Below are 57,671 nucleotides of genomic sequence, written 5' to 3' on the forward strand. Positions count from 1 at the left end.
TAATCGTGAGTGCTACAAAGCTGGTATATTAATTGAATGCAATCGACTCCGTTTACCATGTTGAAAAGTTCAACCGCTAATTTTTAGATTGAGCCAATATTTATATTGGGAAATATATGATTCATGATTCGAGAGGATGTTAAAATGACAAAAATGATAATTGAAGAAACTTTACATTCTGCCTGTTACGACCAAAATAAAGATTTGGTTCAAAAACTTTTGATTAATGTTAAGCCAGGTATGCTCAATAAAAAACTTACGGACTATTCAAATCCAATCCAAGGGACTTCGCTACAAATTTGTTGCAAAAACGGGAATCTGGATATTGTGAAACTTTTAATTGAAGCAGGGGCAGACAAAGAAATTAAAGATGTTGGAAGAAAATCGCCTTTATCGATTGCTATCACTAACAACCACTACGAAATAACCAAATATTTAATAGAAGTTGGAGCAGACATCCATTCTAAAGGTCCTAACAATCTTCAACCAATTCATTTTGCATGTGCTCACGGAAGTAGGAAGATCATTGAATTGCTATTATCCCGGGGCGTAGATATAAATCTAGTCGACAGTCTAAAAAGCTCTCTGCTTGATTTTACAACGAATCCTAATGGAGGGAATTTAGAAGCGACTAAAACATTAGTAGAAAACGGAATCGATACAAAGTATTTTTCAACAGCGTTTAAGTGGGCTTGTTGGAGAAACAATCTCAAAATTGCTGAATATTTATTAGCGAATGGGGCGGATTATAAAATAGAGACAACCCCTAAATCAGAGTTGTTGTTTTGGATTTGCGGTTTAGGATATAAGGAGATCGTTCAACTGTTATTAGAACTAGGTGTTGACTTTAAAACAAAGGTAAAATTTAAAGGAAAAATGCTATCTTATAATGGAAGTCCTCTGGACAGAGCTATTGAAACAAATCAAATCGAAATCGTAAACCTGATTAATTCTAACCATACATAAGGTTATAAACCGCCTGCTCTATAGTAGTAATAAAACTTGTTGTCGCTGGAAAGAGAAAAAGTCCCTTAGGAGGGGCTTTTTAATTTGTGTCCTACTTTCTCCGGATTTTCTGAAGCAAGGCAATTCGGAAGAAAATATACAGCCTGGCAAAAGCGGCGGTGGAGACAGCGGTTGGCGACTGACGGGAGGATTCAATAAAGGAACGGATGCGGTTACGTTTAAGGCCAGTGTGAAGGAAGTTGAGTATTACGATGGTTCCAAGTGGGAGAATCCGTATTACCCGTATTGGGTAGAGGAGAAGCCTATACAGTAGGCATAGTTGCGGGAGTGTTGATGTTAGTGGCATCGGCACTTCTTTTTTATGGGATCAAGTTCTTGTCAATTATGACATCAAGTTCTTTGTAATGTGAATTAAAGTAGATTGCATAACACACGGTCACAATGTAAAATATCACCATAAATGGTTATTGGAGGTTTTTTTATGAAATACGAATTCTCGGTATGACCAGCCTCTAACCCTATTATCTCGTAAGCGCTTTTCATAAGGGGGCATGTAGAAATACAAACAAGAGGGGCTGGTGTAGCGATGACACCTGAAAAGAGAATGCAGAGTGATCACGCTTTTCAGAAGATCCGTTTAGAGGATAGACAAGTTCGGACAATGACGGAATTCGTCCGCAGGCACCGTCTTTGTATGTCTTCTTGTTTAACGGCAATATGGTCTGTTTTACTATCCCATTACACTGATCAATACGAGGTGCCCGTTTTATATTCCATCATGCGCGATGAAGCCGGAGACGACGGCAGTCAGTGCTATCCACTTCTCATAGACATACGAAAAGAAGACCGCTTTGTTGATTTGGTTCATAAGGTCGAGATGCAATTAGATAAAAGAAGCGGCGGTGTATGGAGCGAAACGTTGGCGAAGCAAGCCGAAGGAGGTTCCGCGGCGCTGGAACCCGGGAAATTTCTCAATTTCGGCATTGTAGAGACACAGGATATGAACCCGCTTGACAGCATAAAGGCGTCTGTTTCTTTGCACGAAATGGATCACCCGACGATCGCACTCTTACATCGATACAGACTCAACAAACTCGAATGTGCGGTTCAATACGATAGCAGTCATTTCAGCAAAACGCAGATCTCCAGACTTGCAGGACATTTCGGGGTACTCCTGACCAACGCATTGAATGATCCGGAGAAGCCCGTGCTTTTCCACCCGTTCCTGACCTTGAAGGAAGGGAATCAGTTCATCCGATGGAACGATACGGACAGGACGTATCCTGTGCATAAAACCGTTCATCAATTGGTAGAGGAACAGGCGGCCAAGACGCCGGAGGCGGTCGCCTTGGAGTTTCGTCAGCAGAAGCTGACCTACTCCGAATTAAACCGCCGGGCTAACCGAATCGCCCGCGTCATTGTGGATGCATATCCGAGGAACGAGCAGGGCGATCTACCGCGAGGGACGCTGATTCCTATCATGATGGAACGAAGCGCGGACGTGCTCCCGGCCATGCTGGGAGTGATGAAGACGGGAGGGGCTTACCTTCCGATCGATCCCCAATATCCGGAGGAACGCATTCGGTTTATTTTGCAAGACGCTCAAGCCAAAATCATCATGACAACGAGCCAATTGGCCGTTAAGCTGAAGTCGGTGATTTCTCAAGCCGGTATGAAGGAGCCGTCGGTGATTTGTATCGACGACTGGCTTGCGCAGCCCTGCGACTCCGTTGACAATTTGAACGTTGAGGTCAAGCCCGACGATCTGGCATACGTCATCTATACGTCCGGCTCCACCGGAAACCCGAAGGGCGCGCTCATCGAACACGCCGGACTTGTTGCTTTGATTCCTTATCTTATCGACAGGTTTGGGCTGACTTCGGAGACGCGAGTTCTGCAATTCGCCTCCATCAGCTTCGACGCGTCGGTTTACGAATGGATCGGAATATTGACGGTCGGCGGAACGCTCGTTGTCTTGTCGGACGAGGAACTGCCTCCATATGCCGATATTTCGGACGTACTCGAACAAAAAAATATTCATATCGCTATGCTGCCGCCATCCGTGTTAAAAACGATGAAAAAGCGTGACTTGCCCGATTTGCAGACGATCGTGTCAGGTGGTGAGGCCTGTACGCCGGATATTGTGGAGGATTGGGGAAAAGAGCGGGTATTCCTGAACGCCTACGGTCCGACGGAAGTGACCATTATTTGTTCCGTGGGGATCTGCCGACCGGGTAAAAAAGTGACGATCGGGTGGCCTGTTTATAACAAACGGCTGTTTGTCCTGAATCCGTTCGGCCAGCCGGTTCCGGTCGGCGTTCCCGGCGAGCTGTGGGTGGGCGGCGTCGGGCTGGCCAGAGGCTACCTGAACCGCGAAGAGCTAACCAAGGAACGGTTCGTTTACAAAGAGCTTGTGATGGGCGACGGGCATGCTCCGCAAATTGAACGGTTATATAAAACCGGAGATATCGTCAAATGGACGCCGGACGGGGAATTATTATTTATCGGCCGCAGTGACGATCAGGTCAAGATTAGAGGCTACCGCATCGAGCTGGGGGAAATCGAGCATCAGCTTCGTCAGTATCCGGGCATTCGTCAATGCATGGTCCGGGCATGGCACAACGGGCATTATCAGAAGCTGGCGGCTTACTATACCTCCTCCCAAGAGCTGAAAGAGGCCGAATTGGCGCAGCACCTGACCTCTGTGTTACCGGCCTACATGATTCCGTCTTACTTTTGCCAACTGGAAGCGTTTCCTTTGAATACAAACGGCAAAGTGGACCGGTCGGCGCTTCCTCATCCGAATGCGGTGTGGGAGCACACTTTCGAAAAGGCGCCGGAAGCGGGCGAAGACGAAATGGAAACGCGGCTGCTTCACATTTGGCGGCACCTGCTGAAACGGCAAAATATCGGGGTCAACGATCATTTTTATGCCGTTGGGGGAGATTCCATCCTCGCCATTCAGATGGTTTCCATGGCCAGGGATCACGGAATTGTCGTGACTCCCAGACAAGTGGCAGAGCATCCGACCGTGAAAGATTTGGCAGCCGTAGCCGCTTGGGCGGATGGCGGGAAGGAAAAGGAGCAGGCCGTCGATTTGGCGGGCGAATTCGGGCTGACGCCGATTCAACACTGGTTTTTCGAGCAGCAGTTCGAAGAGCCGAACTATTTCAATCAGTCGCATATGCTGCTGCTCAACCCTTGCGACCCTGCGAGGCTGGAGGATGCCGTCAACCGGCTGGTCCGGTTGCATCCGGAGCTGGCGGCGCAATTCGTAAAGCGGGGGCATACGTATGTGCAGCGCTACCGAACGGACGCCGTCGTGCGGCTCGCTTCCCACACCATTCGGGAGCCAGAGCGCCCCGATCCGGAAATTGCCGCCGTCTGCGTGAAGTGGCACGGTCAACTGAACTACGAGACGGGAACGATGCTTCGTGCCGGGTTGATCGAAGGCCACCCTGACGGTAAAATTCGTCTGTTCCTTACCGTTCATCATCTGGTCATCGACGGGGTTTCCTGGAGGATATTGCTTCAAGAGCTGTATCAGTTGTATCACGGCGCCGAGCTGCCTCCGGTTCCAAGCCCGTTCAAAAAATGGCAGGCTGCGATCACGGACTATGCTCAAAAAGAGGACCTACGTGACCATATCAGCGATTGGACCGACGTGTTGGCCGGTTCCGCCGCATTCCAGTTACCCGTAGACCGTTGCGCGGATAACCGAAGCAGCGCCGAGTCCGCGGAGCTAATTGCAACGCTGCCGCCAAGCGATACACAGCTGCTGCTGCACCGGTGCGCTCACGCTTACCATACGCAGATCAACGATCTGCTGCTTACCGCCTGGTCGCTGATGCTGTCCGCCTGGACCGGACAGGGGACGGTCGCCTTCCGGCTGGAGGGTCATGGACGGGAGCACTCCGTATCCGATATGAATTTGACCCGAACGATCGGCTGGTTCACGTCGATGTTTCCCGTGTGCATCCGTTTGTCGGCTGACGCTTCTTTGGGAGAAACGATCAAATCCGTCAAGGAGCAGCTGCGCCGCATCACTGACCGGGGCATCTCGTACGGGGCGCTGCGGTACTGCCATCCGGACGAGGCGGTTCGAACGACCTTGACCGCTTCCGAGCCGCAGGCGCTGTTCAATTATTTGGGCCAGTTCGATCAGGCCGAAGCCGGGGAAGCGAACGAATGGTTAAGCTTCACGCGCGATGCCGCACAGGATTATAGTTCGCCTCGGAACCACGGAACGAGTCTGTTGGAGCTTAATTGCTCCATCGTTCAGGGCCAGCTGCATATGTTCATGAAATACAGCAGACGTCATTACGAGGAAGCGACGATTACCGGGTTGACCGAATCCTTCATCTCTTATCTGCTTTCCATTATTGAACACTGCGAGGGAAAAGAGAGCGAAGAGTTTACGCCGAGCGATTTTCCGCTGCAGAAAGGACTTTTTTTTCATTATTTGGATCATCCGTCCTCCGACCAATATTTCGTGCAGACAAGCTGGAAATACGAAGGCAGGCTCGATGTTACCCGTTATCGGGAAGCGTGGCAGCGTGTCGTTGCCGAAAACGATTGTTTGCGGACAGGCTTCATCTGGGAAGTGCTGGACGAGCCGGTACAGTGTGTCGTCCAAACAGTGGAAGCGGATTGGACGGTAGAGGATATCGCCTCACAACCTGCGGATCGGCAGCAAGAGTACTTCGAACGGTGGATGACGCTGGACCGCGAGCGCCGCTTCGACCTGCGACGGCCCGCGTACCGCCTTGCGCTAATTTGCAGCGGTCCGGAGGAATGGACGGTAGTTTGGAGCTACCATCACATCTTGCTGGACGGATGGAGCCTGCCGCTGCTGCTCAATCGGGTTCATGATCTTTATGAATGCAGCCTACAGGGCATAGCGCCTCACCGCAATCCGTCGCTTCCTTTCGAATCTTACATGCGGTGGCTGATGCCGAAGGATCGGAGTGAGGCCGAAACCTTCTGGAAGGCTTATTTGGCTGACGTTACCGAACCGACCCCGCTGCCGATGGAGAAAAGCGGCATGCGCTTCGATGCACACCAACCGATCCGCAGTCAGCAGACCGAGACGCTGCAACTGGATGCAAGCTTTACCGGGCGCATGACAGCGTTTGTGCAGCAAACGCAAATATCGCTGAATACTTTGGTGCAGTTCGCTTGGGGAAAAGTACTGCAAGTGCTTCATGATGCGGATATAACCGTATTCGGCATGGTCGTGTCCGGCCGTGGGTCCGATCTTGCCAAAGCGGACCGTATCACCGGCTTGCTGATAAATACGCTTCCTTTGGTGATGCATTGGAATACGGAGCAGTCCGTCGCCAGCTATGTAAAGGAGCTTCATCACACGATTCAAAAGCTGAACGATTACTGCCACGTCAGCCTGAACGAATTGAAGGACTGGAGCTCCGTGCAAGGCCATACGTTGTTCCGCAGCATCGTTGCTTTCGAAAATTATTTGAACGACTATCGTCAGCCGGCAAACGGACTGAACATGTCGGCGATGGAGGAACGCGAGAAAACGAATTACTCGCTGACGATCACCATCGTGAGCGACGGAGACCGGATCGTCATCAAGCTGATTTACGATGCCGACCGATTGGAGCAGGAAACGGTCCGCCGGTTGACGGAGCATCTGCGTCATGCTTTGCATTATGCGGTGGAGCATCCAGATGGCGCTGTTGGAGACATTACTTTAATGACTACAGACGATTACGACCGGATCGTCTACGATTGGAACCGTACGTTCACGGAGTACCCAAGGGAGAGCTCGGTTCCCGAGCTGTTCGAGGAACAGGTCCGGCTCCGGCCTTCCCAACCGGCGGTGATCACATACGACCGGGTCGTGACTTACGAACGGCTTGACCAATTGTCACGGCATGTGGCGAGCTTGCTCGCGGAGGATGTGCCGGTTCGCGGGAAGCTGATCGGCGTCTGTCTGCCGCGCTCGCTCGAATTTATCGTTTCCATCTTGGGCATCTTGAGGTCCGGCTGCGCCTATGTGCCGATCGATCCCGATTTCCCGGCGGAACGCATACGTGACATGATCCGGGACGCCGGACTGGACACGATCATCACCTCGCGCAGCGGAGCGGATAGCCTTGCGGAAGCGTGCAGGGATGTGAGCTTAAAGCTGATCTGCGCCGATGATTTCGACACCATGACCTTTGTGGGGCAGGAAGAAAAAGGGACTCGTCCCGCGGCCGCTTGCGATCTTGCTTATCTGATGTATACGTCCGGTTCGACGGGCAAACCAAAGGGGGTTATGGTCGAACACCGCAGCATCGTCCGTCTGGTGAAGCATACGAACAATTTCCCGTTTTCCCCGGATATCAAGCTGCTTTATACCGGTTCGCCGGTATTTGACGCTTCCACGTTTGAAATTTGGGGCACGCTGTTGAACGGGGGCCGCCTGTTCGTCGTTTCCAAAGACGATCTGATGAACGTCCGCCTGCTGGAGCAGGGGATGAAAGTATGGGGTATTAATGCATTATGGCTCAGCGCCGCATTATGCAATCAATGGATTCAGGAGAACGAAACGATGTTCGCCGGACTCCGTTGGCTGCTTGTAGGCGGCGAAGCATTATCGCCGAAGCCGATCAATCGTCTGCGGCTGGGGTATCCGGCGCTTACAATCCTCAACGCCTACGGTCCGACGGAGAATACCACCTTTTCGACGAGTTATCCGATCAAGCGGCCCTTTGAACGCGACATCCCCATCGGCAAGCCGATCAGCAATACGACCTGCTACATTTTGGACAAAAGGGGACGTGTCCAGCCTGTCGGAGCCATCGGAGAAATCTACGTGGGAGGAGACGGCGTCGCGCGCGGCTATTGGAAGCAGGAGGAGCTGACGCGGAAGGCGTTTGTTCCGAATCCGTACGCTTCCGCCGAGGATCGCGAAAAAGCAAGAAATCTGGTGCTGTACCGGACAGAAGATCTCGGGAGATGGCTTCCGGACGGCAACATCGAATATATCGGGCGAAGCGACGGCCAGTTGAAGCTTCGCGGCTTCCGAATCGAACCGGGAGAGATCGAGCACCGTCTTGGGTGCTGTCCCGCCGTCAAGCAAAGTCTCGTCATCGCCCGCGAGCTCCATGAGGAGCTGCGGCTGATCGCTTATTATACATCGGAGATGGATGAACAGGATGTCCAGGAAGAACGGCTTCGAGCCTTTATGGCCGACGGTCTGCCTTCGTACATGCTTCCTTTCAGGTACGTTCGGCTGGAGTCGTTTCCGTTAACGGTTAATGGGAAAATTGACCAAGCACGATTGCCTCTGCCGGAAGCGTGGCGTACCGGCCAAACGTCCGAACCCGGTGCCGCAACCGAGATGGAGCAGCTGATAGAGCAGATCTGGTGCGCTGTGCTGAAGCTCGATCATATCCGCAAGGATGAAGATTTTCACGCGTTGGGAGGCCATTCGCTGCATGCGCTGCGCATCGTCAGCCTACTGCAAAAGAACGGCTACTCGGTGACGGTCAACCAAATCTTTCGGGAGCAAACGATCGAACGTTTGGCCCGCTCCTTGAGCGGAACGCTTTCGGCTTCGGCGGCCCGCCCGGATACGGAAAAGGCCTTGGGACAGCACACGTACCCGAAGGACGGATTTCCTCTGTCGGCGGTGAAGAGACGTTTTTTCAACCGCGACTTGAAGAACCGCAACATGTTTAATGTGCCTTACCTGGCTTTGCTCAAGCAGCGGATGACGAAGGAGGAGATGAACCATGCGCTGCAGCTTCTGGTCAATCGGCATGCGGCGTTGAAGCTGACCTTTGCCCGGCTCGATCACGGAGAATGGTACCAGTACGAACGAGACATCGATATGGACCGGGCTTGTGGATCTGCGGGAGGCCGCGGCGTCCCATGATGCCTTCATCTCGGAGTACTGCTCGAAGCTTCAGCATGAATTCGATATCGGGGACGGTCCTTTGTGGAAAACCGTATTGTTTGACCATTATGGCGGCGGAAGCGGGCAGGTGCTGCTGCTTTTGTTCCATCATCTGATTTTTGACGGGATGTCGATGAACATCTTTTTGGAAGATTTCCGACAGCTTCTTAACTCGGACCTGGGGACCGAGGAGGCGCTGGACAGGGAATCGGGAAGCAGCTACCGCGATTGGTGCCTGGCGCTGACGCAATACGCAGCCAGAGGCATTCCGGCCGAGGTGGCAGCCTATTGGAGAAGCGTTGTCGGAGGCGGCAAGTCCTTGCAGGTCGATTGGGAAGCGCAGGAATGGCCCGTTCACCGTCATATGGCGACGATCACCTATGATTTGTTGGAAGGCACCGAGCAGATCGGCTTGTTGAAAGCATTGGCGGCACAGCGGCAAACCACTCCGCTCGGCGTCCTGTTAACGGCATTGTCCCAGGCTTGCTTCGACTTGAAAAAGCAGTCGGACCTGCTGCTGTATCTGATGTCCTACCAGCGCGAGTCCTTTTTGCCGGGCATCGCGATTGACCGCACGGTCGGATTTTTTGCCGGGGCGTATCCCGTGCGAATCCGCATCGGCAAGCAGGAGCTTGCAGGCGATACTGAGGCGCTGCTGGAGCATGTCAAGCGGACGCTGCAAGATATTCCCAATGAAGGCATGGACTATTTTGCCTTGCGGCATATCGTACCGGAGCTTCATCCGGAGGCTGAGTCGCTTATCGATGAAAGCCGCATGCTGTTCCATTACCAATCGGAGGAAACGGCTTGGCAAGCCGACGACTTCTACGAGCCGTTGACCCTTCCGTACGGAAATACCAATGCGCCGGGCAACCCTTCCGCTTATTGGTTAAACATGACGGCTTGCTTGAAGCGGGACAGGCTGAGCTTGACCTGCTATTACAGCACGCTGCACTACGAAGAACAAACGATGGCCGGGCTGGTGCACCGGTTTGCAGGACATTTGCGCCAATGCATCGAGGTTAACTCGCTCACAACGACAGGAGAAGGGAGCTTCCGGTCATGAAAATTTATGAATTTTGCCCGTTTTTCAACGAAAACCGGGTGGCGGAGATCAAACTGAAAGAAGATGCCCGCTGGATCGACGAGCTTCACGTGATCGAGGCCAACAAGACATTCAGCTATGCGGACAAGCCCCGAAACTTCGATCCGGCTTATCTCGGTCCGAAGGTGAATTACCATTCGCTTCATGCCGACAACGTGTTTCGCAGGCCGGAGCGGCACCAATTGTATTTTAACCCGGAGACTTGCCAAGCGGCGAACTTTGACCGCTGGTATTGGCGCTTGCTGAGCTACAACAGCGCATTTCATAACGAAGCGTATCAGAGAAGCCGGTGCTCTGACATCTTGCGGGAGCGGGTCGAGGATGACGATGTGATCATTCTGGCCGATTTTGACGAGATCATCGACAGCCGGATGGCGGACCGGATTGTCTCCGAGGTGAAAAGACGTCAAGTCATTACCGTCAAAATGCACTATTCCGTCTTTTTTCTGAATCTATTCTGCCGTTCCAATCACGGCGCTCCTCATTGGAGCTATCGCGTCTTTGCGATGACCGGACGATTTTTGAGAAGCATGCCTTTCTCGGGGGATTATCTAAGGAAGAAAGGGATTGCCGAAGGGCTCTATCAAGAAATCTACTGCCTGGAGGAACCGGCCGGGTTTCATCATTCGTGGCTGGACTATCGCCAAACCGCACTGCCCAAGCTTCAAGCGTTTGCAGCCAATGTCAAGGACAAAAGTATCGTGAACGAGGATTACATCAAGCAGTGTCTGGATGATAAAAAGCTGTACTATCTTGATACCGAGCTGTACGTGGATAACGAAAAATCGTTTTTGTCCGCTCTGCAAGACATCCAAACGGGGGATCTTTTGTACTGGAGGTAATCACGATGGAGGGGAAGTCAATCTACCAACTGTTCGAGAAGCAGGCGGAACGTACGTCGGACCAAATTGCAGTCGTTTTCGAGGAACAGCAGTTGACGTATGGCGAGCTGAATGAGCGTGCCAACCGGCTGGCGCGGACCCTTCGGGCGGAAGGCGTGCAGCCGGATCAACCGGTCGGCATTATGGCCGAGCGTTCCCTGGACATGATCGTGGGCATCCTTGGCATCTTGAAAGCCGGGGGTGCGTACATGCCGATCAATCCCGGATACCCTGAGACACGCATCCGATATATGCTTGAGGATTCGGGTGCGAAAATATTGTTAACCAAAAAAAATTTACTGGGGCATCTGGCCTTTGGCGGGAAAACGGTGAACCTGGACGACCAACATGTTTACGATGTGGACGGATCGAATCTGGAGCCCGGATCGGGTCCGTATGATTTGGCCTATGTCATCTATACGTCGGGATCGACCGGCATGCCGAAAGGCGTTATGGTCGAGCAGCGAAACGTGGTTCGGTTGGTAAAAAATTGCAACTATGTTGCGCTAAATGAAACGACGCGAATCTTGCAAACAGGCGCAGTCGTTTTTGACGCCTCCACGTTTGAAATTTGGGGAGCGCTACTGAATGGCGGGCGACTTTATCTCGTGAACAACGAGGTCATTTTGAACGCGGAAAAATTGAAGGAAGCGATCCGGTGTTACGGAATTACAACGATGTTTCTTACCACACCTCTCTTTAATCAATTGTCAGAAGGCTGTTTGGCGACTTGCAAACCCTGCTTGTCGGAGGCGAAACCCTATCCGTACCGCAAATCAATCTTGTGCTGCGCGATAATCCCGGATTAGTACTTATGAACGTTTACGGCCCGACAGAGAATACGACGTTCTCAACAGCGCATCGGATCGAAGGCGAGCAGACCGGACCGGTGCCGATCGGCCGTCCGATCAGCCGTTCCACGGCTTACGTGACGGCCGATTCAATGAAGTTGCTCCCAATCGGAGCATGGGGAGAACTGCTCGTCGGCGGAGAGGGTGTGGCGCGCGGGTATTTGAATCGGCCGGATCTGACAGCGGAGAAGTTTATCGAAAGCCCTTTTCGCCCGGAAGAGCGCTGCTTCAGGACGGGCGATTTGGCCCGCTGGCGGGCAGACGGCACGCTGGAATACAAAGGCCGGATCGACGGGCAGGTGAAAATTCGCGGATACCGGATCGAACTGGGTGAGATCGAGGCACAGCTTGCAAAAGTGGAGATGGTCCGGGAGGTTGTTGTGATCGCCAAGGAGGATAGCGGGCAGAAGCTGTTATGCGCCTACTTTGTGGCGGACCGGACTTTCACAGCAAGCGAGGTGCGAAGTGCTCTAGAGCAAAAACTGCCCGGCTACATGATTCCGTCCTACTTCGTGCAACTGGAGCAATTTCCGCTCACCGTCAACGGCAAAGTGGACCGCAAAGCGCTGCCGGTTCCGGAAGAAAGCCTGCAGAACGGAGCAGAACAAGCCATGCCCGCGACGGAGCTGGAGGCCAAGCTGGCGAAGATTTGGCAAGTGGTATTAGGTGTTCCAAGCCTCGGTGTCCTGGACAGCTTCTTTGACCTCGGCGGGCATTCTCTCAAAGCGCTGGTGTTGATGTCGGGAATGGAACAGGCAGGTTGTAGTGTTACCTTAACGGATATTTTTCACTATAAATCGATCCGAGCGCTCGCCGCTTACCTTCAATCGGCGAAGGAGCAGGAAGGCCTTATCGAAGCGAAAGAAGCTCTCGTTTCCTGGCTGCACCGGGGAACGGAGGGCGTGTATGAACTGGTCTCGTATCAAGTTAGAGATGTGTTCGAAGAAACGAAAAATATTAACGTTCTATACAGCGACGATGTGGAAAAGGATCACGTCGAAAGACTCGTTCAGACGATGAACGGAAAGGTCGCCAAAAATCTGCTGCCACACTATATTGTACCTCTGCATCGAAGGATTGAAGTGGATCCGAACGAAACGATCGATGAAGAAGTTTTTTGTCGGCGTCTCGGTTTAAACGAAATAGAACCAGATGAGGCAGCAACCATTCGCGTGCGGCTTCAAGATGATTACCGTCAAACGGATCGGTGGATCAAAACGGGGGATGTGACGCAGGAATATCCGTTTGGGGCGATACAACAGATGCAAATCAAGTTCCAAACGCCTCCTAGCGTCGTTTTCTTCAAGCTGGACGAGTACGTGGATTATACGCTACTGGACCAGTCCTACGCTCAACTCGTGCAGCGCCAAGGTTTGCTGAGAAGCGTTTCCGTCCAAGGGGAGCCATGCGTTTGCTGGAAAGAATACGCCTTTCCTTCCTCTCGTCCGCCGAAGCTTTACCTGCTCGACGTATCGGGCTGCAATCCTTGCGGTCCGTTTATGGACATGCTGCAGGATTTCATTCACAACACCCGGTACGACGGGGAACGCATCTTGTATCAAATGATTCTGTTAAAACGAAATTTGCGCGAGCATTATGTGATCGGACTTTTGCATCATGCTCTTTGCGACCGGGTGACAACCGAAGTCGTCGAGCGGCAGATGGTCTCTTGCTACAGAAGTCTTCTGCTAAATCAAGCTCCGCCTTCTGACGAAGTGAAGCCTTTTCTTGAGTATGTCAAGCAAATTCAAAGCGGCCCGCAAGGCATCACCGAGCAAGAATTGATTTCGGCCTTTGAACTGGAGGCATTTCACCGGAGCAAGCAGGATATTTTGCGTCGGCTGGAGCATCGAACGAGTGACGAAGCCTTCTTGTTCAACGTTTCTATTCCGGCCAAAGAACATTCTTTGGGGCGTGCGCTTTCCGTTTATACCAAGGGCCTGCAGGCCTACTTGGAGACGGATCATTTTCCCTTGCTGTTCTTATACGACGGACGAAGATATGAAGAAGCGTCATACTACAATACGGTCGGCGAATTTATTGATTTCGTGCCTCTCTTCATTGATGCGGGGTGGAATCAGGATAAAACATTGCGCTCCGTCAGAACCCGGCTGGATCTTTTGAAGGATAAAAACCTTAATTTTATGCATCTGCTCACCGATCCTGCTTGTCGTTACGACTGGTCCGGAACCAAGAGGTTCGTACAGTTTGGGGAACAGTATGAGCATCTTGATCTGTTCATGTTTAATTATTTGGGCAATAGCGTCAAGGGAAATTTGCGGGAAAGCTACGACGATACCGTCGTGAAACAGCCAAATCCGCTGCCGATCCATTCGCTGTTTAACTGTATCGCAACATCTTACGCCGACGGGTTCATTTTCTCCCTTCGCTGTAGCTACAAGATTGACGTTGGGGAAGTCAGGATGGCTTTTCACAAGGTAGCATGTGCAGAGGGGATGAATAATATAACCGCCCCTTAAAGGGCGGTTTATTAAGCTATCGTATCCGTTAGAGTTGGACGAAATCCAAGCTACAAATAAATAGCCATTCCGTTATACTTCGAAGTTAAATGGTGAATTATTAATCATTCACGCCAAGCTCAAGTCCATAATAAATCATGCCATGAGGCTTTTTCACTTGGAACGTAATGCAATCAGCGTCATTATAATAACCGTTTAAAACCGTTCCCACATGGTAGTAAATAACATCATTTCCTAAATGATGGGTTAATAGTTCGCAAAATTTTTCTACGCGGTAATCCTTGCTCGTGTTATCTTTTTCATAGAACCATCTTTCCAAAATACCTATGAATCCATTGATGTCGATTTCATTGAGAGTACCATTGCATAAAGCACCAAAATGTTGCTTACTGGCATCAATTGCGTTTCGAGCTCCTTTCATTTTCAAAAATTCAAACGTGTATCCGTGATCCGGTCGGTCGTTTATGGCTTGCATTGCTTCTAAATATCCATTTACAACATCGCTCATTATTTCGCATCCCTTACTTGAAGAATTCGCGAAGCTTTTCGACTATTATATGGTATAATACAACTACGGTAAAACGCTGATGAAAGAATGATTTTATCAACGAATGCAAAGGAAGAACATAGTGTATGACTGATTCAAGATTTAGGGATGAAGGTGAACGAATTTATGACTTTTTATTCAAACACGACATTTTGGTCAAAGTATAGTACCAATTGTAACAGAAGGCTCTTCCTATCCCATTGGTTCATACATAAAAATTCAAAGCCCAAACGTCAAGTTATATGATATAGGCATTTTAGATTTTGAATAAAACATGGATCTTATAATGCACAGAGGGTGAATCTTTGACGCTAAGCAAAAAGGGTTCTAGGAAAATAGTTGTTGGGGATGAATAATACAGATGGACTATCTCTCCAACTAGCCGGCAAGATCGAGCTGACGGTCGTGGCGCGATCGTGATGTAGCCGTGCAACCGGCTGCCAGCGCAGCTATTCGTGCCTCAGCGAAGAATACGGCAATTTTTTAAGTCGTGAATATCAAATCTTTCATCTGCGGCCGCTTGACCTGCGAGATCTTTGCAAACTGTAATTCAGAAGCAAAACGACTGACTTCTTACCAACAGCAACCGGCATATCCCTACTATACAAAAATATCCTTCATATATTCTCCCGGTCCAGTATCATTTTCCCTTTCGATATCGTGAAGATATATTTGGGTCGTTCTGATATCGGCATGGCCTAACCAATCTTTCACCTTGATTATGTTAGCGCCCCCCAATAAGGAGTAGCTTGCCGCGCTATGTCTAAACCAGTGTGGGCTAATTTGCCTGCTTATACCTGCCCGAACGGCGGCTCGCTCAATCATTTTTCGGACCACGCGATCGTTTAATTGATTGCGCTTAGAATTGGTAATAAGCCACTGGTCCAGTTCTTTTCCAATGATAATGCACTCCCCACGTTCGCTTCGGTAGCGAAGGAGTAATTGAAAAGCCGTTGGATCTATTCTCAGATGACGTTCTTTGTTCCCCTTCCCGATTACTTTCATAAAGATTTGTCCGTTGTTCCCCTCGTACAGATCCCCCCATTTGGCAAAGCAAAGTTCTGATATCCGTAAGCCCATCATAAGTAGAAAGGCACCTATCAATCGATTTATTGGTTTTTTACGAAGCTCTTCGAGGATCAAAGCCATTTCTTTCTTAATTAGTTTTCGTTCTTGGCGAATCATACGAAGCTTTGGCGGACGTAAATATACACTCAGATCCCTATCAAAGAATTGAAATTCAACCCCGTACCTTAATAAAGCGCGAATAATCGTTATTTTCCTACGGGCTGTAGCAGGGGCATATTCACTGGCATCCATTTTTCCCTTTATAAATTTTTGGTAACCTTCGAGTTGAATAAACCCAACTTCTGCCAAAGAGCAAGGGGGAAGACCAGCGGCAGAATGTGACCGGCCATAAATAAAATCTAAAAACTCAAAAATAGCTTGTTTGTAGATGTTCAAAGAACCACCAGTCAAAACTTCTGACTTACGTACAGTATTCTTGAACAGAAAAAAAAAGATAAAAGATAGGTCTGTGAGAGCCGGGTCCTGATCTTGACTTTTTAACTTGGCGAAACTGAGATATTTTCCATCCTCCAAAAACATATCCCAATTCGGCTCAAAATTACTGAATTCCGAAAATGATGGAGCAGAAGAGGTTGCTATTCTTTCTAACAAACCGTATCACTTCTTTCGTTTAAACTTTCAAGTAGGGGAGAGGCCTTCAAGAATTTACATTTTATCGGCCATTATCGGCCAATACTTTTGCGGGCTGTTGCCGCCATACATTTATCCAATTACTGCAATTTTCGTTCCCTTTTTTGTTCGTATCCGAAAATAACTAGTTTTCGGATACTTTAATTTGAGCACTATGTTACACCATAATTTTCTATTTCGTCAATGATTTTTCTTGCTTTTTTATTTTTAGTAAGAATTATTAAATTGCTTCTTACTTTTTAAAATTGATAGAGACAAATTAAACTATATAAGTTGAACCAAAGATTGGGGAACCATGGTAAGGAAAATCATACCTGCTTGTCGAATAAGTAATGAAACATGAACAGACAGGCAGGGAATGAATATGGGAAACACATCAAAACTTGAAGAAGTAAAACAAGCGATGAAAAAAGCAAAGGATCGCCGCATGTTCGAGCGTTATCAGGCACTGTATTTACATTTACAGGGCACTCCGGCAGAGGCGATTGCACCTGTTCTAGACCGAAGTGTCAAAACTTATTCCAATATCCCAACGAAAAAATACGTATTCTGGACTTAGTTGCCCCTTTTAAGGTAACACTTCCGCGTGACGCAAAATGAAAATGTCCTGCTTTGTTTTGATGATTCTCAATCTACATACCTCCTGAAAAGAAAATGACCCCTCGAAAAGGGGTCTTGGCTCTAGTCACAAAACAAAAAGACATTACGCTCACGGTCTTGTGCTCACAATTCTTGCAAGGCTATCGCTCTAGCGCTGGCTTGTTTTAACGCATCCATCATTAGAAGATAAGGATGCGGACCGTAGCTGATACGAGCGACGCCTAATGCGGCCAGTCTCTGAAGAGAAGGCGACTCCGGGGATATCATAACATTAACGGGGATTGGGGATTGCCGGCACAAACGCTCGATGTACTTCTCGTTACACAAACCTGGTACGAAGATCCCGTGAGCGCCAGCTTCCGCATAGGCACGTGCCCGGCGAAGGGCAGCTTCTACATAAGTATCATCATATTCATGTGCGGCGGCTTGGAAGAAAATATCGGTTCGAGCATTGATGAAAAGGGGAATCGACGTATGCTCGGCGGCGTCGCGCACGGCTGCGATACGCAGAGTTTGCTCTTCTACGGAATAAAGTCCTGAACCATCCATCCACTGATCCTCAAGATTGATTCCTACGGCTCCGCAATCGATGATCTTTATAACATTTTCTTTCACGATCTCCGGAGATCGCCCATAACCGCCTTCGATATCAATTGTAATGGGGACATCCACGCTATTACGAATCCGCTGAAGATTCGAGAGAACAAGGTCGAAAGGGAGTTTCTCTCCGTCGTCGTATCCATGCGCGGCGGCTACTGACCAACTACCCGTAGCGATGGCTCGGGCCCCCGCTTCTTGAACGACTCGCGCACTTCCGGCATCCCAAGCATTGACAAGAATTAGCGGGTTACCGCTTCTGTGCAAATCGTGAAATATCTGTGCTTGCTCAAGTTGTTTATTCATTTTGTTGACCTCCAACTTTGCTCATGATTTAGCAGCCATTCTTTGCGTGCAACTCCGCCACCATACCCACCGAATTTGCCATCTGTATTGATTACGCGGTGACAGGGAACGACAATCGCCAGCTGATTGGCGCCATTTGCTTGCGCTACCGCGCGATAAGCGGTGGGTTTTCCAAGCGCCAGCGCGATGTCGGCGTAGGAACGGGTTTCCCCAGGTGGAATCTGCTGTAATTGCTCCCATATGCTCCGTTGAAAAGGTGATCCAATAAGATGAAGAGGGGTCCTGAACTCGGTTAACGTACCCTCGAAGTATTGAGTCAGTTCTTGTTCAATCGATTGAATGGGTTTTGTTTGGCCGGGAATTATAGCTGCTTTCAATCTTTTTCTCAGTCGTTCAACCTCGCGTTCTAGTCCTCGACGGTCCACGAATTCCAACAGAAACAGCTCGATCTCGTCCGATATGGCGATCATAGGGCCAAGCCGCGTGTCCAACCACGCTGCCTTGAGAATACGGCTGTCATCCAAGAGCGTAGGAGGTGCGCCCATTATGCGAGAGAATGCATCTCTAAATCCGCTACTGGAATCGTAGCCTGAAGCTAATTGCGTATCGATAATCTTCTCCCCCGATCGGATGCTCTTTAAAGCCAGTCCCATTCGACGTGCCCGAGCGTATTCGACGAATGTCATGCCAAAGCGTTTTTTGAACTGACGGCGGGCAGTGGATTCATCGATGGATAGAGTCTTAAAATCGTGCTGCTTCCAACGTTTCTCTGGGTTTTGCTCAACTGCTTCGACGAGTAGCCGGACGATATCCGAGACTTGATTTGGATGCGACAAGGGTCGGCAGCGCTGACAGGGACGGAAGGAAGCCAGAAGCGCTTGCTGAGCAGTCTCATAGAACTCGCAGTTTTCGTATTTCGGTTTCCTGGCAGGACAAGTCGGCCGGCAAAACACACCTGTGGACGTGACACCAACGTAGAAGACGCCTTCATAGTCAGATCTTTTCTCGACAAGCGCATTATAATATTCGATTTTGCGTTCCTCGTTATGGATCATAATTGTTGCACCTACGCTTTAAGAATGAGTTTATTATACCCTGCGCTTACGACAGTCGTAGCCGAAAATCAGGCATTAATTTTAAAGAATCGTGTCGATATCCAAAGTCCGTTGGAGTGTATCAGCTAATAATGATAATCTTCAAAACCCTCGTGAAATAAACCATTGGATGTAGTACTAGTTGTTCGCGCTGAATAATAGTATTAAGAACAACTGCATGTTTTTACACATGCGCTTGCACCAATAGGGAATGGAACGCCAAGAGGAGGGTATTTATGAAACAGCAACGTATGAGAAAAGGAACTAGGAAAAAAGCGCTTCATCTGCTAATGGGGTTCGCGCTAGCGGGACTCGTAGCGGGATGCGGAGGGACGCAAGGAGAGACGGGAAAGTCGGGCGATGCGGTAGTAGGGGACGTTATTAAAATCGGAGCCAACTTAGAGCTTTCCGGTCCGGTAGCTTCATACGGTCAGTCGATTGCCGAGGGGATCGATCTGGCTGTCGAAAACTTGAACAAAAGCGGCGGCATTAACGGTAAGAAATTGGAAGTCATCAAAGTGGACAATAAGTCGGATGCGGCTGAAGCAACCAATGCGGCGATCAAATTGACCAGCCAAGATAAGGTGGCAGCTATTATCGGTGCAGCCACTAGCGGTAATACGGTTGCTCAGGCGCAAGTCGCAACCAATAGCAAAACCGTGCTTCTGACGCCTACAGGCACCAGTCTGAATATCACGCTGAAAGCGGACGGGAGCGTCAACGATTATATGTTCCGGACCTGCTTTATCGATCCGTTTCAAGGTCGCGTTGCCGCCAACTTTGCGGCCGGCGAACTGAAGGTGAAGTCGGCGGCTATCTTTGCAGACAACGCCAGTGAGTATGCGAAAGGGCTGGCGGCTTCTTTCAAAGAAACGTTCACGAAGGCCGGAGGGACGATCGTTGCCCAAGAAGCGTATGTCGCGAAGGACACCGATTTCCGCGCGACATTGACTCGCATTAAATCGCTGAACCCGGATTCGATCTTTATCCCCGGCTATTATGAAGAAGTGGGCTTGATCGTGAAGCAAGCGCGCGAATTGGGAATTACCATACCGCTTATCGGAGCTGACGGATGGGATTCTCCCAAATTAGTGGATTTGGCTGGCGCCGCTGCTTTGAATAATACGTATATAGCCAATCATTATTCGTCCGAAGACCCGGATAAGATGATTCAGGATTTTGTCCAAGCGTTCAAAGGCAAGTACAGCGGCAAAGCTCCGGATGGGTTTAGCGCCTTGGGCTACGATTCGGTCTATTTGTTGGCGGACGGCATCAAGCGCGCGGGCTCGACCGACGGAAGCAAAATTAAGGACGCTTTAGCGCAAACGAAAGATTTGCTGTTGGTTACCGGCAAAATTACGGTCGATAAGCAGCACAATCCGATCAAGACGGCAACTGTGCTGGAATATAAAGATGGGAAGCAAACGTTTAGAACGAAAGTGAATCCATAAAGCATTCGACAGGGCCGTGGGGGGCCTCCTCCCGTGGCGCTTTTTGAAGATCAATCAAATTCGAGTCTGAGCGGTTCGGAGGTTGAGTGTGATGGATTGGGCACAGCAAATTGTCAACGGCATTTCGCTCGGGAGCATTTATGCGTTAATTGCGCTGGGATACACGATGGTTTATGGCATTATCAAACTGATTAATTTCGCGCATGGCGATGTCTTCATGATTGGTGCGTTTGTTGGCTTCTATGCCATTAAGGGATGGGGCATGGGCATCGTCCCCGCTTTGCTGCTCTCGATGGTGGTGTGTGCAATTCTTGGCGTGCTGATTGAAACGATCGCCTACAAGCGGCTGCGGAACGCGACGAGAATCGCTGCGTTGATTACGGCAATCGGCGTATCGCTTCTTATTGAATACGGCACGATTTATCTTCGTGGCGCCCAACCTGAAGCTTACCCGAGCGGATTCCCGAATCAGTTTTTTACTATTTTTGGCGCCTCGATCAGCAGCCAATCGCTGTATATTTTGCTGATTTCTATCGTCTTAATGATCATTTTGCAATGGGTGGTGTATCGGACCCGAATTGGCAAGGCGATGCGCGCCGTATCTCATGACGCGGAAGCAGCACGTTTGATGGGCATCCATGTAGACCGGACGATATCGGCTACTTTCGCCATCGGTTCTGCACTGGCCGGAGCGGCAGGTGTTATCTTCGGGATGTACTATACGAAAATAGAACCGTTGATGGGCGTCGTCCCCGGACTCAAAGCTTTCGTTGCCGCTGTTCTGGGCGGGATCGGCATTATTCCCGGTGCCGTCATCGGCGGCCTCGTGCTGGGAACGGTAGAAACGTTTGTAAGCGCTTTGGGCTATTCTCCGTGGAGGGATGCCGCAGCTTTTATTATTCTTATTTTGATCCTGATTTTCAGACCGTCTGGCGTGCTGGGGAAAAATATGCGAGAGAAAGTTTAGGTGACGCATAGTGATGAAAAATAAGGCAGCATTTTGGTTATTTCTCATTCTATCTGCAGTCATTTATGGCAGCGTTCAATTGCTGGTCAGCGTGGAATGGTTAACCCCTTTTTATACGAATGCCTTGATTTTTATCGCGATCAATATAATCTTAGCCGTCAGCCTGCATCTGGTCATTGGGATAACGGGGCAGTTTTCTATCGGCCATGCCGGGTTTTTAGCTGTTGGCGCCTATGTCGCTGCTATTGCGACCATGAAATTTCATCTTCCGTTTCCTGTCGCATTGCTAGCCGGAGGAGCCATGGCTGCCTGTTCAGGCTTGCTGGTCGGCATACCGAGCTTGCGCCTGAAGGGCGATTATTTGGCGATTGCTACGCTGGGCTTCGGCGAGATTATTCGGGTCGTATTCATTAACATGGAATATGTCGGGGGCGCGGCCGGCATGCAGGTGGCGCATTTGACAACCTGGACAACGACGTTTTTATGTCTCTTTATGACCATGCTGGTCATTATGAACTTTACGAATTCAACACATGGACGGGCATGCATATCGATCCGTGAAAATGAAATTGCCGCCGATGCTATGGGGATCAACACCACGTACTACAAAGTGGTCGCCTTTACGATCGGTTCATTTTTCGCGGGAATTGCCGGCGGGCTGTATGCCCATAACTTTTATATGATTCAACCGACAAATTTCGGGTTTTTGAAGTCGTTTGACATCTTAATCTTTGTCGTTCTGGGGGGGCTGGGCAGTTTGTCGGGCGCCGTCTTGGCGGCGATATTGCTGACCATTGTGTCTACCTTCCTGCAAGGCTATCCGGAAACGCGAATGATTATTTACAGCGTCATCCTGATCGTTGTCATGCTGTATCGGCCACAGGGATTGATGGGGACCACGGAAATGACCTCATACTTGCGCAAGTGGACGGCGATGAAACGGAGGGATGCGTATGGAAAATAACCCCTTGCTCCACGTTCGCGGTGTCGGTATGCAATTTGGCGGGTTGAAAGCCGTTTCCGGTCTTCATATGGAAATCCGCAAAGGCGAGCTGGTAGGGCTTATCGGACCGAATGGGGCCGGAAAAACGACCAGTTTTAATTTGTTGACCGGTGTGTACGTACCGACAGAAGGAGAAATCTTACTTGAAGGAAAGCGACTGAACGGTCTTGCTCCTTATCAAATTACCCGCATGGGTATTAGCCGAACTTTCCAAAATATTCGCCTTTTTAATGAGATTTCCGTATTGGACAACGTGAAAATCGCCTACCATTCCTTGGCCAAGCATTCGATGGTGAGCTCTATTTTGCGGCTTCCGTCCCATTTTGCCGGTGAGAAAGAAATGGAAGAGAAGGCGATTCAGTTTCTGCGGATGTTCCAATTGGAAACTTGCATGCATGAAACGGCTAAGAACTTGCCTTACGGACAACAGCGCCGTCTGGAAATCGTCAGGGCGTTGGCCGCCGGGCCCAAGCTGCTCTTGCTGGACGAACCTGCGGCAGGCATGAATCAACAAGAGACGCGCCAGCTCATGGAATTGATCGCGTTTATCCGCCATGAACTGGATTTGACGATTTTGTTGATTGAGCACGATATGAAGCTGGTCATGGGCATCTGCGAGCGGATTTACGTACTGGATCACGGACAGCTTATTGCGCAAGGAACGCCGGAGGACATCCGCAACCATGTCAAGGTGATCGAGGCCTACTTGGGAGAGGAGGTAGCAAGTAACCATGTTGAACGTGGAGCAAATTGATGTGTACTACGGGCATATTCAAGCTCTGAAAGGGGTCACGCTGGATGTTCGTCATGGAGAAATTGTTACCTTGATTGGAGCCAACGGGGCAGGCAAAAGTACGCTTCTGAAAACGATTTCCGGTCTGCTGAAGCCTAACCGAGGTTTCATCCATTATACCGGCGTTTCGATGAACGAGAAAACGGCGCAAGATATTGTCAAAGCGGGAATTTCCCATGTACCGGAAGGCCGCCGTGTGTTTGCGAATATGTCCGTGCTGGAAAATTTGGAATTGGGCGCCTACGTCAGAAGAGATACAATGGGTATTCGGCATGATTTGCAAAAAGTATTCGAACTCTTCCCGCGTCTGCATGAGCGTCGCAAGCAGCTATCCGGGACGCTGTCCGGCGGTGAACAGCAAATGTTAGCTATGGGACGGGCGCTGATGGCGCGCCCCAAGCTCCTGCTGCTTGACGAGCCTTCCATGGGGCTTGCGCCGCTGCTCGTGAAAACGATTTTTGCCATTATCGAAGAAATCAATCGCAACGGCACGACTGTTCTGCTAGTGGAACAAAATGCCAATCTGGCGTTATCCATCGCCACCCGCGTTTATGTCATTGAAACAGGCAGCGTCGTCCTTTCCGGCACGCCGGAGGAGTTAGCCTCCAGTGAGCAGGTCAAGATGGCTTATCTTGGCAGTTAGCTGTTTGCAATTGCAAAAGGGGAAAAGGAACGCGTATTAAACAAAACTCCCTCGCTGAACGAACAGCAAGGGAGTTTGTCTGCAATCTTAAGGTTTCTTCCAAAGTCTCATTTTCTACTAGATTGCTGCGCATTTTCATATAGCTGATACATATCCATCTCCGCGTCCAGAGACTTGGCGTTTTGGAAAGCTTCCTTGACGCTTCGTTTGTTCTGAATGAGGTCGTAGAAAAGCCTCAGAACAAACATAAGCGCGTCATTTCCATCTGGATAATCATTTGGCCCGATATAGACTTCGCAACCACTGTCGAGAAATGCTTGTGCCGTCTCTAGTTCACCCACTGAGCATCCGGTGCCGATTACTGTTTTTCCTGCCAGCTTGGCAAAGCGTCTGATCTCCTCCGGCCCGAAGTTACCCTTGGGTTCTCCCGGTTCATAGATACTTTCATCCAGCTCTGGCATGATGAGTTGACCTTCATCGCCATGAAAGCTAAGAATGATCAAATCCGTATTCGGATACAGGTCCTTACCGGATAGGATATCAATTAGATCATTCGGTCTGCCAATCCAATAAGTAAAAACTCTTGCACCAAAATACTCCAGAGTGGCTCGGATTGCTTGGACTTCCATATCGCAATCAGGTCCGCATACCAATGCTACGTTCATTTCAGGCTTACTCATCTTCTTATCCTCCATATGATCTCAATTTTTGTATAAATAATAGAGTACACTCATATGGAGGTCCTCGGGCTTTGGGGCTAGAGGCTATACGTTACATCTGATCTCGGATCATTGAAAAAACTCCTTTTTTTTGATTTTTTATATTTTACCATTTGACAAAAATGAATGCAAACGGGGTAGACCAGCGTAGCTGACACCACCCGCCCGAGGCTATTTGCATGTGGATGGTTATCCCCGTTATCATAAAGTGACAGGGGTCACGCTGGTGGGATGCTGGGCGCATGCGCGGCGCAAATGAGGAGGAAAATACCAATGAACAATCGGGAATGGTCGCAATCGTTTGAAAAGTATATGAGAAAGACAATGGAAGCTGTTCCGCTCGCAGGGGCGTCCGTCGGCCTAGCCAAGGATGGGGAGCTTGCTTATCATCAGGGGTTTGGATACCGGGATATAGAGGAGAAAGCTGAAATTACGCCAGATACTATTTTTGGAATTGGTTCGGTGACGAAGTCGTTTACGTGCGTGGCGCTTATGCAGTTACAGGAAGCTGGAAAGCTATCGGTTCACGAACCAGCGGTAAACTATTTACCTGAATTTCGACTGAAGGATGGTCAAAGTGTGGAAAATATCACGATCCACCATTTTATGACACACACATCGGGGATACCTGCGTCGCCTTCTTTAGGATACGCAATGAAACGCACGATGCTGGGTGATCCTGCTGTTGATGAACTGGATTACGATATTGAACAACATGAGCCGATTGATACATATGAAGAACTGATGGATTATATCGCCTCGTTGGATTTTGAATTGCTGGGGCCACCTGGTTCTCTCCCCGACTATAACAACGACTGTTATGCCTTGTTAGGTGCCATCATTGAGCGGGTGAGTGGTATATCATATGAACAATATGTGATTAAGAGCATATCCTGGTGCCCGTAGGAATGACACGCAGCGTATTTACTCCTAAGGAGGTAGCCGAGTTTACGAACGTCTCTATAAATTACGCCAACAGAATGACCAATGGAACAAGCGAGGTGTATGCTGCCCCCATCTGGTGGGATGCACCAGCTATGCGTGCGGCAGGATTCCTCAAGTCAACAATCCGGGATATGCTACGCTACACGGAGATATTTCGAACAGGTGGAATGGTAGGGGAACAGCGGATCTTGTCTGCCGCCAGTGTAGACCAGATGGTGAAGCCGCACGTTAGAGTAACTGCGAATTCCTTTTACGGATATGGGCTGGAGATTCATCCTGACTATCACGGCTTATCATTAGTAGAGCATTCGGGTGGTTTGAAGAGTATTTCAGCTGAGATGTTCATAGCGAAAGAAACAGGGTTGACAGGGATGATACTAAACAATACGGGCAATGCTCCTTCTTCGGAAATGTTGTCCCGGTTGGTGTGCAGTATCCAATCCTTGCCTATTGAAACGCCTCTTTACACCTACGATGATTATGATGTCACTGCCGATCGTCTGCCTGATTATGCAGGGAAATATATGGCGTTCGCTGGTATGGGTGGTGTGTCGGTTGCACAGGAAAACGGCAACCTGGTTGTAAGTATCATGGATGGCGAGCCTCTTCCGATGAGAGCCATTGCTAGAGATCATTTTTTGACAATACTTGAAGGCTCGGAAACGGAGGTGCGATTTTTCCGAGATTCGGAAGGACATGTGAATGCAGTTAGCGTAGGTGGATTATTTACAGTGAGGAAGTGGAAGGGAGCCCGTGCTGAACAGGGACAATTTTAGCAGTTTGCGAAGCGTCTTGGAACGTTTTAATTCTTTGGACCAGCCTACCGCGTACCACACACATGGAAAGGTTTCATAATCCTCGCTGTGGTTTTCCCGATACTGAATATCTGTCATTAGAAGTTCCTCCAGTCCTGCAAGTCATAGGTAGTAGTGAAGGGAGACCTAATTATTGTAGACCAATGGTAACATTTGGGGCTTGGTAGTTATGATTCGGGTGGATTATGTTATGTCGAAATGTTAATAGAAAAGATAGGAACAGAGAATCTATTGAATTTAATAACAAAATAGTAAAATATAGGTGAAACAAATATCTGGGAGGGGTATTTTATGAAACGGATAGGCAAACTACTTCTCTGCGCAGTCTTAACATTTTCGTTAGCATCAGGAGTTGCTTCTGCAGCAGAGTCAAACGTAAAGCAAACTGTACAGAGCCAGGATCAAAGTGTAGATGTTGAATGGATAAACCTCAAGGTGGGAGAAAGTTTATATCTTTTTGCTAAATTCCCAGGAGACACTTCGATTAAAACTGAAGTCATATCAGGCACATCGGTTAGCATATATCCCCATATTTGGTTCAAGATATTAAAAATTTACGCTGTTGCGTATTCTGAAGGTGAGACGGTTGTGAGGGTTACAACACCGGGAAAAGTGACCGAAAAACATTTTGTTGTATCCCGATAATGTTTAACTCACGGCATATTTTTGAGAAGAGCGGCGACGGATGTCGGCGCTCTTTTGTTGTACGCCCAGCATGGGCGTCATCTCTAGGGTGAAAGTCCCGAACGGGGGCTCGCGAGCGCCTACCGTAGCCAAGGGCTTGAAGAATATTGGGGAGATGGGATTTATCCCTTGTATATAGACATTATGGTATGATGAATTAGATGAAAATTGAAGAAGCAAAGGAGAGGTTACGCCAGCATATCGGGGAAGTCGATTCCGTTTTCCACGAAATCCTATCGGATGTCGTTCATATTGACGTCCACTTCATAAAACCGACTCCCGAACGCAATTAGTATACTTTATTCACAACGGGCATGAGCTTTATGCCCATGAATACGCCAGAAGGAGCGGAAGGCTACGAATACGCGGAATTGATGATCTGCTTGCCGCCGGATTGGCGGATCTCGCAAGAAGATTTACAAAATCCGGATCACTATTGGCCTATTCGATGGCTGAAAATGTTGGCCCGTTTTCCTCATGATTACGACACTTGGCTAGGCTGGGGGCATATGATACCTAATGGAGATCCGGCCGAACCGCTATCGCAGCAAACGGGAATGAGCGGAATCATTTTGCTGCCTCCCCTTGAAGTGAACGAAGATTTTCTTTCGCTAGACATGGAGGATGGGCGGACCGTACACTTCTATGCCATCGTCCCTCTCTATTCGGAAGAAATGGACTTCAAGTTGAAGCACGGCAGCGACCCGCTGCTGGATAAGTTCGACGAATACGGCATTAACGAGATTATCGATTTGAATCGGCGCAATACGTGCAAAGCTGGCTAGAAATTTTGGAAGCAAATCACATGCAAAGAGAGGATAACGCTATCCTCTCTTTGGAGCATATACTATTACTCCAATATTTACAAAAATCCATATAATTTTGAAGATGAAGAGTTAGTTAGTTGGGCTAGAGATCTGGAGAGATTCGCCGCCGTCGAGCGCGATACCGGCCCAAACTTTAAACTGAGAGAAGACCAATAAAGAAAAAAGGTGATGGATGTGCAAATCAATAGAGAGTCAAGCCAAGAAAAAATTCTGGACTTCGACATCAGAAGAACAATAATTCTTAATTTATATATTAAAGAATGGACTATGCCAGAATATAGAGTCATAATGACAAAACCGGAGATTGGCGTATATATTGAGATATATTATTTCCCATCAATTAATGATAAAATTCCTGCAAGATTCGCAACAGTCGGCCTATCTAATTCCATTCGAAAAACTGGAAAACCTACTGAGACTGAATGGATGCTAGCTTTAAAACCAGATTTGGGACAAGAAAGCATTGATCGCATATTCTCATATTTCTGCGACCTAATTGCCCATAATATTGAAAATATAAAAGCTTCGGAAATACCACGAGTAATGACTGAGAGCGCACTCGCACCAGAGAACTGGACTACAAAAGCCCTCTTGATTGATGAACTAAGAGGAGAAAGTGAGGATTTAGAAGAAATAAAAATAGGTGAAGAAATAATTAGTGTCTTGTGGGTTATACCAATTACTCATAAAGAAGCACGTATAATTTTACAAGAAGGCATAGATGCTTTTGATGCTTACATAGAAAAGCTTCAGCATTCAATAATAGATCCCACTCGTCCTTATTAATAAGCAGTTCGAGTATTACTTATTTTTCAAAAGCAATCGATTTCTCGGCTCCAAAGTCCATTTCATGGAAATTAAAAGTTAGGCAGTTCACGGGGAAGGTGTTAGGTCAATTAACACCTTCTTTGTGTTTTCAAGGTAAAATCGTATAAGTGGTTTGTTACGATTGTGGTGAGGTAGACGTTCTCCATCCTTTCCAGTCAAGGATGACGAGCAAGCAACTGGTCTTCAAGTTCTTTACGAACCGGGAGTTTAACGGATCAGACAGTCCACATACGGGAGAGCTTTTCAATTATTTATTGAAGAGCTTCTTCTTTTCATTTACACTAGATCCTAATGATAACCATTATCAACAATTGGAGGCGTTAATCTCCAAGACGACAATTACCGAAGGGTAGGCGTGGAAACGCCCGCTTATTATATGGATAGCGATGTCGAGCTGATCAGGGAATCGGCAGGCCGCATGCATCTTCAGGTCCTCGGCTGAACGGAATGACGGACGGTTAGCCGAATTAACGGAGAAAGGAACGTAACGGATGAAACTTAACGACCATACGATTCTGTGGAATTATGCTACCATACGGATTATGGATGTGCGGCATACGAGTCTAGAGCAAGGAGAAGTGCTGAGCTCCTACCAGCTGCCGGCCAGCGCTTTCCTTTATGTAACCCGAGGGAGCGGGCGCATTCGGCTGGACGGCGCTGAGAGCGAGGTGAAGCCTTTCCAGTTAATGCATGGGGGCAAAGGGCTTTGCCTCGATTTGATGGCTGAAGAGCTGCTGAACTATTACTTGATTCTGTACAAAGCCGCAATGCCGCTGACGAGCCGTCGGGAGCTGCTTGCGTTATGGGAAGCAGTTGATAACCCGTTCCAGCTGCAGTTCAGCTTCACTCCTCACGATCCGATCGCCATGTTGGACAAGGCGCAGGCGATGTATAAGGCATGGGAACGGACGGATGAACTGGAGAAGCTGCATGTGAAATCGCTCTTCTACCAATTCGTTCACGAACTGCTGCAGCAGCTGGCAAGTCAGTCAGTGCAAGCGCAGAGACCGGACCCTGTTGCCCAGGCGATCCGCTATATTCATGAGCACTACAAGGAGCCGATCACGCTCGAATCGCTTGCGGACATGCTCGATTGCAATCCGCGACAGTTCCTGAGAATGTTCAGAAACAGCTGGCAGACGAGTCCGATCGATTATTTGATACAAGTCCGCATGGACAAAGCGAAGGAGCTGCTCCTGAACACGGAGTGCACAATGAAGCAAATTTCCGAGAGCGTCGGCTACTCGGACAGCTACTACTTCAGCCGCATGTTCAAGAAGTGTACGGGCGTATCCCCGACAGCTTTCAAAGAGACTGCCCAGGCCGCGAGCTCAAGTCGAAATAATCCATCTGCGGTGTCCACATATCCCATTGCTGCGATATGGCTTCAACGATATAGTGATCATGATAATCATTATCACTATATCGGGAAGGGAGATTTACCCGTGCTTAGAAGGACTAGAGCATCATTCGCCGCCTCCTTGCTGTTTTGCATGATTTTGCTGTTAAGTAGTTGTACGGCGGGAACGATCAGTACAGATCCGGGCGCTGCCGGCGCTGCCAAAAACGGCGCGACGGCGACCGCTCCGGCGGGAGCGGGCAGTACGGAAGCGGACTCGCCAAGGATCATCAAACATGCGATGGGGGAAGAAACCGTCAAAGGGACGCCGAAGCGCGTGGTCATCCTGACGAACGAAGGAACGGAAGCGCTGTTGGCCGTAGGCGTCAAGCCGATCGGTGCGGTGCAATCGTGGATTGGTAACCCATGGTACGATCATATTAAGAATGAGATGAATGATGTCGCCGTCGTGGGCGACGAGCTGCAGCCGAATATCGAGCTGATCGCGAGTTTGAAGCCAGATCTCATTATCGGCAATAAGGCGAGACAGGAGAAAATATACGGCCAGCTGAAGCAAATTGCACCTACCGTATTCGCGGAAGATTTGGGCGGTGACTGGAAAATTAATTTCAAGTTGTACATGGACGCGATCAACAAGAAGGAAGAAGGGGAGAAGGCGATGACTGCGTTTGACATGCGGGTTGCCGACGTGAAGGCCAAGCTTGGCAGCAAGGCGGCTACGAAAGTGTCCGTCGCCCGCTTCTCCGCCTCACAGGTGCGCATCTACCAGAAGCAGACGTTCTCCGGTGTTCTCTTGAGCCAGCTTGGATTCGCCCGTCCCGCTTCACAGGACAAAGATTCGTTCATCGAGGTGATGTCCAAGGAGACAATTCCGAGCATGGATGGGGACGTGCTGTTCTACTTCGTCACGAAGACGGCGGGCAAAACCGATGCTGCAAAACTCGTGCAAGAATGGATAAACGACCCGCTGTTTAAAAATTTGAATGTAGCCAAGACGAACAAAGTCGTGCAGGTCGACGAAGCGATCTGGAACTCAGCGGGAGGGTATAAGGCGGCCAACCTACTTCTGGACGAGCTTGTCAAATATTTCGATATAAAAAAATAGATGGATGCAGTCTTCGCGGCAAGCTGATGTCGGTACAGCAGACGTCGGCTTGTTTGCCGTGCGGCCGTTGAGTCGGGCGCTGATTGCGGCCGGGGTGGGGGAAAAGTCTGGAAGAATAATGTACAGTGACACAAAAGTACCCTTTTACAAGGAGATTGACACAAAACTCCCCTTTTACGAGGCGGAACACCTACCACCAACTAGCGGAATAACAAATTTCACACTTAAAATACCATTTAAAGTATATAAATGGAAAATCGCCACCGGATGTTTCCTTCCCGCCACCTGTTGTTACTCCCTGGTCTTGAATTCATAAATCTCATCATACATTTCATAGTAATCCTGCTCATTTAGATCTTCAACCTGGTCCAGTTGCTGACAAGCCCCATGACGTAGAGGAAGCAGATCAGCCAGGACAGCGTTCCGCCGCGCTTCATCATGCCGGACTGGGTAAGCAGGAGGGAGATGTCGAATCGGTCCCACAAACTTTTCCGTCTTCCGGTTCAGGACCTTTGCCGGAGTTCCGATTGTCGAACTTGACGCTTTCATGGTCCGAGTTAAAATATACGGGCAGCAACTGAGCCGTAATCTGCTCGAAAGCATCGCCGACAGGCCCGGCTTGGATGTCGTCAGCATCCCAAATCGAGAACGAGCGGCCTCCGAAACCATATAGAGCGTCGTAATAAACGGCACCGGTCACGCTATAGACGGCATTCGAAACTTGGAGTCTTCCCAGCTTTTTGTCGTCTGTAAAGGTCCCGTCCGTTTTCATAAGATCAAGCTGCTCCTTAGTAAACCCTTTGAGCTTGGCGGCATCCAGCTTGATTTTGGCGGTGATATCCTTCACGCGCACTTCTTCGCTGTAACCCTTTCCTCCGTCGTTCCAATCCGCACGCGCGTCATCCTCATTGGCGGTCACCAAGTACGTTTTATCGCCGTATTGGTAGAGCGACATACCGTCCGGCGTATAGGTAGAGTAACTGGGGGTTCGAGAAATTGGAGTAATTTAAGGATTGACTGTTATAAACGCCGCCGCGTAGCAATTAGCTGAGTAGATGTGCTAGAATATGTAAACACATCCCGAATGATGAGGTGATTAACATATATCCAGATCTATGTGTAAGGCTGGTAACTCTGACCGATGCGGAGGAACTTTCGAGGCTAAATCAAGAGTTTAACGGAGGTGAACAAAGACCTCCAGCTAAGATAGTTGAACATCTGAGTAGAAACCATAACGAATTAATCGCCGTGGCAGAGGTTAGTGGTAAAATCGTTGGTTTTGGCTGTGCTCAAAGTTATTATTCATTTTGTTATGAAGAACCATATGGGGAAATTACTGAATTATATGTAGAAGAAGCTGCTCGAAGAAGGGGAATTGCAATTGCAATAATTTCTTGTCTGGAAGAAAACCTTAGAACACGTGGAGTAAAAAGTATGAAGGTACTGACAGGTAGCAAAAATAACGCTGCAATAAAAACGTATGAACATTGCAACTATGTTAAAGATGATGAACAGTTGTTAACGAAAAGGTTGGAGTTAATCAAACGGGAGTAGCAGATGAATTACCTACAAACAGGCAGCGAGTACTTCCACGGCTTTTTCGTATGTTATAAGCCACAATCTGAAGGGGGTTATATGATTGCGCTATGACATTGATATTGCCATAGAAGAAGTAGTTATAGAGTGGAGTTGAAACAGATGGAACAAGAAGTAATCTCCTTCCAGTCTCAATGGGTGGGATTCTCATCCGGAAGAAATTGAGCAGTCTTCTTTTGTTCAGTGCTCCATCGATGTGTGCTTGGGCGGAATGATTGTAAAGCGTGGCTGCGAATTAAGGTCTTAGAGGTATGGATGATTCAAGATTTTGATAATCGTTTTCCGGCCCGAAATGGATGCCAGGGGTATTTGGATGATTTTAAGATGTTCAGGAACACGTACATCTACCATTATGGGAAATGGTTATTTATCAGTGCAGGCGCTGAAGGGGATCTTGGCGTATGGGGGCTCGTAAAACAAACAGATAGTCAGTACCATATGCTAGTATATGCAGATTGGGGCTTTCATAAGAATAATGCTTTTGGAGGCAACATCCTGTTACCTAAGCATGAAATTGAGGAATGGATCGAGCAGGCAATGCAGAATAATCGCTACGAGAAGGCAGAGTAACAGGAAGCAGTCTCGCTAAAGGGATCGGGCCAATGGAGGCCAATGAAGGAGTGTTTCTGTGAAATATTTGACAAAAGAATGGTATGAATTATGCCAGCGGACAGGACTTCATTTTGGCATGAGGGCGCACAAGAGTGCCTACGAACATGACGAAGCACTTTATTTGCAGCTCTATAAAAAGAAGGAAAAGGAATTTATTAGTCAGAGGCGCGAAGTTTACGACGTCGATCCCCGGTTTATGCTGGAGCAGGATGGCGCGCAAATTGTGGCTCTCGATAAATTTTTGAATGGGGATCAGATCGGTGAAGAGGATACAATGGACTATCACATGTCTTCTGAAGAAAGGGATCGGATACAGCAATTAATTGCCGCTTACGATGCCCGGCCTCCTTTTGATAAAATGAAATGTAAGGAAGAATTCAGCGAGATTCAGGAATGGGCATATAAGGAAGCGTTTCATAAACTTCCGGGCGAGCTATCCTCACGCATTGCGGATATGCGGGTGTTTGTACTGGGTTACTGTACGAGAGAGGTATTGCGCGAACTGAAGCAAATGAGCAAAGAAAATGAAAAGCACATGATGCTGGTCTTGGATGAATATAGGCAGGCACAACAAGCGGAGAACATTCCCGAACATATCCGCAGCCAATTCGGTTTTCACGATTGCACAGTGACGGAGCTTACGTCCGGCAAGCAGATGGTTATGAGACTGGACACGCGAGGCGGATTTACCAACAATAACAAGGTTACATTTGATGCAGTCGACAAAATCATCAGACAAGACGAGCACATTGTGGGCAGCTATTGGATTTATAATGAGCTGTATCGTACGGATTGCGGCTATGAAGTCCATATCCTGTTTTCGGGCGAAGGAATGTCTGAACTCATTATTCACTGCGCAGACATTGTTGTAGAACAAGAATGACTTAAATATAGTAGCTAAAGGAGCTGCTGCGGTATAGGTTTAGAGCTAAAGAAATTCTGGAAAGTTATATAGGGCTGTCGTTTTTTGAGTGGAACATCCTCGTCACATCACACAGAGAGAAGGGAGTATCGTGAGCCGGAGGCCGTTTTGCCGTAACAATGATTTGTAAAATTGTATTGGACGGGGCGCGAGCATCATTTGGCAGGAGCACTCGGGCAAGGACTCAGTATTAAAGAAGTTATACAGTCCAAATGTCCTTCAGCCAAATGCTACGTACATTTTGGAGTTGGAACAGAGCAATCTGTCATTGATCCGAAGGGAATTATCGCCGCACTTTCAGAGAGGGACGCTTCTATTGTCGGATGACAAGAATATAGTCCGATTATGATCCGCAGAAATTGCGGATTTTTTATGTGCGACGGGCAGTCGTAACTGTAGCGAGTTAATCGCTACGAGTAATCCGTTAAAAGCAGCGGTTACGTTACCATAGGTAAACACGAACCGAGAGCTTGGAAAGATGATTTATCGAGGGTGAAAGTCCCTCCTCAAGCGCTCTGGTGCGATTTGGGAAGCCTAATCTAGGGCAATATCGCGAGGTAGTTGTCTGAAGGAGATGCGGACAATCGAGAGACCCGCAGGCGGATGAGCAGACCCAAATGCGAAAGCGTGAAGCACGCAGCGGCAGGATAAGTCGGCGAAAAAAAATCGTTGTCCAATGAACCAGACGGAGGGCGGTGGCTTATCAAGTGAAGGTGCTGGGTATGTTCAGAAGGAAGATACGATGACCCCGTGAGGTTCTCTGCTCACCTGGAAAGGATGGCTGTATATAAGGCTTCGCCGAAGTTGTAGACATGGCAGAGAATGCAGACGTTCTCGTAGTACGGGAGTAGGCAGATGACCAAACATCTGCTGAACGGAAGGGGAGCGACCTCGTGGACAAACACTTGAATGTAGCCAGAGTTGGTTGATTTGCTGATTCGGATGGAACAATATATTGCATATTAGAATCAGCATTGGTTGAAAAACGAATTTGAGAAGTTCACGTAGTACGAATCGAAAAAATGACACATTAGCAGTAACTGTGCAACGACACAAAACTACTCAATTTAAATCATCGGAAAACTGCATATTTGTCTATAATAATTAAGCACACTTATGTCGCATCAGCGCGACATAAGTGTGCTTAATTATTGATGGTGCGACACAATTAAACTTGAATAATTCTCAGGTCTAATCTCTCACTCTCTAATGGGTGGGGGGGAACTATTGGGGAACTTTAATGCAGGAGCTGCTTATGCCGCAGCTTCTTTTTGGTTTGTTCAAATCGGGCAGGAGAGTTTAACAATAATTGTCTTTTACCAGCCTTCCCCTAAATTATTTGTTATCATGTTTGGTAGTGACTTTATTTTGGTGGAGTTTAACATTCGGGGTGGGGGACTGACATGATACTAGCTCATCGACAAGAGGGCTCGAAACAAAACGATCGCCATGTGGAGCAAGCAAACGAAGAGAAACGGAGGATGGAAGAAATGAATATTAAATTCGAAGCGCTGATCTATGCCTTAAGCCGAAGGTTCAAGAAGGATATCATCTCGGCCGACTGCCAAACCATGCCGTTACAGGGCGGAACTGTGGGAAATGTGTACCTGGTAACGGGGATCGCCGAAACCGCGGATGGAGAAAAATTGCCATACCGAATCGTTCTGAAAATCCAGAAGAAATGGGAGCGTTACGGCGATCCGGGTTCATGGCGCCGGGAATATGATCTCTATGCGTCTGACTTGGGAGCGACGTTCTCGGATGCCTTCCGCTGGCCGACATGTTATCACGCCGAGATCAATGCCGAAGAAAATAAATTCCAGCTGTGGCTGGAATTTATCGATGGCGTAACCGGTTTAGACTTGACCGGTGACATGTATGAACAGGCCGCGCTGGAGTTAGGATGCTATCAAGGCAAGCTGTATGCGGAGCAGCCCGCTGTGCTACAGAGCCTGACCAACCTGAGCCATGCGGATTTCATGAAGAATACGTATCTGCATTACCGGTCATGGCCGGTCGTCTACGATTATATACGCTCGGAGGACTGCGAATTCCCGCAGCACGTGCGGCAAATGCTCATCGACATCGATGAGCACACAGACGAGATACTCGCCCGCATCGAAAAATTGCCCCTCGTGCTATGCCACCGGGACTTCTGGGTGACCAACCTGATCTATGCCGACGGGAAAATCGCCCTCATCGACTGGGATACATCCGGATGGGGCTACCTTGGCGAGGACCTCGCAAGCCTGATTGCGGATGAAGCGGATATCGATCACATGGTCGAATACTACCAGCGATGTGTCCCCGCGTATTACAAAGGCTTTTCGGAGTATGCGGATGTATCCCCTATCGCCGATCATTGCGTCTACGAGCTGATCCTTCTCGTATTCGGGTACAGGCTTGTGGAGTGGTATCTCCACACAGAGGACGATGACGAGAAGACGAAGCGTGTCCATACGCTCCAAAAAATCTATGAAATGAAGACCAGCCCTGTGCAGATTTGACTCTAAAAAAAGAACTCCGAAAACCCTTGAATGATTAAACATTGTATCCAATAAAAGTTATGTTGAATTCGACCTTCTGAGTCCATGGGGGGAGAGAAGGATTAAAGTAAGCGCGCCTGGAAGATTCAGCATATATAACGGGTGGTATGTGTATTCGGTTGTGGTGGTGACAAGGATAGGATAAACAGGCCGCTTATGGGTGAAATCTCCGGAAGGATCGCGGATTTTACCATAATCACTTCCGACAATCCCCGTACGGAGGAGCCTTACGCTATTATCAGGGAAATTGAAGAAGGTATAAAAAAGACAGGTGCTGAATTTATAGCAATTGTAGACCGTAGGGAAGCTATCAAATACTCTATCATAAATGCCAAACCCGAGGATATAATAATCCTGGCAGGCAAGGGTCATGAGACATATCAGATTTTTAAACCATTCATTTTGATGAGCATGAAGTTGTAAAAGAAATTATTGATGAGCTGGGATGTATCTGAAATAAATGTTCAGCAAACGAAGGACAAACAAAAATCAGAATGATTGAAAATCATCGCATCACCGATTGGAACCATTCCGATCGGTGATTTAACTTCGGTGATTTAACTTATCAGAACTTATTTTTATTCTGATTAAAAAATGGGGTTGTTATATGAAAATTCAATAGTGACAAGGGATTTAACCGGATTCTTGACATATGTACAAAATACGAGTTTTGTGAATATGTATAATGATTTTAATATGTATATTTTCTTGATATCCCCACACAGGCTAGCCTTCTTCGCTACAGAGCTTTTCACGGGCCTGATTCTTTAATCGCAGATACTTCATACTTAACTTTGATTTCTTCACGATGATCCCTTTAGCTTTCGTACATTGCGGTTATTTTCCGGCTTGAGCTGACCGTTGTCTTACTGTAGCTATTCCGATTCCCTAAAATTTCTTCATGCATTTCATACTTTTGAAGGCGTGTCCCCTTTCAAGAATTTTGACAACTTTGTGTCACTAAATATGTGATAAATACACTATGTGATAAATACACTATGTGATAAATTCACATTAAATTAACAGTTCGAAACCCGGTTGAAACGTAAGGTTTTCTGTGTTAAAATCAATATGTGGATTTAGCACACGATGTAATTATCACATATTGGAGGTTATGCATTGTGGCACGTCAAGGAACTCTTGTCGCGTTAAAAGCTATTATAAAGCTGTATTGCATTGATTATATCGACCAAAACGCATATGGATACGAGATCACCGAAGCTGTTTCTTCTCGTCTGAAGCCTTTTGGTTTTAGCCCACACCATTCAGAAGTTTACCGTACTCTTCACGAAATGGCCGACGAAAGTATGATTCTCCGGCATGAACGGCACATCGGCCCTCGTCAAAAAGTCGTTTACTACACGTTTACTGATGATGGCCGTGCAGCAGCGGCAGCATACAAGAAAACATTGAAAGAAAACCTTGACCGTTCTATCGCACTCCTCAATGCTGCTGTCGCAGATAATTACTCATAGGCCGATTTGTAGTGTCTAAATATTTTTCTTCAAGAGATAACCAATTAAGAAATACATCGGTTGAAAAACGAAAAAAGTGCTCAACTCTCCCCACAGAGTTGAGCACTTTTACTACAAATCGTGTACTTGATCTTTGAATCTCTTCCAACATATTAGAAGGTTTCTGCCGCTCTAGCTGCTCTTTCAATTCCATTTTGAATAATATCTACCGCTTTATCCTGGAACTGATTGTGACCTTCTACGATAACTGTTGTAAGGTCTTTTATACCAAAAAAATTCATCATGTTCGTTACATAGTTTACGGACATTTCCAAAGAGGCTTTAGGTCCTTCAGAATAGACACCACCTCTTGCATTTAAGAGTGCTACTTTCTTGTCAGAGAGTAAACCAACTGAACCTTCTGAAGTATATCGGAAAGTTTTACCCGCTTGACATAAATAATCAAAATACGTATGTAACACAGCAGGTACGGTAAAGTTCCATAGAGGAAACGCAAATACAACCTTATCAGCTTCGAGAAACTGTTTTAGATACTTATTCACAGTTTCTGTAGCTTCTTTTTCTTCTGAATTCAATTCCATACCTGTCGCCAATTTAAAAATACCGTTAAGTGTATTTGCATCATAATAAGGTAGATTTTCTGAGAACAGATCAAGCTCGATAATCAGATCTTCAGGATGGGACTCTTTATAACTATCGAGAAAAGCCTTATAAAGTTTTACACTAACAGCCTGTTCGATTGGACGGAAATTTGCTTTTACAAATAAAACTGTAGACATTAGAATCCTCCTCGGTTAATGAATCCATTTTTAAGATATCAACAGCAAGATTTCGTTTAAAGTTGCCACAAATGCTCTGCTTGATATGTTCACATTATAGTGAAAATCTTCTTTGAAAAATATATTCAATACATCTATTTTGGGCAGTTAGGAGACAGAATCAGATAAATGCCTGAGAAATGAAGATGTATTTTGTCTCCCTGCCGCTCACTGTGCCTGCTGGCGAACAAATGATTTTACACCGCGATAAATATAGGTATTGTAACCCAAAGAATACCTTCCTGCATATATTACATTAGCCCACCTTAGAAAAGGAGTGAAATAAAATGGCGTTTTTGCCTCCACCTGGACCACCGCCTGGAACGATTGGGCAGCAGGGGCCTGTATCCCCTCCTCCACCTTTTGAACCGCCCATTTCTGCTTTTGCTGTTGACCCCCGAGCTATTTCCCGTTGCTTGTTTCGAAACACTTTTGTTTGGCTTACGAATGGGAGCCGTTTCTGGTTTTTTCCAACCTTTGTTGGACGCGTTTCGGTTACTGGTTATAGGTGGACCGGTAGGTTTTGGGTGGTCTTTGGAATTAGTCTAAGAGAAATTAGCTCATTTTCATGCTTTTAAATTTTTTATCAGCTTCCGCAATCAACGCATTTTGAGTTATCGATAAAGCCCATCTGAACAAAACACCGGTTTTGGTGAAGATGTTCCATAAAACAATAAGGGGGCTGTCGCGGCAGCTCCTTCGCTTTTATAAAACTTATCCGCAATAACATGCCAGATGGAGAGTTATTTCACTCGCCGGTAAACCGTAAGCTTTTTCATACTGATTCGATGCATAGCCTCCGTCGCGGTAACCGAATATAACGCCTTCGTCTCCATAGTGCAGACTCAACCTTTCTGCCTCGCGGTAGACGCCCTGCCCTCCGGCAAAAAAAATTTCCGCTGACCCTCGAGGCGTTACCCCCGAGTTCGGATATAAACCCCTAGTCCAAGGCTCAGCGAGACTTGAACCCGCCTGCTGCCACACACGCACTACGGCTTCCGCTGCTAGGTGGGGCCTATTTGACGTTCACGGAAATCATCATGAATCAAATTGATTTCCTTCTGTTTAATGTTTTGAAATATACAAGAAATTTGTATCGTGCTCATCATCCCATTTCAAATTGTAAAAACCTCTTACGACTTACGGTGTCGCATTTAGCTCAAACGTTGCAATTTTCTCAATGTAATCTCAATGGACTTGCACACATCTCAACACTTTACTATATGCTGTTTTCAAAGGCGAGGTGGTGAAAATCAAAAAAGTGTATTAGTTCTCATCATATCTGGATATTAGGGGATTGGATTGTTTCCTATACTCTCGGATTACGAGTTTTGAATTACTTTCATAAGAAGAGGTGAGTTCGCATGTACTATTGCACCGTTTGTTCAAAATTACACAATGAAAGATATTCCCATGGAATTATTTTCGAGAAAGGATTTTATATAGAACCAGGAACTGGAGGAAGGTTTCATCTAGGTATGTGTGGTAAAGAAGACGATAGAGGTATTCAAACACTGGAGAAAGATTGTTCCATCATGGAAACTATACGCACTTATTCTCATGCATCTATATAAATCGTGATGCATTTAGCGGCTATTAATTCTTTCAGCCACACGAACATCTGTTGGTTTTGCTTCTTAGCTTCTTCCAGCGGCGTTTCGTGCACCCCGACTTATGCGGAGTTACCGCCCGCCAAAGCCTCCGGAAGAAGTCGTAGAAGGTACCGATGCCAGGCGTAATAGTGCGAAGCGCACGGACTCTGTTATCCACGCTCATCCCGAGCTTGGTCATGAGCAGCGTACTGCGCGGCATGAACGGTGAAGGAGAGGTCAATGCGCTGTAATCCAGAAGATCAGGTGCCCATCGATCGCCTGCTGGATTTCGGCCTTTGGCCGCTCTCCCGTCGGGACTTGCACCCTTGAGCATAGTACGCTGCCATGCGTACAAAAACATCACCAGTAATGGCGATGTCGGCATATGATCAGATTTAAGTCTGATAGCTTTTTCCTAAAAGAAAAGCTCCCCCAGACGCCGCCGAAATGGCTATCAATCAAGGCGCCTCCGGCGGCTAACGAAATCCAGGTATACCTCTTCCAACGTCGGAAACCGCTCAGCGGGAATTTCCGCGGCCCTGCTATTGCCGAGCGTCTCGTGCAGCATGACCGATTTCCACTGCTGCGGCGATTTCGGCCCGGACATGACCCCACCCGCCAAGAAAAGCACCTGATCGACCCAATCCTCGATCTCCATAAACATATGACCGACCAGCAGTATGATGCAGCCGTTCGCATGTTCGTGCAGGAGATTCATCACATGGGCCCGCTCTTCCAAATCCAGCCCTTCCAGAGGCTCATCCAGAAGCAGCAGATGCGGGTCGCTGAGCATCGCTTGAGCGATCGACAATCTTCTTCTTTGGCCGGTGGATAACGATTTGATGCGGAATTGCCCGAATCGGGCAAGGCCAAAGTCCGTCAGCACCTCCGCAACCCTGTCCGGAATTAGGCGGGGCGGGATTAGCTTCATTTCCGCCGTATAAGTCAAAAAATGTTCCGCCTTCATCTCCTCGTATAAGGAAAATTGCTGGGAAACGTAGCCGAGCCGTTCCCGAAACCGTTTGCCCCCGAGCTGTCTATCCTGCAGTGTAAAGCGAATGTCGCCTTTGCCGAATGTCCGGATGCCGGCAATGCATTCGAGCATCGTCGTTTTGCCGCTTCCATTGGGGCCGAATAAAGCGTTTATTCCCGGCGACAAGGAAAACTCCACACCTTCAAACACCCAAGGAGCCGACGACGAATGGCGGAACGCCGCTTTGCGCACATCAAGCCGGATCATATCGCCCATTATCCCCTTTCCCGCCTTTTCGGATTGTCTGGCAAGCGACGAAGAAGAGAATCCCCGTTATCGCGAATGCGATCATGCGGCTGCTTCCCCAAAATGCATAACCGGTGTCGCTCATGAAATAAAAAGGCCCGAGCAAGTCCCTCAATGCTAATTGCGCCGCCCATACCGCCAGCGACAAACCGGCTCCAATCCGCGGCCCAAAAAGGACGATGGCGGCAAATGCCAGCGCGGTGCAAAAGCATAAAGGCGCCAACCAACCGATGATAAATGCGAACAACGGACCGGTCTGACCGGTCAGCGATAAGAGGACGCTTGCCGTCAAAGCCAGTACCATATCATACAGAACGATGATGCCCAGCCTTCCCATCATCATCTCGACCGGAGAGACCGGGAAAGTCGCCTCCAGCTTGGACATCGGCGTGCCATACGATCTCAACGTTTTCCTTCATAACGGCGCGCGTACTCGTATATTTGCCGGATCGCCTCGGGAAAATGCGCTTTCCTGAACGCTTCATACACTTTGTTCATCGCCAAGTAAACCGGGTGCGGCACACCGTTCCATTTATGCATGCTCGGGATAAACAAAGGTTCGCCCTGCCCGTTACCGTTATGCCTGATCGATTGCGATATCGCTTCCGTCATATATCCGGCCAGTTTAGATAAGGAGACGGACATAATGTTTGCATCAAGAACCGTTGCCCGCAAAAGATCCTCGTCGAAATAAGACAAGCCGTTAAAGGTCATCGAAGCAGGATGGTTCGGGTAAGACAAATAGTAGAAGCCATTGCTATCGATCGGTTTAAGAAATTCACCTTTGATCGGTGGCGATCTGTATAGCAACTGGTTGTTGAACGATTCGTTTTGCACCCGGCCCGGATAATCCGCGCGGATGAAATGTATGCGACTCGGATAAAAAGCATCCGGATTGAGCATCTTCGCTATTTGGGATAGCTCCGCATAATGTGCAAGCAGGTTGCCGGCAATGCTCTTCGCCCGGGACGGAGGAATCTGATTCGATAAAACGATCGAAACCGTCGATTGGTGATTCGATTCCCTCCACTCGGTCATATTCCCACCAATGAGGTTGAAACCGCGAACGCCCGACGCATCGAATACGACACGCTGTCTCCCATCCGCCGCTTGGGAATTCTTCCGCTCCCCGTTCGCGATAAGCTGCATCCGTCCGCCCGCTTCAACCTCCACATGAAATTCGGCAGGCAGCCGGTAAGGCTCGCTTTCTCTAACGGCTTCATCCACAACGGGACTTGACAGTCTTTCGTCGAAACGTACTTGCTCCAATTCGGCCAGCCTGTCGGTTCCCGGGTAAGGGTACCATCCGTAATATCCCGGCAGGAACAGCTTATCCGAATCGACAAACACTCTTCGCTCCCAATGGGCATCAAGGGAATCGTCGATTCCTCCAGATCCTTGCGGATCATACCAATCGTTGATCGTACCTGCATATTCCATCGTCGTCTCCACCACCGTTCGAGGCTGAACGGGCCGAGCCGGGACAACCCATACGACATCCTCTTCGGGCTCCCACTCGAAGGCTGCGGCATCCCTTCGACCTTTACTTCATGGATTTGGAAATGATGCCGGAGCGACAGCGGAAAGCGGTCAATTGCCTCCTGGCCTCCATGGTGCAATTGGATCGCGCTCTGCACTTCCATGAGGTGCTTTTCCCCGATATTCACCTTCAAATCGTATTTGAGTGCCGTCAGCATGGCGTACTTCCGGCCCAGAAGGAGCATGTTCTTATGCTGCTGCGTCAGTGGATTCACGCTCGGGTCCGCTTCTTCACCTGCCAGAAACCGTTCGACAGCAATTCGATTGATCTCCGAAGGATTTTCCTGAAACAGCTTTCTGTAAAATGCGAAATTCCCTTTGGACGATTCGGTACGCTCCTTCCATATGGACGCATAGCCGAGGACGCTCATAACCATTGTGACGACGGCTGCGGCGGCAATCGGGTACAAGACGGTATTCCGACTCTTTTCCTTTCTTCCCCTCTTCGCGCTGTACACGATTCCTCCGAATAAGAGGACGATCAGCGCGGTATGGAACAAACGGAGAAGCCCGTATGCCGTAGCGTCCGTAAAGCCCCATAATTCCGAATAAAAGCCCAACCGGGTTAAGTCGGTTAATCCAATATCGGCCAAATAGGTCCACTGGGCCGGCATCCATTCGAGAAAAATAACATTGGCCAAAAACAAAACAGCCGCGACAATCGCCAAGCTGTACAAATAAACGATGCGGTTGCGGGTCCAAGTGCCGATCCAATAACCGAGCAAGATCGTAAAGGTCGTCGGAATGACGAATGAGCCGAGCATAAATAATCCTGCTGACATAGAGGAAAACGTCATTCCCGCACGCAAAGCATGATAGGCGTAAAAGCACGCGGGCAGCAGGGAGAGCGCGCCCAGCGGAATAATCAAGGCGAGTAGTCTGGCCGCAATCAATTGTACGGAACGATAGGGCAAAGCGTCTTGTATCGGACGAATCTTCACTGCGGTATCTCTTCGCGCAGCCGATACAGCCAAAAATGGTGCCATCATAAACATAAACCACATGAACTTGTAGGAACTCGATAGGGTATACCACCCGATATCATCCGCATACGCGTTATTGATCAGGGAGATTGCCCAAGCCCCGCCTGTTACGGCCAGCAGGATCAAACCGAACCATCCCCGGAACATAAGTTTCCATTCGACGACGACATATTTCCAAATAGCAATCATGGCAGCGGCACCTCCGGCTTCATGACATCCATATAAGCATCCTCCAACCCACTTGCCGCCGGCTCCGCGCCTTCAAAGGGCTTGGCTCCATCACTGGACAACACGTGTGTTTCCCGACCGTAAGCCGTCTTCCGGGAGGAGAGTACTTTGAGGTGCAGTTTGATGATATCGAACCGGGTCTCCTCGACCATTCCCGTCCATACCCGGCCCTTCACCCGTTCAAGCAGCTGCGCTTGCGTGCCTTGGTAGACGACTCGGCCCTCTTTCATCATGGCAAGCCGATCGCAGCTGCAGCCGATATCGGCCGCGATATGGGTCGACAAAATGACAATACGATCTTTGACCATTTGATTAAGCCACTTGCGAAAACGAATCCGCTCCTCCAGATCGAGTCCCGCCGTCGGTTCGTCAACCATAATCAGCTTCGGCGATCCGAGCATCGCATGAGCGATTCCGATCCGCTGCTTCATACCGCCGGAATAGCTCCCCATCCGCTTCTTCGCTTGATCGGTCATATTCACTTGTTCCAGCAGCGAAGCAACCTCCTCTTTCCGCTTGCGCGAATTCGTTATTCCTTTCATCAGCGCCACATAATCGAGATACTCGGAACCGGATAAGTTGCCGTATAAACCGAACTCCTGCGGCAAGTACCCGAGCACCGCCCGAATCGCCTATGTGGCTAAAAAGATTTGGTATGGCCGCAATTTTTTTCGAAACATTTGGAATGGATAAAGCACTGCGCTCGCAATGACAAACGTTGAACCTTCGGATTCGAGAATGAAGTTAAACTTTCTTACTCTAAAAAAAGCACGCGACAGGATTATCCTGTGCGTGCTTGGATCTTCTTATTGTTCCTCCAACTCATCGGGTACATCGTATTTATTGATATGCGAAGTGATCGCCTCGACGGCTTCGTTTACATCCGTCGTCGCAGGCACTTCGTTCACCACGTCGTCCGTCTGGTCATAAAAATTCAACCGGTTCGCCTCGGCCGCTTTCTCTTTGTCACTTTCTTTCATCCTCAAGATGCCTCCTTCATAGCATACGTTCGCCTTTACTATACACGAAGTTAATATTTGTTATGCATAAAATGACGCAAGATAATTTCCCGATCGCTTCCATTTAAGATGATGATGTTTACTTCTCTTCATTGAAAAAAAGAGTGATTCCCTATGTTCTTTCGTCAATATCTTCACACGAACCCAATTGCATTAATTTCAAGTCGCACGCCGCTGCCGTTTTCTACGCCACGCATACAATACCATAAAACCGAGAACACTCATTCCCGTGTCCAGCAGCCCCGCTTCCGGCCCGAAGTCCCCACCGGTTAGCCAGCTTAAATGCGTTTGAAACGAGGCCGCGAATATCCCGTTCACATCGCTCCCGCTGACGGCTAGCCCATGACCTCGATGGAATAAAGCAAGAATTGTCGACAGACTCCCGAAATCCTGCTAAAATGCACTATAGACTTCCCCCTATAAAAGAATAAAGGTGAAAAAATAATGCTATCTTTTTCCAGATTAAGTAAGTGCAAACCCCCTATCCCGTAATTTCTTTGCCGGCCCATTGAGATTTTTGAATTATAGGGGGAATTGGCTATGCAAAGAAAAATCTCATCACCATCATTACTGTTGTTAATTGTCCTTGTGGCTTTTCCGCAAATTAGCGAAACGATCTATACACCTTCATTACCGGATATCGCGAAGAGCCTGCATACAACCGGCAATGCGATCCAACTGACACTCAGTATATATTTCCTCGGTTTCGGCGTTGGCGTTTTTTGCTGGGGAAGGCTTTCGGATTCTATTGGGCGGCGTCCCGCTATGCTTTGGGGAATCTTGGTTTATGCCCTAGGCAGCTTGGGATGTTACCTGTCCGGTTCGGCTGAATGGTTGCTAGTAAGCCGATTCATTCAGGCTTTTGGCGCCAGCACCGGCTCGGTGGTGACTCAAACCATACTTCGTGAGAGTATCGAAGGAGCCAAGCGTCATGCGGTGTTTGCTCAGATCTCTGCGGCACTTGCCTTTACACCGGCCATCGGGCCGTTAATTGGAGGATGGGTCGATCAAGCGTTCGGTTTTAGAGCTGTGTTCTTCACTCTGGTTGTGATGAGCGTCGCCATTTTTACGTACACAATGGTTTCTCTGCCCGAGACAAGAGTATCCACGAGCTCCGGCATTCGTACGTTTTCTGTAGCTAAGCGCTTGATTTCTGACAGAAGAATATGGGCATTCGGTTTTCTCATAGGAGCATCAAACGGCATACTGTTCAGTTACTACGCCGAGGCCCCGTTCATTTTTATCGAGTTTTTTCACATGAGTCCGGGTGTGTTTGGTTTTTTAGGAATTTTCGTGGCGCTGTCTTCCATTATTGGTGCAATGCTGTCGAAAAAACTGCTAAACCGGGTCCCGGCAGAAAAAATTATTTTTCTTGGTTCCCTCGTCACGATGGCGGGGGCCGTATGTCTCACCGTTCTTGCACTTTATGGCATGAGTCCTTCCGTAGCAGGATTGGCATTCATGGTAGCTTCGATCTTTATCCTCCTGCTAGGAATCGGTATGGCCATTCCTAACTGCCTGAGTCTGGCGCTCGTCAATTACGACGATGTCCTTGGTACCGCGGGCGCTATTTTCGGATTGGGCTATTACATGGTGGTCAGCCTGATTACCAGCGGGATGAGCTATCTTCACGATGGTTCGTTATTAACCATGCCTATCTATTTTCTCGTATTAGCGATAGGTATGGCCTTTGTGAGCAAGAAGCTTTAAACATTGGGAAGCCGGTTCTCTCTAAGCAGAGAATCGGCTTCTCTGCATTCCCCCCGCTAAGCGCCCTCGACTGATGGCCAAAAAAATAGGCTCCCGGGCGGGAGCCTAAACTTAGTTTTCGACAACGATTTTAACGGCTTGGCCGATTGGCGGCAAGCTTTTGGTCAAGATCGGACCATAGAAGGCATACACTTTATCGCCTTTTTTAAGCTGATCTGCGGCAACCGGTTGATTATCCTTCGTTCCGATCACAGGTGTATCCCCTGCCACATTCAGGACTACCGTGTCATGCGATCCGTCGCTAAGCTTATTCCCTTTGATCGTAAGACGCGTTGTCCCCTCAGCCGAAGAAGTAATCTCCTCGATCTCGCCTGCCGTACCTAAAGTTTGCTGCGCGGCAGAGCTCTGTTTCACGATAATTTTTTTCGCATGGGTCATCGGCGGCATGCTCATGGCCATCGCCAGACCATGCTCCGCTTCAATGAACACGCCCAGCTGCAAATCGGCAAGCGTCAGCTTCTGGTTATTGTCGGATACGATTTCCGTTTCGCCCGAAATGTTCAGTCGGACGCCGTGCCCATAGCCGTTAAGGCCGATCTCTCCGCCTTTATCGCGATAGGTGATGCTTGTGATCGTTCCTTGCTTGGTCGTGTTCAAAACCTGTTCTTCGCTTTCTTGCTTCTTGGAATGGATAGTAATCGTACCCGTCGCGTTCACCTTCACTTGAAGCTTCATCACCTTTTCGAAATAGGACAGCGGCACATACGTTTTTTCATTCGTTAATTCCGGCGCCGCTTCGAGCGGAACAAGCATTTTGGCAAAGCTGTATTTGTCTTGTCCGATCTGAAGGGTTAGCCATTGGTTGCCTTGAACCAGTTCCAGCGACTGGGTATCCTGCTTCCAGGTCAGCTTATAGCCAAGCGCTTCGGCTGCAGCGCGAATCGGTACCATAATTTGATTTTTAGCGCCTACGTATATTGGGTTCTCTTCGGGAGAGAATCCTTTTCCATCGATCACGAGAACAAACTTAAGACCGCCGTAGGAATCCTGCGGAGCAGGAGCGGAAATCGGCAGCGGTTTTACCGTCGCAGACTCGCCTGGAGCAGCGGACACGACGTTGGTTGCCAGCAGCGCGCCGGCCAGGACAGTCCCGAGTACTTTGAATGGTTTCATGATGTCACATACCTCCTGTTATAACCTTATGTAAGAGAACAAACCTTTGAGCTAAGGCTCCATATTTGCTGTTCTCAATCTCCTAAACGCGATGTCCGGATAAAATGTTGCACGGCAGGGAGTTCCAAGCAAAAAAATGCCTGCTCTCGAAACCGAGGGCAAGCGTCTTGATGTTGTTCTTCGGATGTTCATGGGATTGTCAAAGAAGCTTTTTCTCCATACATATACTGCTGGGGCAATCCACATATTCTCCAAAAGGATCGATATCGATAAATCCGAATTTCTTGTACAACGCTATCGATTCGGGCTGCATAGGCCCGGTTTCGAGGAATAAGGATCTAAATCCTGCCCGCGCCGCTTCCTGCTCCAAAAATGACAAGATACTTGACGCAATTCCTTTATTTCTGAACGAAGGATCTACAAAAATCCGTTTCAATTCGGCAGCCTGTGCGTCTAGAGGACGGTAAGCCCCGCAGCCGGCAGCCACACCGTTACAACAAGCGAGGACGAATACCATCTCGTTAACCTTGGCCCCTTCCAAATCAACGCCAAACACTTCGTCCGCAGGGTACAACGAATATAAATAATCGTCCAGTTTCGCAATCAATGCGATCAAATGCTCATTGTTCGGCTCCACGACTTGTATTGTGAACGTTTCCATTCTCTGCTCCCTCTGTATAAAATCTAGTTCCGATTACACAGAATCCACTTTATTCCGACAACCATCATATCTTGATTTGTTACATAACATTACATAAAATAGATCACGTCTATCCGCTGAGGTTTGGACACATGTTGCATCTCGATAAATACACGATTTGCTTCAATGATAAACTCTCCTAAAGGATCGCTGAATAAATGTGAGAACTCTCCAAGTCTGGAGAGTTCTTTTTTTACTACATCAGAAAGTAAAGGTTTTCACTTTATACTTTGGCTGATTCCGCTACGGTAAACGCGCTCGTCCAAAGGACCGCGTAAGCCGTTTATCCTTGTGAGTGTACATAATACCATCGGTAGCCTGTTTGTTGAACGTTTAGCTTCCAATGCTTACCACTAACTTACCGGCAAATCGTTTGTAGAGCTGCTTCATGAACTTAGAATCAGTTATGCATTCCATGAAGCAAGACAGTGTTAACCGACGGAACAGAGGGGATGGGATAATCCAGCCATTGCTATTACTCGATATGATACCGAACAGCACCTTTGAAGTCTACCGAATCTTGATTGGAAGTCAACTTGGCTTGGAATATACACCGGTCACCGCGGGCGAAGGATTCCGTATATTCAAATGGAATACAGGACTTGGTAAAAGCAATACGCTTCACATGGAAGGCAGGACTGCCTGCAGCGGTTTGAAGCAGTTTGGCGGTTTCCTTGGACAAACTGACACACTCGTAGGTTTCGGTAGCGTGTCCCATCTGGACATGGTATTCATCGCGTAGCAGACGGTACAGCGATTGAGAGGTGAAATCGACTGTTTCCAAAGATGGAAACTTGGTCATGGGAAGATACGTATGTTCAAGAAGAATCGGTTCTCCATTTGCTTTTCGTATCCGGCTTAGACGTAAAACTTGCTCATCATAAGGCAGATTCAGCATATTGCCGATGGTTAAACCTGCGGAAAATATGATGCTCTCGAGTACAATGGATTCCGGAACAGCCTGTAAAACTAGCATGTCTTCCGTAAAATTATACAGATGGTCTAACGTTCGGTGTAACTTCGGTGAAGCGACGGTGGAGCCGCGACCTCTCCGGCGAACAATAAGTCCTTGTTCCGAGAGCTGATCCATGGCAAGTCTGATGGTGGTACGGCTTACTTGCAGCCATTTACAAAGTTGGCTCTCGGAGGGAAGCGGATCACCAGCCTTCAACGATCCGCTTTGAATGGCCTGTTTCATCGTTTCAAGCAATTGGGAATAAAGTGGCGTGTCAGATTCCGTATCATTCATTTTAAAATTCAAGAGCCATGCGGGGAGTTGATGATTCATAGCATTACCTGCTTCCGGTTGTAATAATGGATCGTCTTTACTTGTATGATACTTTACAAACATTAAAGGAGCAAGTCACGGTTGAACTTAAATCAAACGTATGATACATTTGATACATAACATATATTAGGAGGAACTACAATGACCACTGTTCAAGATATTGCTAAGATGATTGACCATTCCCTCTTAAAGCCGGAACTCACAGAACAAGAGGTACGTGAAGGTTGCAGAATCGCAAAACAATACGATGTCGCGTCCGTATGTGTAAAGCCTTGCGATGTGAAAATTGCCCAGGAGGAACTTCAAGGTACCAATGTCCTTGTCACGACAGTTATTGGGTTTCCACACGGGTCGAATTTGACCCAGATCAAAGTACTTGAAGCAGAAGAAGCGATTCGTGACGGAGCAGTTGAGCTCGATATGGTTCTGAACATAGGAAGACTGTTATCCCGCAGGTTTGATTATGTAGAACAAGATATCCGAGCAGTGGTGGAGATTGCCCATAATCATCAAGTAGCCGTCAAGGTGATTCTTGAGAATTGCTATCTAACGGATGAACTGAAAGAGATTGCTTCTCGTTTGTGCGAAAACGCCGGAGCGGATTTTATCAAAACTTCAACCGGTTACGGTTCGGGTGGAGCAACGATTCCAGACCTTGAATTGATGCGCCGCGTCACCGGACCACGTGTACAGATAAAAGCCGCTGGAGGTGTACGCACATTGGACAATGCACTCGCGATAAGGGCAGTCGGCGCATCCCGATTCGGTGCGACCGCAACCATTGCTATTTTGGAGGGAGCCAAAAAGCGAGTAGTGAACGGAGGAGTTCTACAGGCTGACAAGAACGCTCTAGGTAAGGGATATTAATAACTTTGGCTTAAAGCTGACGTCTGCTCGTAGTTCCACAGCATTGCTTGTTATGCGTCGAATCGCCATATCTCTATGTTTTGCTCCAACAAAAAGCAGACCAAAACTGGAATAAAACAGGCCTGGTCTGCTTTTTGTTATCAACTTTCCATCAAATCACTGAACTCTCGTTCCCTATAGTTCATCCCGAACGATCTCATCCAGCCCAAGGCTTACGAATAAAATCATTGTACGCTTCCTTTGAGTTCCTGATAAGCAACGCTCACCTGACGAGGTATGTCAACATGTGACAAATAGTTTTTACCTTTCTTCCACTTACTTTGCGGGTGGTGACAGCTTCGCTGGTACTGCCCCTTCATACGCCATGGAAGGGATGCGGGAGCGGTTTTCCTCCCATGCAATAATTGCACGATCGCTTCCCAGAAACTTTTCAAACCTAATCTCGTATAACAGAATAACGAACCTAAAAGGAGGTTTTTCGGATGTATCTTCTAGCTATACTGCTCCCTCCTGTAGCCGTTCTATTTTGCGGAAAACCGATACAGGCCCTTCTCAACTTTATTCTGACGCTCTTCTTCTGGCTGCCGGGCGTCATTCACGCTTGTCTGGTCGTTCACGAACGCAAGCAGGATCAACGGATGGAAAGAATGTCCCGGAACTCGTACAGGTAATTGGGTATGGGAAGCGGGTCACCGCAAAAAAACACTTCTCTCATCGGAAGTGTTTTTTGTTTTTAAGGGTTGTATTTTGTTGTTGACTCTAACGTTACTTTATACTCTATAGTGATGCTTGAAAGGAGGTCTCGACGATTCCGGTGAAAGTGAAAGAGGTTGCGGATTTAGTCGGCATCAGTGTGCGCACGCTTCATCATTACGATGCGATTGGATTATTGACCCCGGATGGGACTACGGAAGCCGGGTATCGCTTGTACTCTGACGATAATCTTGAAATGCTGCAGCAGATTTTATTTTTCAGAGAACTTGACTTCCCTTTAACGAAAATCAAAGAAATGATACACAGTCCTTCCTTTAACCGTCTGGAAGCGCTGGAGCTGCACCGGAACATGCTGTTCGAAAAACGCAGCAGGCTCGATAACATGATAGCGACGATCGATAAAACGATGCGACACGCGAAAGGAGAAATTCAAATGACGACGAAAGAAAAATTTGAAGGCTTTGACTTCAGCCGAAATCCTTATGAGCAAGAAGCCCACGAACGCTGGGGCAATGAAGCGGTCGATAAGGCCAACGCCAAGGTCGGCTCCATGTCGAAAAACGAACAGGAAGCGATGGGCAAAACGATGAATGGGATCTACGCCCAGCTGGCCGAACTTCGCGGCGGCTCGCCGGATTCCGCGGAGGCACAGGCGGCCATCAAAGAATGGTACGAGCTATTGAACCAAATGGGTCCTTACTCGCTCGAAGCCTTCAAAGGCTTGGGTCAAATGTATATGGATGACGAGCGCTTCACCCAAAGCATCGACCGCTTCGGCGACGGATTGGCGAAATTTATGCGCGATGCGATGGCCGTTTATGCGGATACGAACCGGAAATAGTACGATGGGCAGTCCCACAAGTCATTCCCGGATGACTTCGGGGCTGCCCTTTTTCGTTGTTGGAGCCTCGAATAATCGCTTTTTGGATCGGTTAAGCTAAACTATGGAAAGGATGGGATTCGCAGATGGAGCATTTGGAATGTGACGTTTCCCCTTTAAAAAAGGAGCTCAAGGAACAATTAACGGACATCCTACACAGCATCGGAAAGGTCGTTTCCAGCCTGGACGAGGTCAATACGTGCCTGCTTAACGAGATCGAGCATATTTCCAAGCGGTTCTCCAAGACAGGGGCGCTTGCATCGACCTATTATTTGAACTGTTTTCTGTCGCCCTATACGAGCAAGTATAGAGAGATTTCCCGTTCGGTGAACCACCTGGGTCTCAAACGCCAAGGCGCTCTCATTGTCATCCAGCGGGAGGATAGCATCGATTCCTGGATCACCCCGGGCATCCTCCTGTCCGCGGAAATTACCAGTTCCTTGCTAGAGTCCATCTTCGTTCCGGGCAGCCCGCTGCATGACGGGGCCGTATTTATACGCTCCGATCAGATCGTCTCGGCCGCCAACATCCTCCCTCTGACCGAACGAACCTTCCCCAATCAAAAGCTGGGAACCCGTCACCGCGCCGCCATCGGGCTGTCGGAGCGGACCGATGCGTTAATCATTGTCGTATCCGAGGAAACCGGGAAAACCTCCTTTTGTCTGAACGGCCATCTTTATCCTTTCTCGATCCCCTCGGGATTCGTTATCCCTTAGCACAGCGCTTTCAGCTCTTTAATTTGCTCGATATGTCGTTCCTCATGCAAATACAATAATTCAACCCATTGATCTAAGGGCAAGTCGCCAAAAACAGGATGATTTACTGATATTGCCTTCAAAATGGATTTGTCGTCTATCTTACTAAGAACATCCATCAATTTATTTCTTGATTCGCTTAATAGTTGAACGATTTGCAAAACTTGAAAAGCTTCGGAGCTTGGTTCCGAAATCTTGGGGGCTTGAATCTTATTAGACCGATCTGACACAAAGTGAACCGGTATGTGTTCTGAACCGGTTGGATTCTTTTGTTCAAGCCCAAACACAATTGCTTTTGCGAACAACTTTTCTGTAATAAACAAATGATGACAAACCTGAGCTATACTCCATTTACTCATCTCAAACCGACGATTGAATTCATCAAAACTTAGAGAAGAAACCTCATTTAGCAACTGCTCTCTGGTTGTAAATAATGTCTCTTCAAATTTATCCATACGATATCTCCTTTCGTTTCCAAATATCCACATTTATTATAACAAATTCCTTGCCTCTCTCAAGCAAAAAATAAACCATCATCTTGAAGCGATAAATGCCTTGCACGAAAAAAACCGGACCCTTAAAGGATTCCGGTTCTCATATGATCAAAGAAAATCAGCAAGTCTCTCTTCTGAAACGACTTGAATTCCGTTTCTTCTAAGTAGAGCAGTTGTTACTCCATTTCCAACAATTTTCTTACCTTTAAATTCACCGTTATAAATCATCGAACTTCCACAAGAGGGGCTAAACTCCTTAAGAATAACTACTGTTGCGTCGACCTCTTGAGCTTTTCTTAGAGTAGCATAAGCTCCCTTTACATACAGTTCTGTAACGTCTCTCCCCGATTTCTCGACAACTTTAGCCTTACCATCAAGGACATCTTCCCCACTACCACCAACGATCTCAGCTGGTTCTCTTGGAGTTGAAAATCCCCCGAGCAATTCTGGACATACAGTTATCGCTTGGTTATCTTCTAACAATTGGCGTATCTTGTTATCCAAACAATGCGTACCATTATATCTTACCTCTAGCCCTGCTAAACAAGAGCTCACTAATATCATTTATACCACCTCAATCTAATTGTACCATATTTCTTGGAGAGAATTTGCCTTGGCAATTAGAGCAAAAAACTCGAGTCCCTTCGTGTACAGGAAATCGAGTTTTTAATTGTGTCCAAGACCTAAAACTTATTCCAATGATTTTTTTATTAATTTGAATCGCTCGTTGATCATTTCATGGGGATTAATATGCTTTACTCCAGCAGCCTTCGCTGCAAAACTGGCGAAATTTAACCCTGCGCCAAATATTTGTAACGCTCCGTCGGCGAGGTTTCCTTTTTTTAATTCTTCGATGCCGTCTTTAATAAAATTGTTACTTTCGTCCAGATGGCAATCAGCTATATATTTATTTCCTTCGTGAAATAATTTAAGATTTTCCAATACTTGATTTGCTGTTTCTTCTGAAATGCCCGCATCGATTTCCATAAGCATTTCGTTTATAGGTTTTACTAATCTTCCATACAAGCTATCATATTCTTCACAGTAAGATGCTATTTTTTCCCGTAATTCTTTTGCATTCATTGTTTTCGCTCCTTTAATTATATTTTTTCATCTGCTTTTTCACAACTCCAAATCCTAACATATTTAGCATGACATCTTTTATATACTTTGTAAATAATAATATATTATAAATATAAAAAAATAGGGCGGCCGCCAACATATCCTTGAAAAACATGCGTACGTTTTTCGCGTTTTGTTGGCGGTACCCCTATTTCCGGTGATGGTTTCTACAGTGCGCACCCTTCGTTTGACGATACCGAGCGTTTTCGCAGAACGCTGTGCTTACGGCATGGTGCGGCCCCGTGAGGCAACGTAGAGCGTGTACCACTCTTCCCTCGTAAGCGTGATCCGCTCCGCTTCGCCGCAAGCCTGGATGCGATCGGGACGCACAGTGCCGATCACCGGCTGGATCTTCGCGGGATGACGCAGCAGAAACGCGAGCACAATCGCTTCGGGCGATACGTCCTTCTGCTCAGCCATACGGCTGACCAAGGCTGCGGTGGCCCGGACGGATTCCGGCTGCCCCGACAAGTCGCCGCCTGTGAACAGACCCCGCGCGAGCGGGCTCCATGCCTGGATCTGGATATGTTCCATCTGGCAAAATTCCATCGTCCCTTCCGGGAACGAGACGCCGGTGCCCTGCGGCTGGTTTAAATGCACGCCTGCATCCAGCCAGTCCAGCTTGAGCAGACTCATTTCCAGCTGATTCGCGATGAGCGGCTGCCGGATCGCGGACTGCAGGAAGCGGATTTGCGCCGCGCTCATGTTCGAGACGCCGAACGCTCTCACTTTCCCCGCTTCGTGCAGTCGCTGGAACGCTTCCGCCACTTCTTCCGGTTCCATCAGCGGATCGGGCCGGTGCAGCAGCAAAATATCCAGCGTCTCGATGCCGAGCCGGCTTAAAATCCCGTCGACACTCGCTTCAATATGCTCCTTCGAGAAATCGTACCGCCCCGGAACCCCCTCTTCCTCGAAGCGGATGCCGCATTTGGATTGAATGATGATCCGCTCCCGCAGATCGGGACGCTCCTTCAACACTTGACCGAACACTTGCTCGGCCTTGCCCTTGGTGTAAATGTTCGCGTGATCGAACATATTGATGCCTGCGGAGAGCGCCGCCTCGACCGCTTCATGCGCCTGCTTGACGTGTTCCGCCGTGTACGGCTCCCGGTCCCAGCTTCCGCCAAGCCCCATGCAGCCGAGCACAATCCGGCTGGCGGGAAATCCGTGTTTATGTAATGGAATGGGTTTGTTCATTGATAAGTACGCTCCTCTGCCTTGTTCTCGCAAGTCTGTCGTTATTATATGTCATGCTCGTGAACCGCTGCAATGGTGCGCCGGACTTAGGGAGCGAGAAACCGCTCCAAGATGTCGTCGATGCGGCCGGCTTCGATCGTCTCTTTGGCTTTAGTCGGGCCGTCGACTACGGTCAAGGAATGATCGAACAGCGTCATCCGGCCTGCCTCCGTCACTTTCATCAAAAAATAAACTTTGTTGAACGGCGATTCCGGGGCGTATTGCGTCTCGTTGCACACCTCGGCAAAATCCTCGAGCTGCTTCGGTTCCAGATCAAACCTGTACAGGATGGTCCAGTCCCGCTCCTCCTTCTTTTCCAAAATATATCCGTTCCGCAGCTCAGGATACGCTCTGATCCGATAGAAACCGTCCGCGTCCTGAATCTCCTCCCCGGTTATGGGCACCGGACGGCGCGGGGAGTTGCCGCCAAAGCCGACGTCAACCAAATATAGACGCCCCTCCAAACGAACGAGATTGGTGGCATGCGAGCCTTCCGTCCCCCATTGGCTTTCCCCCCGATAGACGGTTGCGGCAATCATATGGGTCTCGAACCCAATCCGGCGCAGCAGCTCGCAGAACAATCCGTTTAACTCGTAGCAGACGCCTCCCCTGCGCTGGTTTACCAGTTTATCGAAGAGGTCGCCGGTCCGAAGCGCGATCGGAATGCCGCGCAGAATATCTAAATTTTCAAAAGGAACCCGGGTCACATGCCGCTTTTGCAGCAGCGTCAAGCCTTCCAAGGTCTGTTGAACAGGCTCTGCTACTTCGATGCGCTGCAAGTAAAGACGCGTATCCATGTTCATTTTCCCCCATTTCTTATTTTTGGAATCCATGCTGCGGCGCCGAGGCACACGCAGGCAGTATCGTGTCGCAGATCGTTTCGATCTAGTATATGTCGAAGCGGCGATCGGTTCAACCACAATAATGC

Annotated in this window: 51 protein-coding genes and 3 pseudogenes; 32 read left to right on the forward strand and 22 right to left on the reverse strand. The window is 48.2% G+C overall.

Annotated elements, in window-relative coordinates; genetic code table 11:
* The first annotated feature begins 144 nt into the window (after nt 1-144).
* From BLO51_RS15695 to BLO51_RS15710, 6 genes and pseudogenes are all read left to right on the forward strand, one after another.
* Nucleotides 145-966, forward strand: coding sequence for an ankyrin repeat domain-containing protein (locus BLO51_RS15695; RefSeq protein ID WP_167670223.1), 822 nt, complete (start codon nt 145-147; stop codon nt 964-966).
* Between the two features lie 109 nt (nt 967-1,075).
* Entirely contained in the window at nt 1,076-1,279 is a 204-nt protein-coding gene (locus BLO51_RS30365; protein ID WP_281180375.1) for a DUF5780 domain-containing protein, read from the forward strand.
* 564 nt (nt 1,280-1,843) lie between these two features.
* Nucleotides 1,844-8,854: a non-ribosomal peptide synthetase gene (locus BLO51_RS15700; RefSeq protein ID WP_245719686.1), complete on the forward strand. Its 7,011-nt coding sequence runs from the start codon at nt 1,844-1,846 to the stop codon at nt 8,852-8,854.
* Nucleotides 8,823-9,941 (forward strand): condensation domain-containing protein, encoded by a 1,119-nt coding sequence (locus BLO51_RS30370; protein WP_245719687.1) that lies wholly within the window; start codon nt 8,823-8,825, stop codon nt 9,939-9,941. The genes BLO51_RS15700 and BLO51_RS30370 overlap by 32 nt, the downstream gene beginning before the upstream one ends.
* Nucleotides 9,938-10,822, forward strand: a complete 885-nt coding sequence (locus BLO51_RS15705) for a glycosyltransferase family 17 protein (RefSeq protein WP_090673389.1) — start codon at nt 9,938-9,940, stop codon at nt 10,820-10,822. Before BLO51_RS30370 ends, BLO51_RS15705 begins: the two co-directional genes overlap by 4 nt.
* A 29-nt stretch (nt 10,823-10,851) precedes the next feature.
* A pseudogene (locus tag BLO51_RS15710) lies at nt 10,852-14,192 on the forward strand (amino acid adenylation domain-containing protein).
* 100 nt (nt 14,193-14,292) lie between these two features.
* On the opposite strand, the gene BLO51_RS15715 reads toward BLO51_RS15710, so the two are convergent.
* Both BLO51_RS15715 and BLO51_RS15720 read right to left on the reverse strand, forming a co-directional pair.
* Entirely contained in the window at nt 14,293-14,700 is a 408-nt protein-coding gene (locus tag BLO51_RS15715) for a hypothetical protein (protein WP_090673391.1), read from the reverse strand.
* Between the two features lie 639 nt (nt 14,701-15,339).
* A complete protein-coding gene (locus BLO51_RS15720; protein WP_090673393.1) occupies nt 15,340-16,419 on the reverse strand; it encodes a tyrosine-type recombinase/integrase in 1,080 nt (359 codons plus the stop codon).
* Nucleotides 16,420-16,822: 403 nt separating this feature from the next.
* On the opposite strand from BLO51_RS15720, the gene BLO51_RS15725 reads away from it, so the two are divergent.
* Entirely contained in the window at nt 16,823-17,017 is a 195-nt protein-coding gene (locus tag BLO51_RS15725; protein ID WP_090673395.1) for a helix-turn-helix domain-containing protein, read from the forward strand.
* A gap of 164 nt (nt 17,018-17,181) precedes the next feature.
* On the opposite strand, the gene BLO51_RS15730 is transcribed toward BLO51_RS15725, so the two are convergent.
* Both BLO51_RS15730 and BLO51_RS15735 read right to left on the reverse strand, forming a co-directional pair.
* Nucleotides 17,182-17,961, reverse strand: a complete 780-nt coding sequence (locus tag BLO51_RS15730; RefSeq protein ID WP_090673397.1) for an isocitrate lyase/PEP mutase family protein — start codon at nt 17,959-17,961, stop codon at nt 17,182-17,184.
* Nucleotides 17,958-19,016 (reverse strand): bifunctional transcriptional activator/DNA repair enzyme AdaA, encoded by a 1,059-nt coding sequence (locus BLO51_RS15735; RefSeq protein WP_090673400.1) that lies wholly within the window; start codon nt 19,014-19,016, stop codon nt 17,958-17,960. Before BLO51_RS15735 ends, BLO51_RS15730 begins: the two co-directional genes overlap by 4 nt.
* Before the next feature lie 290 nt (nt 19,017-19,306).
* Between BLO51_RS15735 and BLO51_RS15740 the strand changes: the two genes are divergently transcribed.
* The 5 genes from BLO51_RS15740 to BLO51_RS15760 all read left to right on the forward strand — a co-directional run bounded on the left by BLO51_RS15740 (nt 19,307) and on the right by BLO51_RS15760 (nt 23,912).
* A complete protein-coding gene (locus BLO51_RS15740; protein WP_090673502.1) occupies nt 19,307-20,506 on the forward strand; it encodes an ABC transporter substrate-binding protein in 1,200 nt (399 codons plus the stop codon).
* Nucleotides 20,507-20,597: 91 nt separating this feature from the next.
* Nucleotides 20,598-21,473, forward strand: a complete 876-nt coding sequence (locus BLO51_RS15745) for a branched-chain amino acid ABC transporter permease (RefSeq protein WP_090673403.1) — start codon at nt 20,598-20,600, stop codon at nt 21,471-21,473.
* A gap of 13 nt (nt 21,474-21,486) precedes the next feature.
* Nucleotides 21,487-22,437 carry a branched-chain amino acid ABC transporter permease gene (locus tag BLO51_RS15750; protein ID WP_090673405.1) on the forward strand — a complete coding sequence of 317 codons (951 nt, stop codon included), beginning with the start codon at nt 21,487-21,489 and terminating at the stop codon, nt 22,435-22,437.
* Nucleotides 22,427-23,230, forward strand: a complete 804-nt coding sequence (locus tag BLO51_RS15755) for an ABC transporter ATP-binding protein (RefSeq protein ID WP_025845549.1) — start codon at nt 22,427-22,429, stop codon at nt 23,228-23,230. The genes BLO51_RS15750 and BLO51_RS15755 overlap by 11 nt, the downstream gene beginning before the upstream one ends.
* Complete coding sequence (locus BLO51_RS15760; RefSeq protein WP_090673407.1) at nt 23,208-23,912, forward strand: ABC transporter ATP-binding protein; 705 nt, start codon at nt 23,208-23,210, stop codon at nt 23,910-23,912. The genes BLO51_RS15755 and BLO51_RS15760 overlap by 23 nt, the downstream gene beginning before the upstream one ends.
* A gap of 107 nt (nt 23,913-24,019) precedes the next feature.
* On the opposite strand, the gene BLO51_RS15765 is transcribed toward BLO51_RS15760, so the two are convergent.
* The gene (locus tag BLO51_RS15765) at nt 24,020-24,592 is read right to left on the reverse strand and encodes a delta-aminolevulinic acid dehydratase (protein ID WP_090673409.1); all 573 of its coding nucleotides are present in this window, start codon (nt 24,590-24,592) and stop codon (nt 24,020-24,022) included.
* Nucleotides 24,593-24,797: 205 nt separating this feature from the next.
* On the opposite strand from BLO51_RS15765, the pseudogene BLO51_RS15770 reads away from it, so the two are divergent.
* The 7 genes and pseudogenes from BLO51_RS15770 to BLO51_RS15805 all read left to right on the forward strand — a co-directional run.
* Nucleotides 24,798-24,887, forward strand: a pseudogene (locus BLO51_RS15770) (IS66 family transposase); the annotation flags it as partial.
* A 17-nt stretch (nt 24,888-24,904) separates the two neighbouring features.
* Nucleotides 24,905-25,537, forward strand: coding sequence for a serine hydrolase domain-containing protein (locus tag BLO51_RS30835; protein ID WP_167670224.1), 633 nt, complete (start codon nt 24,905-24,907; stop codon nt 25,535-25,537).
* Nucleotides 25,538-25,539: 2 nt separating this feature from the next.
* Nucleotides 25,540-26,352: a serine hydrolase gene (locus BLO51_RS30840; RefSeq protein WP_090673414.1), complete on the forward strand. Its 813-nt coding sequence runs from the start codon at nt 25,540-25,542 to the stop codon at nt 26,350-26,352.
* A gap of 330 nt (nt 26,353-26,682) precedes the next feature.
* Nucleotides 26,683-27,036, forward strand: a complete 354-nt coding sequence (locus BLO51_RS15785; protein ID WP_090673415.1) for a hypothetical protein — start codon at nt 26,683-26,685, stop codon at nt 27,034-27,036.
* Between the two features lie 344 nt (nt 27,037-27,380).
* A pseudogene (locus tag BLO51_RS15790) lies at nt 27,381-27,860 on the forward strand (suppressor of fused domain protein); the annotation flags it as partial.
* A gap of 210 nt (nt 27,861-28,070) precedes the next feature.
* Nucleotides 28,071-28,688, forward strand: a complete 618-nt coding sequence (locus tag BLO51_RS15795; protein ID WP_245719688.1) for a suppressor of fused domain protein — start codon at nt 28,071-28,073, stop codon at nt 28,686-28,688.
* 533 nt (nt 28,689-29,221) lie between these two features.
* Nucleotides 29,222-31,195: an ABC transporter substrate-binding protein gene (locus tag BLO51_RS15805; RefSeq protein WP_090673420.1), complete on the forward strand. Its 1,974-nt coding sequence runs from the start codon at nt 29,222-29,224 to the stop codon at nt 31,193-31,195.
* Between the two features lie 436 nt (nt 31,196-31,631).
* Here BLO51_RS15805 and BLO51_RS15810 read toward each other — a convergent pair whose 3' ends face one another.
* Complete coding sequence (locus tag BLO51_RS15810; RefSeq protein WP_425415813.1) at nt 31,632-32,201, reverse strand: choice-of-anchor I domain-containing protein; 570 nt, start codon at nt 32,199-32,201, stop codon at nt 31,632-31,634.
* Nucleotides 32,202-32,287: 86 nt separating this feature from the next.
* Here BLO51_RS15810 and BLO51_RS15815 point away from each other — a divergent pair, with 86 nt between their 5' ends.
* From BLO51_RS15815 to BLO51_RS15845, 7 genes are all read left to right on the forward strand, one after another.
* Nucleotides 32,288-32,749 carry a GNAT family N-acetyltransferase gene (locus BLO51_RS15815; protein ID WP_245719689.1) on the forward strand — a complete coding sequence of 154 codons (462 nt, stop codon included), beginning with the start codon at nt 32,288-32,290 and terminating at the stop codon, nt 32,747-32,749.
* Between the two features lie 297 nt (nt 32,750-33,046).
* Nucleotides 33,047-33,361, forward strand: a complete 315-nt coding sequence (locus BLO51_RS15820; RefSeq protein WP_174551260.1) for a hypothetical protein — start codon at nt 33,047-33,049, stop codon at nt 33,359-33,361.
* A gap of 58 nt (nt 33,362-33,419) precedes the next feature.
* Complete coding sequence (locus BLO51_RS15825; RefSeq protein WP_090673423.1) at nt 33,420-34,286, forward strand: DUF4085 family protein; 867 nt, start codon at nt 33,420-33,422, stop codon at nt 34,284-34,286.
* A gap of 1,266 nt (nt 34,287-35,552) precedes the next feature.
* Complete coding sequence (locus tag BLO51_RS29250) at nt 35,553-35,732, forward strand: hypothetical protein (RefSeq protein ID WP_090673424.1); 180 nt, start codon at nt 35,553-35,555, stop codon at nt 35,730-35,732.
* A gap of 83 nt (nt 35,733-35,815) precedes the next feature.
* Entirely contained in the window at nt 35,816-36,832 is a 1,017-nt protein-coding gene (locus BLO51_RS15835; protein ID WP_090673507.1) for a phosphotransferase family protein, read from the forward strand.
* A gap of 141 nt (nt 36,833-36,973) precedes the next feature.
* A complete protein-coding gene (locus BLO51_RS15840; RefSeq protein ID WP_217266747.1) occupies nt 36,974-37,294 on the forward strand; it encodes a glutamate ligase domain-containing protein in 321 nt (106 codons plus the stop codon).
* 698 nt (nt 37,295-37,992) lie between these two features.
* Nucleotides 37,993-38,346 (forward strand): helix-turn-helix transcriptional regulator, encoded by a 354-nt coding sequence (locus BLO51_RS15845; protein WP_167670226.1) that lies wholly within the window; start codon nt 37,993-37,995, stop codon nt 38,344-38,346.
* A gap of 152 nt (nt 38,347-38,498) precedes the next feature.
* Here BLO51_RS15845 and BLO51_RS15850 read toward each other — a convergent pair whose 3' ends face one another.
* Nucleotides 38,499-39,125: an FMN-dependent NADH-azoreductase gene (locus BLO51_RS15850; protein WP_090673429.1), complete on the reverse strand. Its 627-nt coding sequence runs from the start codon at nt 39,123-39,125 to the stop codon at nt 38,499-38,501.
* A gap of 1,403 nt (nt 39,126-40,528) precedes the next feature.
* On the opposite strand from BLO51_RS15850, the gene BLO51_RS15860 reads away from it, so the two are divergent.
* Nucleotides 40,529-40,738: a DUF3973 domain-containing protein gene (locus BLO51_RS15860; RefSeq protein ID WP_090673432.1), complete on the forward strand. Its 210-nt coding sequence runs from the start codon at nt 40,529-40,531 to the stop codon at nt 40,736-40,738.
* A 472-nt stretch (nt 40,739-41,210) separates the two neighbouring features.
* Here BLO51_RS15860 and BLO51_RS15870 read toward each other — a convergent pair whose 3' ends face one another.
* From BLO51_RS15870 to BLO51_RS29260, 7 genes are all read right to left on the reverse strand, one after another.
* Entirely contained in the window at nt 41,211-42,005 is a 795-nt protein-coding gene (locus tag BLO51_RS15870) for an ATP-binding cassette domain-containing protein (RefSeq protein WP_090673435.1), read from the reverse strand.
* Nucleotides 41,983-42,441 (reverse strand): hypothetical protein, encoded by a 459-nt coding sequence (locus BLO51_RS15875; protein WP_090673437.1) that lies wholly within the window; start codon nt 42,439-42,441, stop codon nt 41,983-41,985. Before BLO51_RS15875 ends, BLO51_RS15870 begins: the two co-directional genes overlap by 23 nt.
* Nucleotides 42,438-43,073 (reverse strand): hypothetical protein, encoded by a 636-nt coding sequence (locus BLO51_RS15880; protein ID WP_090673438.1) that lies wholly within the window; start codon nt 43,071-43,073, stop codon nt 42,438-42,440. The genes BLO51_RS15875 and BLO51_RS15880 overlap by 4 nt, the downstream gene beginning before the upstream one ends.
* Nucleotides 43,070-44,746 carry an ABC transporter permease gene (locus tag BLO51_RS15885; protein ID WP_090673440.1) on the reverse strand — a complete coding sequence of 559 codons (1,677 nt, stop codon included), beginning with the start codon at nt 44,744-44,746 and terminating at the stop codon, nt 43,070-43,072. Before BLO51_RS15885 ends, BLO51_RS15880 begins: the two co-directional genes overlap by 4 nt.
* Nucleotides 44,743-45,405, reverse strand: coding sequence for an ATP-binding cassette domain-containing protein (locus BLO51_RS15890; protein WP_167670227.1), 663 nt, complete (start codon nt 45,403-45,405; stop codon nt 44,743-44,745). The genes BLO51_RS15885 and BLO51_RS15890 overlap by 4 nt, the downstream gene beginning before the upstream one ends.
* A gap of 186 nt (nt 45,406-45,591) precedes the next feature.
* Complete coding sequence (locus BLO51_RS29255; RefSeq protein WP_167670228.1) at nt 45,592-45,765, reverse strand: hypothetical protein; 174 nt, start codon at nt 45,763-45,765, stop codon at nt 45,592-45,594.
* Between the two features lie 198 nt (nt 45,766-45,963).
* Nucleotides 45,964-46,122 (reverse strand): hypothetical protein, encoded by a 159-nt coding sequence (locus tag BLO51_RS29260; protein WP_167670229.1) that lies wholly within the window; start codon nt 46,120-46,122, stop codon nt 45,964-45,966.
* Nucleotides 46,123-46,344: 222 nt separating this feature from the next.
* Here BLO51_RS29260 and BLO51_RS15895 point away from each other — a divergent pair, with 222 nt between their 5' ends.
* Nucleotides 46,345-47,514 carry a multidrug effflux MFS transporter gene (locus BLO51_RS15895; protein ID WP_090673443.1) on the forward strand — a complete coding sequence of 390 codons (1,170 nt, stop codon included), beginning with the start codon at nt 46,345-46,347 and terminating at the stop codon, nt 47,512-47,514.
* Nucleotides 47,515-47,625: 111 nt separating this feature from the next.
* Here BLO51_RS15895 and BLO51_RS15900 read toward each other — a convergent pair whose 3' ends face one another.
* The 3 genes from BLO51_RS15900 to BLO51_RS15910 form a co-directional block, all read right to left on the reverse strand.
* Nucleotides 47,626-48,687, reverse strand: a complete 1,062-nt coding sequence (locus BLO51_RS15900; RefSeq protein ID WP_090673445.1) for a copper amine oxidase N-terminal domain-containing protein — start codon at nt 48,685-48,687, stop codon at nt 47,626-47,628.
* Between the two features lie 199 nt (nt 48,688-48,886).
* Entirely contained in the window at nt 48,887-49,348 is a 462-nt protein-coding gene (locus BLO51_RS15905; RefSeq protein ID WP_090673446.1) for a GNAT family N-acetyltransferase, read from the reverse strand.
* Between the two features lie 514 nt (nt 49,349-49,862).
* Entirely contained in the window at nt 49,863-50,675 is an 813-nt protein-coding gene (locus BLO51_RS15910; protein ID WP_167670230.1) for a GntR family transcriptional regulator, read from the reverse strand.
* Between the two features lie 141 nt (nt 50,676-50,816).
* On the opposite strand from BLO51_RS15910, the gene deoC reads away from it, so the two are divergent.
* From deoC to cdaS, 4 genes are all read left to right on the forward strand, one after another.
* Nucleotides 50,817-51,542, forward strand: a complete 726-nt coding sequence (gene deoC / locus BLO51_RS15915) for a deoxyribose-phosphate aldolase (RefSeq protein WP_090673450.1) — start codon at nt 50,817-50,819, stop codon at nt 51,540-51,542.
* A gap of 482 nt (nt 51,543-52,024) precedes the next feature.
* On the forward strand, nt 52,025-52,213 hold the full coding sequence (locus tag BLO51_RS15920; RefSeq protein WP_090673451.1) for a YqaE/Pmp3 family membrane protein: 189 nt from the start codon (nt 52,025-52,027) through the stop codon (nt 52,211-52,213).
* A 137-nt stretch (nt 52,214-52,350) separates the two neighbouring features.
* Nucleotides 52,351-53,097 carry a MerR family transcriptional regulator gene (locus BLO51_RS15925; protein ID WP_090673455.1) on the forward strand — a complete coding sequence of 249 codons (747 nt, stop codon included), beginning with the start codon at nt 52,351-52,353 and terminating at the stop codon, nt 53,095-53,097.
* 125 nt (nt 53,098-53,222) lie between these two features.
* Nucleotides 53,223-53,852 (forward strand): sporulation-specific diadenylate cyclase CdaS, encoded by a 630-nt coding sequence (gene cdaS, locus BLO51_RS15930; RefSeq protein WP_090673457.1) that lies wholly within the window; start codon nt 53,223-53,225, stop codon nt 53,850-53,852.
* Here the strand turns inward: cdaS and BLO51_RS15935 are convergent.
* The 5 genes from BLO51_RS15935 to BLO51_RS15955 all read right to left on the reverse strand — a co-directional run bounded on the left by BLO51_RS15935 (nt 53,849) and on the right by BLO51_RS15955 (nt 57,540).
* Nucleotides 53,849-54,346 carry a DinB family protein gene (locus BLO51_RS15935; RefSeq protein ID WP_090673459.1) on the reverse strand — a complete coding sequence of 166 codons (498 nt, stop codon included), beginning with the start codon at nt 54,344-54,346 and terminating at the stop codon, nt 53,849-53,851. The two genes, cdaS and BLO51_RS15935, sit on opposite strands and share 4 nt — an antisense overlap.
* A 147-nt stretch (nt 54,347-54,493) precedes the next feature.
* Nucleotides 54,494-54,949 (reverse strand): 2-thiouracil desulfurase family protein, encoded by a 456-nt coding sequence (locus tag BLO51_RS15940; protein ID WP_090673461.1) that lies wholly within the window; start codon nt 54,947-54,949, stop codon nt 54,494-54,496.
* Between the two features lie 126 nt (nt 54,950-55,075).
* On the reverse strand, nt 55,076-55,468 hold the full coding sequence (locus BLO51_RS15945) for a hypothetical protein (protein WP_090673463.1): 393 nt from the start codon (nt 55,466-55,468) through the stop codon (nt 55,076-55,078).
* A gap of 261 nt (nt 55,469-55,729) precedes the next feature.
* Nucleotides 55,730-56,704: an aldo/keto reductase gene (locus BLO51_RS15950; protein WP_090673466.1), complete on the reverse strand. Its 975-nt coding sequence runs from the start codon at nt 56,702-56,704 to the stop codon at nt 55,730-55,732.
* An 86-nt stretch (nt 56,705-56,790) separates the two neighbouring features.
* Nucleotides 56,791-57,540, reverse strand: coding sequence for an arylamine N-acetyltransferase family protein (locus tag BLO51_RS15955; RefSeq protein WP_167670231.1), 750 nt, complete (start codon nt 57,538-57,540; stop codon nt 56,791-56,793).
* Nucleotides 57,541-57,671: the final 131 nt, after the last annotated feature.

Origin of the sequence: Paenibacillus tianmuensis (assembly GCF_900100345.1) — a bacterium.
Lineage (GTDB): Bacteria > Bacillota > Bacilli > Paenibacillales > NBRC-103111 > Paenibacillus_G > Paenibacillus_G tianmuensis.

What these genes read in the sequence shown, in the direction of transcription:
- BLO51_RS15695 (WP_167670223.1), top strand. Translation starts at nt 145, where the DNA reads ATGACAAAAATGATAATTGAAGAAACTTTACATTCTGCCTGTTACGAC.
- BLO51_RS15700 (WP_245719686.1), top strand. Translation starts at nt 1,844, where the DNA reads ATGCAATTAGATAAAAGAAGCGGCGGTGTATGGAGCGAAACGTTGGCG.
- BLO51_RS15705 (WP_090673389.1), top strand. Translation starts at nt 9,938, where the DNA reads ATGAAAATTTATGAATTTTGCCCGTTTTTCAACGAAAACCGGGTGGCG.
- BLO51_RS15715 (WP_090673391.1), bottom strand. Translation starts at nt 14,700, where the DNA reads ATGAGCGATGTTGTAAATGGATATTTAGAAGCAATGCAAGCCATAAAC.
- BLO51_RS15725 (WP_090673395.1), top strand. Translation starts at nt 16,823, where the DNA reads ATGGGAAACACATCAAAACTTGAAGAAGTAAAACAAGCGATGAAAAAA.
- BLO51_RS15730 (WP_090673397.1), bottom strand. Translation starts at nt 17,961, where the DNA reads ATGAATAAACAACTTGAGCAAGCACAGATATTTCACGATTTGCACAGA.
- BLO51_RS15735 (WP_090673400.1), bottom strand. Translation starts at nt 19,016, where the DNA reads ATGATCCATAACGAGGAACGCAAAATCGAATATTATAATGCGCTTGTC.
- BLO51_RS15740 (WP_090673502.1), top strand. Translation starts at nt 19,307, where the DNA reads ATGAGAAAAGGAACTAGGAAAAAAGCGCTTCATCTGCTAATGGGGTTC.
- BLO51_RS15745 (WP_090673403.1), top strand. Translation starts at nt 20,598, where the DNA reads ATGGATTGGGCACAGCAAATTGTCAACGGCATTTCGCTCGGGAGCATT.
- BLO51_RS15750 (WP_090673405.1), top strand. Translation starts at nt 21,487, where the DNA reads ATGAAAAATAAGGCAGCATTTTGGTTATTTCTCATTCTATCTGCAGTC.
- BLO51_RS15755 (WP_025845549.1), top strand. Translation starts at nt 22,427, where the DNA reads ATGGAAAATAACCCCTTGCTCCACGTTCGCGGTGTCGGTATGCAATTT.
- BLO51_RS15760 (WP_090673407.1), top strand. Translation starts at nt 23,208, where the DNA reads ATGTTGAACGTGGAGCAAATTGATGTGTACTACGGGCATATTCAAGCT.
- BLO51_RS15765 (WP_090673409.1), bottom strand. Translation starts at nt 24,592, where the DNA reads ATGAGTAAGCCTGAAATGAACGTAGCATTGGTATGCGGACCTGATTGC.
- BLO51_RS30835 (WP_167670224.1), top strand. Translation starts at nt 24,905, where the DNA reads ATGAACAATCGGGAATGGTCGCAATCGTTTGAAAAGTATATGAGAAAG.
- BLO51_RS30840 (WP_090673414.1), top strand. Translation starts at nt 25,540, where the DNA reads ATGACACGCAGCGTATTTACTCCTAAGGAGGTAGCCGAGTTTACGAAC.
- BLO51_RS15785 (WP_090673415.1), top strand. Translation starts at nt 26,683, where the DNA reads ATGAAACGGATAGGCAAACTACTTCTCTGCGCAGTCTTAACATTTTCG.
- BLO51_RS15795 (WP_245719688.1), top strand. Translation starts at nt 28,071, where the DNA reads ATGGATGTGCAAATCAATAGAGAGTCAAGCCAAGAAAAAATTCTGGAC.
- BLO51_RS15805 (WP_090673420.1), top strand. Translation starts at nt 29,222, where the DNA reads ATGAAACTTAACGACCATACGATTCTGTGGAATTATGCTACCATACGG.
- BLO51_RS15820 (WP_174551260.1), top strand. Translation starts at nt 33,047, where the DNA reads ATGATTCAAGATTTTGATAATCGTTTTCCGGCCCGAAATGGATGCCAG.
- BLO51_RS15835 (WP_090673507.1), top strand. Translation starts at nt 35,816, where the DNA reads ATGAATATTAAATTCGAAGCGCTGATCTATGCCTTAAGCCGAAGGTTC.
- BLO51_RS15850 (WP_090673429.1), bottom strand. Translation starts at nt 39,125, where the DNA reads ATGTCTACAGTTTTATTTGTAAAAGCAAATTTCCGTCCAATCGAACAG.
- BLO51_RS15860 (WP_090673432.1), top strand. Translation starts at nt 40,529, where the DNA reads ATGTACTATTGCACCGTTTGTTCAAAATTACACAATGAAAGATATTCC.
- BLO51_RS15870 (WP_090673435.1), bottom strand. Translation starts at nt 42,005, where the DNA reads ATGGGCGATATGATCCGGCTTGATGTGCGCAAAGCGGCGTTCCGCCAT.
- BLO51_RS15880 (WP_090673438.1), bottom strand. Translation starts at nt 43,073, where the DNA reads ATGACCGAGTGGAGGGAATCGAATCACCAATCGACGGTTTCGATCGTT.
- BLO51_RS15885 (WP_090673440.1), bottom strand. Translation starts at nt 44,746, where the DNA reads ATGATTGCTATTTGGAAATATGTCGTCGTCGAATGGAAACTTATGTTC.
- BLO51_RS29255 (WP_167670228.1), bottom strand. Translation starts at nt 45,765, where the DNA reads ATGAAAGAAAGTGACAAAGAGAAAGCGGCCGAGGCGAACCGGTTGAAT.
- BLO51_RS15895 (WP_090673443.1), top strand. Translation starts at nt 46,345, where the DNA reads ATGCAAAGAAAAATCTCATCACCATCATTACTGTTGTTAATTGTCCTT.
- BLO51_RS15900 (WP_090673445.1), bottom strand. Translation starts at nt 48,687, where the DNA reads ATGAAACCATTCAAAGTACTCGGGACTGTCCTGGCCGGCGCGCTGCTG.
- BLO51_RS15905 (WP_090673446.1), bottom strand. Translation starts at nt 49,348, where the DNA reads ATGGAAACGTTCACAATACAAGTCGTGGAGCCGAACAATGAGCATTTG.
- BLO51_RS15910 (WP_167670230.1), bottom strand. Translation starts at nt 50,675, where the DNA reads ATGAATCATCAACTCCCCGCATGGCTCTTGAATTTTAAAATGAATGAT.
- deoC (WP_090673450.1), top strand. Translation starts at nt 50,817, where the DNA reads ATGACCACTGTTCAAGATATTGCTAAGATGATTGACCATTCCCTCTTA.
- BLO51_RS15920 (WP_090673451.1), top strand. Translation starts at nt 52,025, where the DNA reads ATGTATCTTCTAGCTATACTGCTCCCTCCTGTAGCCGTTCTATTTTGC.
- cdaS (WP_090673457.1), top strand. Translation starts at nt 53,223, where the DNA reads ATGGAGCATTTGGAATGTGACGTTTCCCCTTTAAAAAAGGAGCTCAAG.
- BLO51_RS15935 (WP_090673459.1), bottom strand. Translation starts at nt 54,346, where the DNA reads ATGGATAAATTTGAAGAGACATTATTTACAACCAGAGAGCAGTTGCTA.
- BLO51_RS15940 (WP_090673461.1), bottom strand. Translation starts at nt 54,949, where the DNA reads ATGATATTAGTGAGCTCTTGTTTAGCAGGGCTAGAGGTAAGATATAAT.
- BLO51_RS15945 (WP_090673463.1), bottom strand. Translation starts at nt 55,468, where the DNA reads ATGAATGCAAAAGAATTACGGGAAAAAATAGCATCTTACTGTGAAGAA.
- BLO51_RS15950 (WP_090673466.1), bottom strand. Translation starts at nt 56,704, where the DNA reads ATGAACAAACCCATTCCATTACATAAACACGGATTTCCCGCCAGCCGG.
- BLO51_RS15955 (WP_167670231.1), bottom strand. Translation starts at nt 57,540, where the DNA reads ATGGATACGCGTCTTTACTTGCAGCGCATCGAAGTAGCAGAGCCTGTT.